Genomic DNA, 57,124 nt, shown 5'->3' with positions numbered 1-57,124 from the left:
GACGGCAGCCACAATCGCTTTACGCGCGGCAAAGCGCTCCAGCTTCTGGAACTCAGCCGGGATCTCGCTGGAGTAGACGTCGGATTCGTTGCCTTTTGTGTCGTATACTTCTGCGCTTTCACGGATATCACCGTCAAAGGTCAGAATGTTGATCATCGGCAGGGCGTGACGACGACCGACTTCATAGTCGTTAAAGTCGTGCGCAGGGGTGATTTTTACGCAGCCGGTGCCTTTTTCCATGTCGGCGTGTTCGTCGCCCACAATTGGAATACGGCGGTTTACCAGCGGCAGCACCACGAATTTGCCGATCAGGTCTTTATAACGCGGATCTTCCGGGTTAACGGCTACGCCGGTATCGCCCAGCAGGGTTTCCGGACGAGTGGTGGCAACCACCAGGTAATCTTTACCGTCTGCGGTTTTTGCGCCGTCGGCCAGCGGGTAGCGGATGTGCCACATGGAGCCTTTGGACTCGCGGTTTTCCACTTCCAGGTCAGAGATGGCGGTGCGCAGTTTCGGATCCCAGTTGACCAGGCGTTTGCCGCGGTAAATCAGGTCTTCTTTGTACAGACGGACGAAAACTTCTTTCACGGCGTTGGACAGGCCTTCGTCCATGGTGAAGCGCTCGCGCTCCCAGTCCACGGAGTTGCCGAGACGGCGCATCTGACGGGTAATGGTGCCGCCGGATTCCGCCTTCCACTGCCAGATTTTGTCGATGAACGCATCGCGACCGTAGTCGTGACGGGTTTTACCTTCTTCAGCGGCAATTTTACGCTCAACCACCATCTGGGTCGCGATACCCGCGTGGTCAGTTCCCGCCTGCCACAGGGTGTTTTTGCCCTGCATGCGCTGGTAGCGGATCATGGTGTCCATGATGGTCTGCTGGAAAGCATGCCCCATATGCAAACTGCCGGTGACGTTCGGCGGCGGGATCATGATGCAGAAGGACTCTTTGCTTTCGTCGCCGTTAGGCTTGAAATAGCCCTGCTGTTCCCAGTGCTCGTAAAGCGGCTGTTCGATATCGCGTGGGTTATATGTCTTTTCCATTATTTCCAGGTTGCCGTATTCAGGTTAAAACCAGCCAGGCGGTACGCTTTATAGCGTTCGCGCGCCAGTTGTTTCAAGGATTCTTCGTAAGGGACAAAGTCTACCACTTCTGTGAAAGCAGTGGCAAAATCTGCAAAGTCTGTCCGCAGGCTAATGAGAATATCGCGCGCGCTGCTGTTGCGCTTTTGCGGCCAGGCTATTTCGACCGGGGCCCCGCCTCGCGGACCTTCGCCCGACAGGTTGTGCGGCACAAAGCTCTCCGGCGGGCGCGCCCACAGCGCTTCATCCAGGCGAATCGCCTGCTGTTCATCTTCACAGGCAATCAGAACGCGTTTACCTGCGCGCCAACGTTCTGCGGCAATTTCACACACCAGCTGTTCAACGGCGCTGAGGCCATCCTGATGGGTGTCGTTGTCCAGAAGGTAGAACGTTGCATTCTTCATATGGGGCTTCTTGTGCTCACTTTAAATGCTTAAGCCGGGTGGCGGCTTCGCCTTACCCGGCCTACGGTTTACTGCCGTTTTGGCTTACTCGTCGCCGTTAAAACCCGCACGGTTCAGCAGGAACTGCGACAGCAGCGCCACCGGACGACCGGTTGCGCCTTTGGCTTTACCGGAGCGCCATGCGGTGCCGGCGATGTCCAGGTGCGCCCAGTTGTACTTGCGGGTGAAGCGCGCCAGGAAGCAGCCCGCGGTGATAGCCCCGCCAGGACGACCGCCAATGTTCGCCATATCCGCAAAGTTAGACTCCAGCTGTTCCTGATACTCGTCACCCAGCGGCAGGCGCCATGCGCGGTCGCCAGCTTGCTCAGACGCGCCGATAAGCTCGTGCGCCAGCGGGTTGTGGTTCGACATCAGGCCGGTGATGTGGTGGCCCAGGGCAATCACGCAGGCACCGGTCAGGGTTGCCACGTCAATCACCGCTTCAGGCTCGAAGCGCTCAACGTAGGTCAGTACGTCGCACAGCACCAGACGGCCTTCGGCGTCGGTGTTCAGCACCTCAACGGTCTGCCCGGACATGGTGGTCAGGACGTCGCCCGGACGATAAGCGCGACCGCCAGGCATGTTTTCGCAGCCTGCCAGCACGCCAGTGACGTTAATCGGCAGTTGAAGTTCCGCGACCATGCGCATCACACCGTAAACCGCCGCCGCGCCGCACATGTCGTACTTCATCTCGTCCATGCCTTCGGCAGGCTTGATGGAGATACCGCCGGAGTCGAAGGTCAGGCCTTTACCAACCAGAACGATAGGGCGCGCATCTTCGGACGGGTTACCTTTGTATTCGATGACCGACATCAGGGATTCGTTCTGCGAGCCGTTACCCACCGCCAGATACGAGTGCATGCCCAGCTCTTTCATCTGCTGTTCGCCGATAACGCGGGTGATGACGTTTTTGCTGTAGGAATCAGCCAGCTGGCGCGCCTGAGAGGCGAGGTAGGCGGCGTTACAGATGTTTGGCGGCATGTTGCCGAGATCTTTTGCCGCTTTAATGCCGGCGGCAATCGCCAGGCCATGCTGGATGGCGCGCTCTCCGCTGGTCAGTTCGCGACGGGTTGGCACGTTAAAGACCATTTTGCGCAGCGGACGACGCGGCTCGCTTTTGTTGGTCTTAAGCTGATCGAAGCTGTACAGGCTCTCTTTTGCGGTTTCGACTGCCTGACGTACTTTCCAGTAGGTGTTACGGCCTTTGACGTGCAGCTCGGTCAGGAAGCAGACGGCTTCCATTGAACCGGTATCATTCAGCGTATTAATGGTTTTCTGAATGACCTGTTTATACTGGCGCTCATCCAGCTCGCGCTCTTTGCCGCAGCCAATCAGCAGAATACGCTCTGACAGGACGTTCGGAACATGGTGCAGTAACAGCGTCTGCCCAGGTTTGCCTTCCAGTTCGCCACGGCGCAGCAGGGCGCTGATATAGCCGTCACTGATTTTATCGAGTTGCTCGGCGATCGGGGAGAGTCGGCGCGGTTCAAAGACGCCCACAACGATGCAGGCACTCCGCTGTTTCTCCGGGCTACCGCTTTTTACACTGAACTCCATGCACTACGCTCCTGAATCTTAAAGACAACGGCGGCTGCTACAGATAGAATTGAAACCTTTCGTAACTCATGTCCGCTGTTGTGGTGACTTCGTGTTAATCTTACGTTACTACGGTTTCGACACGTCAGAAAAAGTCCTGAAGCGTGAATCCGCTGGATGTTTTAATCTTAGCGATGATTTCGACGACTCAAGAGAATAAATGACGTTTAAGCCATGAAACAAGCGAAATTCCTGCAAAGAGACGGGTTTTTACGGGCGTATTTAAAGTGATAATCATAAGATATCTGGTGCGGGAGACGCTCAAAAGCCAACTGGCGATCCTCTTCATCCTGCTGCTGATTTTTTTCTGTCAGAAGCTGGTTAAGATCCTCGGTGCGGCCGTTGACGGCGAAATTCCAACGAATCTGGTGCTTTCCCTGCTTGGTCTGGGGATCCCGGAAATGGCGCAGCTTATTCTGCCGCTGAGCCTATTCCTCGGCCTGCTCATGACGCTCGGTAAGCTGTATACCGAGAGTGAAATCACGGTGATGCATGCCTGCGGCCTGAGTAAAGCCGTACTGGTGAAAGCGGCGATGATACTGGCGCTGTTCACGGGCATTGTTGCGGCGGTGAATGTAATGTGGGCGGGTCCTATGTCTTCCCGTCATCAGGACGAAGTGCTGGCCGAGGCGAAAGCAAACCCCGGTATGGCGGCGCTCGCGCAGGGTCAGTTCCAGCAGGCAACTGACGGAAACTCCGTGCTGTTTATTGAGAGCGTTGACGGCAGTAAATTCAACGATGTATTCCTGGCGCAGCTGCGTCCCAAAGGTAACGCGCGTCCGTCAGTGGTGGTTGCCGACTCGGGCCAGCTCGCTCAGCGCAAAGACGGTTCTCAGATAGTCACGCTGAACAAAGGCACCCGTTTCGAAGGCACCGCGATGCTGCGCGACTTCCGTATTACGGATTTCCAGAACTATCAGGCTATTATCGGCCATCAGGCGGTAGCGCTCGATCCAACGGATACCGAGCAAATGGATATGCGTACGCTGTGGAACACCGATACCGACAGAGCGCGTGCTGAATTCCACTGGCGTATTACGCTCGTATTCACCGTGTTTATGATGGCATTGATTGTCGTTCCGCTGAGCGTGGTGAACCCGCGCCAGGGCCGTGTGCTCTCTATGCTGCCAGCGATGCTGCTTTACCTGATCTATTTCCTGCTGCAAACCTCGATTCGCTCTAACGGCGCGAAGGGTAAGTTGGATCCGATGGTCTGGACGTGGTTCGTTAACAGCCTGTACATCTTACTGGCGCTGGGATTAAACCTGTGGGATACGGTGCCTGTGCGCCGCATACGTGCCCGATTCTCGCGTAAAGGAGCCATCTAATGCAGGCGTTTGGCGTTCTTGATCGCTATATCGGTAAAACCATTTTTACCACCATCATGATGACGTTGTTCATGCTGGTGTCGCTTTCCGGCATTATCAAATTTGTCGATCAGCTGAAAAAAGCCGGGCAGGGCAGCTATGACGCGATGGGGGCGGGGATGTACACCCTGCTCAGCGTGCCAAAAGATGTGCAGATCTTCTTCCCGATGGCGGCCCTGCTGGGCGCACTGCTGGGGCTGGGAATGCTGGCGCAGCGCAGTGAGCTGGTCGTTATGCAGGCCTCGGGCTTTACCCGCATGCAGGTTGCGCTGTCGGTAATGAAAACCGCAATCCCGCTGGTGCTGTTGACCATGGCGATTGGCGAGTGGGTGGCACCGCAGGGTGAGCAGATGGCGCGTAACTATCGTGCGCAGGCAATGTACGGCGGTTCACTGCTCTCGACTCAGCAAGGGTTATGGGCGAAAGACGGTAAAAACTTCGTCTACATCGAACGGGTAAAGGGTAATGATGAACTGGGCGGGGTGAGCATCTATGCTTTCAATGACCAGCGCCGTCTGGAGTCTGTCCGACACGCCTCTTCGGCCAAGTTTGACGCGGAACATAAACAGTGGCGTTTGTCGCAGGTTGATGAATCTGACCTGACCGATCCAAAGCAGATCACCGGTTCGCAGACGGTGTCCGGCACCTGGAAGACCAACCTCACGCCGGATAAGCTCGGGGTTGTGGCGCTGGATCCTGACGCGCTCTCTATCAGCGGCTTGCACAACTATGTGAAGTACCTGAAGTCGAGCGGGCAGGATGCCGGGCGCTATCAGCTCAACATGTGGAGCAAAATCTTCCAGCCGATGTCCGTGGCGGTGATGATGCTGATGGCGCTGTCGTTTATCTTTGGCCCGCTGCGTAGCGTGCCGATGGGCGTGCGCGTCGTGACCGGTATCAGCTTCGGCTTTGTGTTCTACGTTCTTGATCAGATCTTCGGTCCGCTGACGCTGGTTTATGGCATCCCACCGATTATTGGTGCGCTGCTGCCGAGCGCCAGTTTCCTCCTGATCAGCCTCTGGCTGCTGCTGAAACGCTCCTGATTGACCTCTCCTCGCCTCCGCTGAACCGGAGGCGAGGCTAATCTCCTGTTTCATCCCGCACTTTTTCTCACAACCCTCAACGTCCCGCCTCGAATTTGAGTATTATTGAGCGATAAAGTCGTGAAGGGATCCTCTATGAAGCAAATTCGAATGCTTGCCCAGTACTACGTCGACCTGATGATGAAGCTTGGGCTGGTGCGTTTCTCCATGCTGCTGGCGCTGGCGCTGGTCGTTCTGGCCATTGTCGTGCAAATGGCCGTCACCATGGTTCTGCATGGCCAGGTCGAGAGTATCGACGTCATCCGCTCTATCTTCTTTGGCTTGCTCATTACCCCCTGGGCGGTCTATTTCCTTTCCGTGGTGGTCGAACAGCTGGAGGAGTCCCGTCAGCGCTTATCAAAACTGGTCGATAAGCTTGAGGAGATGCGCGAGCGTGACCTGAAGCTCAACGTTCAGCTTAAAGACAACATCGCGCAGCTGAATCAGGAAATTTCAGATCGTGAGAAGGCGGAGGCCGAGCGTCAGGCCACGCTGGAACAGCTGAAAATTGAAATGAAAGAGCGCGAGGTGACGCAGATCCAGCTTGAGCAGCAATCCTCCTTCCTGCGTTCGTTCCTGGACGCGTCGCCGGATCTGGTGTTCTACCGTAACGAAGATAAAGAGTTTTCCGGCTGTAACCGGGCGATGGAGCTCCTGACCGGGAAAAGCGAGAAGCAGCTGATTCACCTGAAGCCGCAGGACGTTTACTCCGAAGAGGCGGCCGCCAAGGTCATGGAGACGGACGAAAAAGTGTTCCGCCATAACGTCTCGCTGACCTATGAACAGTGGCTGGATTACCCGGACGGACGCAAAGCCTGTTTTGAGATCCGCAAGGTACCGTACTATGACCGCGTCGGGAAGCGCCACGGCTTGATGGGCTTCGGCCGTGATATCACCGAGCGTAAGCGCTATCAGGACGCGCTGGAGCGCGCCAGCCGAGACAAGACCACCTTTATCTCCACCATCAGCCACGAGCTGCGTACGCCGCTCAACGGCATTGTGGGGCTGAGCCGCATTCTGCTCGACACCGACCTGACCGCAGAGCAGGAAAAATACCTCAAGACTATCCATGTCTCGGCGGTCACGCTGGGTAATATCTTCAACGATATTATTGATATGGATAAAATGGAGCGCCGTAAGGTTCAGCTTGATAACCAGCCGGTTGATTTCACCAGCTTCCTTGCCGATCTGGAAAACTTGTCTGGTCTGCAGGCGCAGCAGAAGGGGCTGAATTTTGTCATGGAGCCCACCCTGCCGCTGCCGCATAAGGTCGTTACCGACGGCACGCGGCTGCGTCAGATCCTGTGGAACCTCATCAGCAACGCGGTGAAATTTACCCAGAAGGGGCAGGTGGCGGTGCGTATCCGCTATGACGAAGGTGACATGCTGCACTTCGAGGTGGAGGATTCCGGGATTGGCATTCCGCAGGAGGAGCAGGACAAAATTTTCGCGATGTACTACCAGGTGAAGGACAGCAACGGCGGAAAACCGGCCACCGGCACCGGGATTGGCCTGGCTGTGTCTAAACGGCTGGCGAAGAGCATGGGCGGTGACATCACCGTTGCCAGCCAGGCAGGCAAAGGGTCAACCTTCACGCTGACGGTGCATGCGCCGGCGGTTGCGGAAGAGGTAGAGGATACCTTTGAAAACGACGATATGCCGCTACCTGCGCTGCACGTCCTGCTGGTGGAGGATATTGAGCTTAACGTGATTGTAGCGCGCTCGGTGCTGGAAAAACTGGGCAACAGCGTGGATGTCGCGATGACCGGTAAGGCCGCGCTGGAGATGTTTACACCGGGCGAATATGACCTCGTTCTGCTGGATATCCAGTTGCCGGATATGACCGGGCTGGATATCTCGCGTGAGCTGACGCGTCAGTACGCGGCTGACGAACTGCCGCCGCTGGTGGCGCTGACGGCGAACGTACTGAAAGATAAAAAAGAGTATCTCGACGCCGGTATGGACGATGTACTCAGCAAGCCTCTGGCGGTGCCTGCTCTGACCGCCATGATCAAGAAGTTCTGGGATACCCACGATGAAGAGGAGAGCACCATGACGCCTGTTGATAGCGCTAAAGCCCAAACGATACTCGATACCGCGATGCTGGAGCAGTACATCGATCTGGTGGGCCCGAAACTGATTACCGACGGTCTGGCGGTGTTTGAAAAAATGATGCCGGGCTATCTGAGCGTGCTGGAGTCAAACCTGACTGCGCGTGACCAGAAGGGCATTGTCGATGAAGGGCATAAAATCAAAGGCGCGGCCGGCTCGGTCGGATTACGCCACCTGCAGCAGCTGGGCCAACAGATTCAGTCGCCTGATTTACCTGCATGGGAAGATAACGTGGGTGATTGGGTTGAAGAGATGAAACAAGAGTGGCAGAACGACGTTGCGGTGCTTAAAGCCTGGGTGGACGCCAGAAAAAAATGACCCCGGCTAGACCGGGGTGCGCGAATACTGCGCCAACACCAGGGAAATCGTGGCTGCGCCTGTTTTTTAAAGTAATTTTCGAATGGGCGCCGCCGGAAAAATTTAGGCCGCACGCAGATAAGATAGCAAATCTTAAATGGTTTGTTACATGAATCAGTGAAATGTGTGAAGCATAGCGTTTTAATCAAAATTATTAATGCGCTTCAGCGAGTTGCAAAGAAGGATCGTCAAGATGAAAAAAATTGGTGTCGTCCTCAGCGGATGCGGTGTTTTTGATGGTTCAGAAATACATGAAGCCGTAATCACGCTGCTGGCCCTGGCTAAACAGGGAGCAGAGGTTATTTGTTTCGCGCCAGATAAAAATCAGGCAGATGTGATTAACCATCTGACCGGTGAGCCGATGGCTGAAACGCGCAACGTGCTGATTGAAGCCGCGCGTATTGCCCGGGGAGAGATTCATCCGCTGGCGCAGGCAGAGGCCGCTGAGCTGGATGCACTCATTGTTCCGGGCGGCTTCGGCGCCGCGAAAAACCTCAGCACCTTTGCCGCCGAAGGCGCCGCGTGCAGGGTGGACCCTGATTTAAAAGCGCTGACGCTGGCGATGCATGAGGCGGGCAAGCCGCTGGGCTTTATTTGTATCGCACCGGCCATGCTGCCAAACATTTTCGATTTCCCGCTACGGCTGACGATCGGAACAGATATTGATACCGCAGAGATCGTCGAGGAAATGGGAGGCGAACACGTTCCGTGCCCGGTCGATGACATTGTGGTGGATGAAGACAACAAGGTCGTCACCACGCCCGCGTATATGCTGGCGCAGAATATTGCGGAAGCCGCCGTGGGCATTGAAAAGCTGGTAGCCCGGGTGCTGGTGCTGACAGAATGAGGCGTCAGTTTTCCGCAGGCGCATGGGTGAAACGCCTTCTTCTACGCACCTTTCTCGTGCTGGCGGTGTTCTGGGGAGGCGGGCTGGTCGTGTTCAGCATTTTGCCGGTACCGTTTTCAGCGGTCATGGTTGAGCGCCAGCTTAGCGCGTGGTTCTCCGGTGATTTCGGCTATGTTGCCCATTCTGACTGGGTGAGCTTGGAGGACATCTCTCCGTTCATGGGGCTGGCGGTTATCGCGGCGGAAGATCAGAAATTCCCGGAGCACTGGGGGTTCGATGTGGCCGCGATTGAAAAGGCGCTGGCCCACAATGAACGTCATGAAAACCGCGTGCGCGGTGCATCAACGCTGTCGCAGCAGACGGCAAAAAACCTGTTCCTGTGGGATGGCCGAAGCTGGGTGCGAAAAGGGCTGGAAGCGGGGCTCACCCTGGGAATGGAAACGGTCTGGAGCAAAAAGCGCATTCTAACCGTTTATCTAAATATCGCCGAGTTTGGCGAGGGGGTATTTGGTGTCGAAGCTGCATCACAACGCTATTTTAATAAACCAGCCAGCAGGCTGAGCATGTCGGAGGCGGCGCTGCTCGCGGCTGTACTGCCTAATCCTATCCGCTTTAAGGCCAGCGCCCCGTCAGGGTACGTGCGAAGCCGTCAGGCGTGGATCATGCGCCAGATGAATCAGCTGGGCGGAGAGGGGTTTATGCAGCGTAATAATCTTATGTAGGGCGGGTAAGCGCAGCGCCACCCGCCGAGGGGGGAACGTTAGTCTTCGTCGAACCCGGCGTTAAACAGCGCAATTACCGCCGCCAGGGCTTCCTTTTCCTGAGGCCCGGTGGCTTCTACCTCAATCTGACGCCCTTTGGCGGAGTCCAGCATCAGCAGCGCAATCACGCTGTTGGCTTCCGCTTCGGTGCCTTCGTCATTACGCAGCAGCACTTCTGCATCGAAACCCTGCATCAGCTCAAACAGCTTCATCGCCGGGCGCGCATGCATGCCCAGCTTATTGGTGATCTCAACGGTTTGTTTTACGGTCATGTTTTACGTTTTTCCAGCGTGCGATGACGGGACTGAACGTTCTTACCGCGCGAGCGGAAATAGTCGGCCAGCTGTTCGGCGATGTAGACCGAACGATGTTTACCGCCGGTACAGCCAATCGCCACTGTCAGGTAGCTACGATTGTTTGTCTCCAGCATAGGTAACCATAGCTCAAGGTAGCTTCGCGTCTGGTAGATAAAATTGTGAACTTCTGTGTGCCGGTCGAGGAACGCCGCGACGGGTTTATCCAGGCCGGTCATTGGACGCAGTTTGGGATCCCAGTGCGGGTTCGGCAGGAAGCGCACGTCGAAAACATAGTCCGCATCAATCGGAATACCGTGCTTAAAGCCGAAGGATTCGAACACCATCGTCAGTTCACGCTCGCGTTTGCCCAGCAGGCGGGTACGCAGCATTTCCGCCAGCTCGTGAACGGACATCTCTGAGGTGTCGACTATCAGATCGGCTCGGGAGCGCAGCGGCTCCAGCAGATCGCTCTCTTCATCGATTGCGCTCTCCAGCGAGAGATTCTTGCTGGATAGCGGGTGCAAACGACGGGTATCACTGTAGCGGCGGATCAGGGTATTGCGGTCGGCATCAAGGAACAGCAGCTGAGGCGAGAACGCGTCAGGCAGGTTACTCATTGCCTGTTCGAAGATCTCCGGGGATTCGGGCATGTTACGCACGTCGATACTGACGGCGGCGGAGGTTTGTCTCTCCGCTAGCGTGCGTGCCAGATCGGGCAATAACACGACCGGCAGGTTATCGACGCAGTAAAAACCCATGTCTTCCAGCGCACGCAGGGCAACGGATTTTCCCGACCCTGAACGACCGCTGACAATCATCAGCACCATGTTCCGTTTCTCCTCAGGACAACAGATGTGAAGGCCATCACCTGGTTATGCGTCATCCTGATTGCCTTCTGCTTCAGTGATAATTTGATAAAGCTCTTCATCACTTTGGGCCGAGCGCAGTCGACGGCAGATGGTTTTATCCGCCAGACGTTTAGCAACCAGCGAAAGCGTATGCAGATGGGTCTTGGTCTGGTCGGCAGGCACCAGCAGCGCGAAGAGGAGATCGACGGGCTGGTTATCAATGGCGTCAAAAGCGATTGGCGTTTCCAGCTGCACAAACACACCGACGGCACGCAGGGTGTCCTCTTCCAGCTTGCCGTGCGGGATCGCGATACCGTTGCCGATACCGGTACTGCCCATCTTTTCACGGGTCAGAATCGCTTCGAACACCACCTGCGGCGGCAGGCCCAGCTGTTTTGCAGCCAATTCACTGATGATCTCCAGCGCACGTTTTTTGCTCTGGCAGTGAACGGCACTGCGGGTACATTCCTGGTTAAGGACATTGCTCAGTTGAAGAGCGGAATCGTTGTTTATCATAATTTCACCTAAGCGCTAACTGTACAAATGGCCTGTTGTGTTTCACAACAGGCCGTCCTGCACCCGTTAACTGCCCGGACAATTAGTGTTGTTTCAGTTTATCTTTATGTTTATTGAGCTGTCGCGCAAGCTTGTCAATCAAGCCGTCGATAGCCGCGTACATGTCCTGCCCTTCCGCACTGGCATGGAGCTCACCCCCGTTTACATGCAGGGTCGCATCCGAGATATGAGTCACTTTCTCCACTTTTAACACAATGTAGACCTGGTTGATCCTTTCGAAATACTGTTCAAGTTTCGCGAACTTAGCGTTCACGAAGTCACGTAAGGCCTCAGTAATCTCGACGTTGTGTCCTGTGATATTGAGCTGCATAGTGTCTTCCTTATCGGTTGTGTCAGACCAGCTGTTTACGCTGGTTAGACGGCGGAATGGATAAAGACTCTCGATACTTCGCAACAGTACGACGTGCCACCATAATACCCTGATCGGACAGCATGGTGGTCAACTTACTGTCACTTAGTGGCTTCGCGGGGTTCTCCGCGGCGATCAACTTCTTCACCAGTGCGCGAATCGCCGTTGATGACGCTTCGCCGCCGCCCTCGGTGTTCACATGGCTGGAGAAGAAATACTTAAGCTCAAAAATACCGCGCGGACTGTGCAGATACTTCTGCGTGGTGACGCGGGAAATGGTGGATTCATGCATCTCGACGGCCTGGGCGATATCCGCCAGTACCATCGGTTTCATATACTCTTCGCCCTGCTCAAAGAATGCCTGCTGCTGTTCGACGATGCAGCGGCTCACGCGCAGCAGGGTATCATTCCGGCTCTCCAGGCTCTTGATCAACCATCGCGCTTCCTGAAGATTGCTGCGAATATATTGATTGTCGGAGTCGTTGCGCGCGCTGGTACACATAGAGGCGTACTGCTGGTTGATTTGCAGGCGAGGGATGCTGTCAGAGTTCAGTTCAACGACCCAGCGGTCATTGTGTTTTCTGACCAGCACGTCCGGGATAACGTACTCGGGTTCGCTGGTCTGGATCGACTGACCGGGACGCGGATCGAGAGACTGGATCAGATTTACCGCCTCTTTCAGCACCTCTTCCTTCAGGCGCGTCACGCGCATCAGGGTGCGGAAATCGTGGTTAGCCAGAAGATCCAGATGATCGCCGATGATTAAGCGCGCTTCGTCGAGCCACGGCGTCTCTTTGCTGAACTGAGAAAGCTGGATCAGCAGACAGTCGCGCAGGTCTTTCGCGGCCACCCCGACCGGATCGAAGCGCTGAATGCGTTTCAGTACCGCTTCAATCTCCTCAATCTCAATCTCTTCATCGCCCATGCTTTCCAGAATGTCGTCCAGCGTGACGGTCAAATAACCGGTGTCATCAACGGCGTCGACAATCGACGTGGCAATGGCGCGGTCGGTATCGGAGAAGGGGGTAAGCTCTACCTGCCACATCAGGTAATCCTGCAGCGACTGGGTGGTTTCGCCCTGGTAGACCGGTAGCTCGTCGTCCTGGTAGTCTGCACGCGTGCCGGAAGGGGTGCCGGCGGTATAGATTTCATCCCAGCTGGCATCCAGCGGAAGCTCGTCCGGCATCTCTTTTTGTTCGAGGGCATCCGCGGTGTCGAGCGCTTCTGTATCCTGTGACTGCTGGGTATCTACCTCGTCATGAAGATCGGCTTGCTCCAGCAGGGGATTGCTGTCCAGCGCCTGCTGGAGCTCCTGCTGAAGTTCTAACGTGGACAGCTGCAACAGGCGAATTGCTTGCTGTAGCTGCGGCGTCATCGCCAGCTGTTGGCTGAGCCTTAATTGCAAACCTTGCTTCATGTTCAGAGCATTTTTCTCCGGTTCGGCGTTACGTTACCTCTACCCTATCAGAGTCTGAAGTCTTCCCCAAGATAGACGCGCTTAACATGATCGTCTTCGAGGATCTGCTGCGGCGTACCGTGGGCGATCAGATTGCCCTGGCTCACGATATATGCGCGTTCACATACCGCCAGCGTTTCACGAACGTTGTGGTCGGTGATCAGCACGCCAAGCCCGCTGTCACGCAGATGCTCGATAATGCGTTTAATGTCGATAACGGAGATTGGGTCAACGCCCGCAAATGGTTCATCCAGAAGGATAAACTTCGGATTGGCGGCCAGCGCGCGCGCAATCTCAACACGACGGCGTTCCCCCCCGGACAATGCCTGGCCCAGGCTGTCGCGCAGGTGCTCGATGTGAAACTCTTCCATCAGCTCGTTGGCGCGATCCTGACGCTGTTCGTTGGTCAGGTCGTCGCGAATTTGCAAGACCGCCATCAGGTTATCAAAGACGCTCAGACGACGGAAAATAGAGGCTTCCTGCGGCAGATAGCCGATGCCACGGCGCGCGCGCGCGTGCAGCGGCAGCAGGCTGATGTCTTCATCGTCAATAATAATGTTGCCGGCATCGCGCGGCACAATACCAACCACCATGTAGAAGGTGGTGGTTTTACCCGCACCGTTCGGGCCAAGCAGGCCCACAATTTCGCCGGAGTTGACGGTCAGACTGACATCTTCTACGACACGGCGGCCTTTGTAAGCCTTCGCGAGATTTTTTGCAGTTAATGTTGCCATAGCGAATTAGTTACTCTTCTTCTGTGCCGGGGCCTGGCCCTTGCCTTTGTCCTGCAGCTGCGACGGAACCAGCACGGTGGTTACGCGTTTGCCTTTCTCGCTGGAGGCCTGCATTTTTTGCTCTTTAACCAGATAGGTAATCTGGTCACCGGTAATATTGCTGTCCAGCTGTTCCAGATAGGCGTTTCCGGTCAGGATGACCAGATCCTTCGCCAGCTCATAGTGCATATGCGAGGCGTGGCCCTTCACCGGCTTGCCGTTGTCCTGCATCTGGTAGAAGGTGGCCGGGTTGCCGTAGCCATCAATGATCTCTTTGCCCTGCTCGCCGCCCGGACGGGTAACGACCACCTTATCGGCATTAATTTTGATGGTGCCCTGCGTCATGACGACGTTACCCGTGAAGGTAACGACGTTACCCTGCATATCGAGAGACTGGGTGTCGGACTCGATATGGATCGGCTGGTCGGTATCGCCCGTTACAGCAAGCGCGGGGAGACTGGCCGCCAGCATCGCGCTGGCGATAATTACTTTAAGGCTGAGTTTGTTTGTTTTGAATTTCATAGGAGGTTCTAACCTTTTCAATCAGCTCGGCGTTCTTGCTGCGTAAGTTCCCGCGCATTCTTAAACCGCTGGAATTAAATGTTGTGCCATACAGTGTGACCAGATCCTGCGACGTCACGTCCTGGGTTACCAGGTTGATCTGGGCATTATCCGTCGTAATTTTTCGCAGTTGCGAGTCAGCGGTCAGGGCGTTGACTTCAACGTGGCCATACAGATAAAGCATACGATCATTTGTCAGTTTGGCCCGATCTGACTTAATTGACCACGTCGGCACTTTGTCTTTATCGAATGTGGTCATGACAGGTTGGGTAAACCACGAAACGCCGTCATCGGAAAAGTATTCAACATGCTGGGCAATCAGGCGATAGTTCAGCGCACCTTCCGGGCTATAGACCACGGTGTCGCTGTGATCGCTTTTATAGGTTGGATCGTTATTGTTGACCACTTCCGTTTGCGTGTCGTCGCGATCGGCAAGGTTCACGCCAATCAATACCAGTGCGACAAGCGAAAGCAGAATGATAACCCAACGTCTGGTTTTACTCATATCGATTGCCCTTTGGCTTCATCAAGCTTGCCCTGCGCCAGCAGAAGCAGATCGCAGACTTCACGGACGGCACCCCGGCCACCGTTGATGCAGGTAACGTAGTCAGCGCGCGGGATCAGTAACGGGTGAGCATCAGCAACCGCGATGCTGAGACCGACTTTAGCCATCACCGGCCAGTCAATCAGATCGTCCCCGACGTAAGCCACGTTCTCCGGTGCGATAGCCAGTTTACCCAGTAAATCGTTGAACGCTGCCATCTTATCGGATTGACCCTGGTAAAGATGGGTAATCCCTAAGGTTTCACAGCGGTCTTCTACCAGTTTAGCTTTTCGTCCGGTGATGATAGCAACCTCGATACCCGAAGTGAGCGCACAGCGGATACCGTAGCCGTCGCGAACGTTAAACGCTTTCAGCTCTTCACCATTATTGCCCATGTAAATCAGGCCATCGGAAAGTACGCCATCCACATCCAGAATGAGCAGACGAATGTTTTCCGCCTTTGCCATCATCTGGGTACTGACCGGACCATAACAGGTTGCAAGGGATGCACCCGCATTATTCATTGTCTTATCCTTTATTACACTACGCCAGCGCGCAGCAGATCATGCATATGTACCACACCCAGCAACTGGTCGCCATCGGCAACCATAACGGAGGTGATATGGCGGGACTGCATCAGGTTCAGCACATCCACGGCTAACGTTCCCGGACGCACGCGGATGCCGCCGGGCGTCATCACGTCGGCAATGCCAAGCGTGCGGACATCTACACCCATGTCGAACACGCGACGCAGGTCGCCATCGGTGAAGATCCCCTGAATTTTCATCAGATCGTCGCACACGACCGTCATACCCAGATTCTTGCGGGTGATTTCCAACAGCGCATCACGCAGGGAGGCTTCTTTACTGACGTGAGGGATCTCATCCCCGGTGTGCATAATATCGTTTACCCGCAGCAGCAGCTTGCGCCCCAGCGCGCCGCCCGGGTGGGAAAGCGCGAAATCTTCCGGCGTAAAACCGCGGGCTTCGAGCAGCGCCACGGCAAGGGCATCGCCCATGACCAGCGCAGCAGTTGTGCTGGACGTCGGCGCCAGGCCCAGCGGACAGGCCTCTTTCGGTACTTTAACGCACAGGTGAATATCGGCCGCACGCGCCATGCTACTTTCCGGACGGCTGGTCATGCAAATCAGGGGGACCTGCAGTCGCTTCAGTACGGGGATCAGCGCCAGAATTTCATTGGACTCCCCGGAGTTGGACAGCGCAATAACGACATCCTGCGGCGTGACCATCCCCAGATCGCCGTGCGCGGCTTCCCCAGGGTGTACAAAGAAAGACGAGGTTCCGGTGCTGGCAAATGTTGCTGCCATTTTGCGTCCAATGTGGCCGGACTTACCCATTCCCATCACCACGACTTTGCCGGCACAGTAGAACATCTTCTCACATGCCAGACTAAAATCCTGATTAATGTACTGATCTAACTGCGCCAGACCTTCACGTTCAATCTCCAGAACCTCTTTGCCTGCTTTCTGAAAGTCAAAACCCGGCTGCAATTCTATTTGCGACATAATGCGTTTCCGTTTACCCAGAGAGAAGAGGCGAGAGCCAGTACAGCATCGCCATCCATACGATAAATCCACCCGTCAGCAGTGCGCCTGCGCCTTTGCCGATCTGTCGTTGCCGCCGCCAGCAAAGCAGGGCAAATATCACGCTGACCAATAACATCACGCCGTAGTCGCGCGAGAACGCCAGGGGATTAAAGGGCCCTGGCGTAATCAGGGCCGGCAGGCCCATCACAATGGCGATATTGAAAATGTTGGAACCGATAATATTACCAATGGCGATGTCATCTTCCCCTTTACGCGCCCCCGCAATGGCGGTGGCCAGCTCAGGCAAGCTGGTGCCGATAGCAATAACCGTCAGGCCGATCGTCAGCTCGCTCATGGCAAAATAGTTTGCCAGCACCGTCGCGTTATCCACGACCATGCGCGTTGCCATTGGCATGATGATCAGCGCGACGCCAAGCCAGAGCAGGGCGACCGGTAGCGTGCCTTCGCGCGGAAGTTCGGCAACCTGCTCACGCGTCAGGCTGTCCTGACCCTGCTTTTCCGCCTGGCGGGCAATTTTAACACTATACAGCAGCCAGATGACGGCCAGCGCCAGCAGGAAAATGCCGTCGCTGTAGCTCAGTACGCCGTCATAAAATACGCACCCTGCCAGCAGGCTTACGACTAACATTAGCGGCAATTCACGGCGCAGAACATCAGAATGCACGCGAAATGGATGGAGAAGTGCCGCAAGGCCTAAAATCAGTAATATATTGACGATGTTAGAGCCAATCGCGGTGCCAATTGCCAGGTCTAACTGACCATGCAGCGACGCCGAGACGGAGACGATGATTTCAGGAAGTGATGTGCCAACGCTGACCACGGTCATCCCGATGACAACAGGCGGTACGCCCGTCAGGCGACACAGGATAGATGCAGCAAAGACTAAACGGTCAGCACTGTAGACCACTAACAGTAAACCAATAATTAACAGTGCTGTTGCTAAAAGCATCAAAAGTCCTTTCTTCAGGTATACTTGTCGGTCCATCGCGCGGGAATGGCTGGACTGCATACGGTCTGAGGCGTAACGAATTCCTAATTTTGACTTTATGCGCCGGAAAAGTAAAACAAATGCCAGCTTTCGCTAACCTCAACGGCTAATATTCTGTAAAAATGCTGGGTTAAGGGCTGATTCAGGCTGTACGCCTTAACGTGAGCAGGGTAAGAAAGGAACTATAAATGAGCCAAACGATGGCGAATTTAGTCGATGTCCGCGGTGTGAGTTTTTCACGTGGCAATCGTCTGATATTCGATGATATTTCGTTGACCGTACCGCGTGGCAAAATCACCGCCATCATGGGGCCGTCCGGGATCGGTAAAACGACCCTCCTGCGCCTTATAGGTGGTCAGATCCCACCGGATAGCGGTGAAATCCTCTTCGATGGCGAAAACGTCCCGGAGATGTCGCGCTCGCGCCTGTATACTGTCCGCAAACGTATGAGTATGCTCTTTCAATCGGGGGCGTTGTTCACCGACATGAACGTCTTTGATAACGTGGCCTATCCGCTGCGCGAGCATACCAGCCTGCCGCCTGAACTGCTGAAAAGCACGGTGATGATGAAGCTTGAAGCTGTTGGGTTGCGCGGGGCCGCGAAGCTGATGCCTTCGGAACTGTCCGGCGGGATGGCGCGCCGCGCCGCGCTGGCGCGAGCCATTGCATTAGAGCCCGATTTAATCATGTTCGACGAACCGTTTGTCGGACAGGATCCCATCACGATGGGCGTGCTGGTAAAGCTCATCTCTGAACTGAACAGCGCGCTCGGCGTCACCTGTATCGTGGTGTCTCACGATGTACCGGAAGTATTGAGCATTGCCGATTACGCCTATATCGTGGCGGACAAAAAGATCGTCGCACACGGTAGCGCTCAGGCGCTGCAGGAAAATTGCGATCCGCGCGTGCGGCAGTTCCTTGACGGTATTGCTGACGGACCCGTACCGTTCCGCTACCCGGCGGGCGACTATCGTGACGATTTACTGGGAATAGGGAGTTAAGCCACTCATGCTGTTAAATGCGTTGGCCGCTCTCGGACACCGTGGCATAAAAACCATCAGGACGTTCGGGCGTGCCGGATTGATGTTATTCAACGCGCTGGTCGGCAAGCCGGAGTTTAGCAAGCACGCCCCTCTGCTGGTGCGTCAGCTTTATAATGTCGGCGTGCTGTCGATGCTCATCATTATTGTTTCCGGTCTGTTTATTGGCATGGTGCTGGGGCTGCAGGGCTACCTCGTCCTGACAACCTACAGTGCGGAAACCAGCCTCGGGATGCTGGTGGCGCTCTCGCTTTTACGCGAGCTGGGGCCGGTTGTGGCTGCGCTGCTGTTCGCCGGGCGCGCAGGGTCAGCATTAACGGCTGAGATTGGCCTGATGCGTGCCACCGAGCAGCTCTCCAGCATGGAGATGATGGCGGTCGATCCGCTGCGTCGCGTGATCTCGCCGCGTTTCTGGGCGGGGGTGATCTCGCTGCCGCTACTGACTATTCTGTTTGTCGCCGTGGGTATCTGGGGCGGCTCGCTGGTTGGGGTCCACTGGAAAGGCATTGATGCCGGTTTCTTCTGGTCCGCGATGCAGGACGCCATCGACCTGCGCATGGATCTGGTTAACTGCCTGATTAAAAGCGTGGTATTTGCCATTACGGTCACCTGGATTGCATTGTTCAATGGTTACGATGCCATCCCGACGTCGGCGGGCATTAGCCGTGCAACTACACGTACAGTCGTACATTCGTCGCTGGCCGTACTGGGTCTGGATTTTGTGCTCACCGCACTGATGTTTGGGAATTGAGTTCATGCAAACGAGAAAAAATGAAATTTGGGTCGGCGTGTTCCTGCTGCTGGCGCTGCTGGCGGCACTCTTTATCTGCCTGCGAGCGGCAGATATCACCTCAGTACGCACTGAGCCGACGTATCGTATCTATGCCACCTTCGACAACATCGGTGGGCTGAAGGCACGTTCGCCGGTCCGCATTGGCGGTGTGGTGATAGGCCGCGTATCTGACATTACGCTTGATGAAAAAACGTATCTGCCGCGCGTCGCGATGGATATCGAAGAACGTTACAACCACATTCCGGACACCAGCTCCCTTTCTATCCGTACTTCCGGCCTGCTGGGCGAACAATATCTGGCACTTAACGTGGGCTTTGAAGACCCCGAGCTGGGAACGACTATCCTTAAAGACGGTAGCGTTATCCAGGATACGAAGTCCGCGATGGTACTGGAGGATATGATTGGTCAGTTCCTTTACAACAGTAAAGGGGATGATAAAAAGTCTGACGATGCCCCTGCGCAGAGTGAAGACCATACCAACGTTGCGCCGACCCCTGGTGCTGCGAATTAATTCAGGAGAAGTCATTCATGTTTAAACGACTGTTAATGGTTGCCATGCTGGTCATTGCCCCTCTCACTGCGGCACATGCTGCGGATCAGAGCAACCCGTATAAACTGATGGACGAAGCTGCGAAGAAAACCTTCGACCGTCTCAAAAACGAACAGCCAAAAATTCGCGCGAATCCTGATTATCTGCGTGACGTGGTTGACCAGGAACTGCTGCCGTATGTGCAGATCAAATATGCGGGAGCGCTGGTGCTGGGGCGTTATTACAAAGATGCGACGCCTGCGCAGCGTGAAGCCTACTTTGCCGCATTCCGTGAATACCTGAAACAGGCCTACGGCCAGGCGCTGGCGATGTACCACGGTCAGACCTATCAGATTGCGCCAGAGCAGCCGCTGGGCGATGCCACCATCATCCCTATCCGCGTGACGATCAACGATCCTAACGGCCGTCCGCCGGTGCGTCTGGATTTCCAGTGGCGTAAAAATAGCCAGACCGGCCACTGGCAGGCGTATGACATGATCGCCGAAGGGGTGAGCATGATCACCACTAAACAGAACGAGTGGAGCGACCTGCTGCGCACCAAGGGCATTGATGGCCTGACCGCACAGCTGCAGTCTATTTCTCGTCAGAAAATTACTCTGGACGAGAAGAAGTAATGTCGCAGCAACTCCGCTGGTCGCGTGAAGGTGAGACGTTAAAGCTGTCCGGTGAACTGGACCAGGATCTGCTGAACCCGCTGTGGGACAAACGTCATGAAGCGATGCAGGGCGTGACGCTTATCGACTTAACCGACGTCACGCGGGTGGATACGGCAGGCGTTGCGCTGCTTGCCCATCTGGTTGCCGTGGGGAAAAAGCAGGGAACAAGCGTCATGCTTCATGGCGCGAGCGAGAATGTCGTTACCCTTGCGCAACTCTACAATCTGCCTCAGGACGTACTGCCTCGTTAATATTTTCAGTGCGTTACTTCCGAAAGCCCTGACAGTTTCATCGTCGGGGCTTTTTGCTTGTTTAAGACGACGCCACTTTGCTCTAAGATGTTGGGCTTGTTTTCACTATCAGATGATTAAGAGCCCATGGAAAATCATGAAATCCAGACAGTGCTGATGAATGCACTCTCCCTTCAGGAAGCCCACGTCACTGGCGATGGCAGTCACTTCCAGGTTATTGCTGTGGGTGAGATGTTCGACGGTATGAGCCGTGTGAAGAAGCAGCAGGCTGTGTACGCGCCGCTGATGGAATATATTGCGGATAACCGCATCCACGCCCTGTCGATTAAAGCGTTCACCCCGCAAGAGTGGGCACGCGATCGCAAACTAAACGGTTTTTGAGCTGAGGGCTACAGGCCCGCAGCACGGTTGAATTTATAAGAGAGCACATCAATGGATAAATTTCGTGTACAGGGGCCAACGCGTCTCCAGGGCGAAGTCACAATTTCTGGCGCGAAAAACGCCGCGCTGCCAATCCTCTTTGCTGCGCTGCTCGCGGAAGAGCCGGTAGAAATTCAGAACGTACCGAAGCTGAAAGATATCGACACCACCATGAAGTTGCTCACCCAGCTGGGCACTAAAGTTGAGCGCAACGGTTCCGTCTGGATTGACGCCAGCAACGTGAACAACTTCTCTGCGCCTTACGATCTGGTGAAAACCATGCGTGCTTCTATCTGGGCGCTTGGCCCGCTGGTGGCGCGTTTCGGTCAGGGTCAGGTTTCTCTGCCGGGCGGCTGCGCTATCGGCGCGCGTCCGGTTGACCTGCATATCTTTGGCCTGGAGAAACTGGGTGCAGAGATCAAGCTGGAAGAAGGTTACGTTAAGGCCTCCGTCAATGGCCGTCTGAAAGGCGCGCACATTGTCATGGACAAAGTGAGCGTTGGCGCTACTGTCACCATTATGTCTGCAGCGACGCTGGCGGAAGGTACCACCATCATCGAAAACGCCGCGCGTGAACCGGAGATCGTGGATACCGCCAACTTCCTCGTGGCGCTGGGCGCGAAGATCTCCGGCCAGGGTACTGACCGCATCACCATCGAAGGCGTTGAGCGTCTGGGCGGTGGTGTGTATCGCGTTCTGCCGGACCGTATCGAAACCGGCACCTTCCTGGTGGCTGCGGCGATCTCTGGCGGTAAAATTGTATGTCGCAACGCGCAGCCAGATACCCTGGATGCGGTGCTGGCGAAACTGCGTGAAGCGGGTGCCGATGTTGAAACCGGTGAAGACTGGATCAGCCTCGATATGCACGGCAAGCGTCCGAAAGCGGTAACCGTGCGTACGGCGCCGCATCCGGCATTCCCGACCGATATGCAGGCACAGTTCACCCTGCTGAACCTGGTGGCGGAAGGTACCGGTGTGATCACCGAGACTATTTTCGAGAACCGCTTTATGCACGTCCCGGAACTGATCCGTATGGGTGCACATGCTGAGATCGAAAGTAACACCGTGATTTGCCACGGTGTTGAGAAACTGTCCGGTGCTCAGGTAATGGCAACAGATCTGCGTGCGTCTGCAAGCCTGGTGCTGGCGGGCTGTATCGCGGAAGGCACTACGGTGGTGGATCGTATTTATCACATCGATCGTGGCTATGAACGTATCGAAGACAAACTGCGCGCGCTGGGTGCCAATATCGAGCGTGTGAAGGGCGAGTAATCGTTCCGGCAGCCCCCTGCCAGAAATGACCGGGGGGTTGCTATTCCTGTCACAAAAACCGTTATTCCTGCGGTTCTGTTTTTACTTTTCTCTGGCGCATCATGCGCGTTCTGTCGATAAATTCATGAGTAACTGGATCGTGATAGCGTGAAGGCCAGATCACCCACGGGTGCGTTTCCAGCGCCGTCGCGATAATTAATTCTCCCTTTGGCCAGGGGCGGGTCAGGGCGTTGGCCAGGGTGGAAGAACTCAGACCATGGCGGCGGGACTCTGCTGCAAGTGACGTACCTCTTTTGCGCAGTGCCGCAATGATATCTGCCGTATGCCAGTCGATAAATTTCGTATCCATAACGCTGTCCTTAAGTTCGGATTCACCTACGCCGTTTCTTCTGAAACGACTGGCTTACTATACCCATTTCACATTCGTGTTCTAAAAAGTTCGCGTTACTTGCAGGGATATTCAGAATAAGGCATGACTTTATTCATGCGGACTCTAACCCGATGAATTTACGTGAATACGGAATTTACTGGTGCGTTTTTGAACCTCCCCGCAATGGGAGCGGGGAGGTGGGGCAAGATTAACGGTCGCGCTGAACAGCGATGTGGGCAAGACCGATCAGCGCATCGCGCCATGGGCTGTCTGGAATAACCTGGAGAGCTTCGATGGCTTTGTCAGCCTCTTCTTCAGCACGCTGACGGGTCCATTCCAGTGAGCCGCAGATTGCCATCGTTTCCAGTACAGGTTCCAGAAGATGGCGACCATTTCCCTGTTCGATCGCCTCACGGATCATTTTCGCCTGGTCGGCCGTTCCGTTGCGCATCGCGTGAAGGAGCGGCAGGGTCGGTTTTCCTTCGTTCAGGTCATCGCCAACGTTTTTGCCGAGCGTTTCGCCGTCCGCGCTGTAGTCCAGCAAATCATCAATTAGCTGGAACGCAGTGCCCAGATAGCGTCCATAGTCCTGCAATCCTTTTTCCTGCGCCTCGGAACAGCCAGCCAGAATGCCGGAGCACTGGGCGGCCGCTTCAAACAGGCGCGCTGTTTTGCTGTAGATAACGCGCATGTAGTTTTCTTCGGTGATATCCGGATCATTGACGTTCATCAGCTGCAGCACTTCGCCTTCAGCGATGACGTTGACGGCTTCTGACATCACCTCCAGCACTTTCAGAGAGCCGAGGCTGGTCATCATCTGGAAGGCGCGGGTATAAATAAAGTCCCCGACCAGAACGCTGGCGGCGTTCCCGAAGGCTGCGTTTGCCGTGGCTTTGCCACGACGCATATCGGATTCATCCACAACATCGTCATGCAGAAGCGTCGCGGTGTGAATAAATTCAATCAGCGCGGCGATCGTCACGTGGGCATTTCCCTGATAGCCAACGGCTCTGGCAGCCAGAATGGCAATCATCGGGCGAATGCGTTTACCGCCGCCGCTGACAATGTAATAGCCCAACTGATTGATCAGCTGAACGTCAGAGTTGAGTTGCTCCAGGATTGCTGCATTTACACCCGCCATATCTTGCGCGGTTAACTCGTTGATTTTTTCTAAATTCATCGCAAAAGCCGGGCTTTTTATCCTGTTGATCCCATCTTCAATGGGGTAACGAAGGGTTTCGGTTTATCAATAGTAGTGCTGATTGTACTGAAAAAACGGCTCAGATAAACGTTACCGTACGTGTTGTGTTTTTTTTCTTCATGTATTGACGGTAGCACTTGTCAAAGGCTCGCGTTTTGCGTAATATTCGCGCCCTATTGTGAATATTTATAGCGCACTCTGATTCATACGAGGACGTGCGCGGAAGCGGAGTTTATATGTACGCGGTTTTCCAAAGTGGTGGTAAACAACACCGAGTAAGCGAAGGTCAGACCGTTCGCCTGGAAAAGCTGGACATCGCAACTGGCGAATCTGTTGAGTTCGCAGAAGTTCTGATGATCGCAAACGGTGAAGAAGTCAAAATCGGCGTTCCTTTCGTTGATGGCGGCGTTATCAAAGCTGAAGTTGTTGCACACGGTCGTGGCGAGAAAGTTAAAATCGTTAAGTTTCGTCGTCGTAAACACTACCGTAAGCAGCAGGGCCACCGTCAGTGGTTCACTGATGTGAAAATTACTGGCATCAGCGCCTAAGACCTGAGGAGAGATTTAAATGGCACATAAAAAGGCTGGCGGCTCCACACGTAACGGTCGCGATTCAGAAGCTAAACGTCTTGGCGTTAAGCGTTTCGGTGGCGAATCCGTTCTGGCGGGTAGCATCATCGTTCGTCAACGTGGTACCAAATTCCACGCTGGCAACAACGTAGGTTGCGGTCGTGACCACACTCTGTTTGCTAAAGCAGACGGTAAAGTGAAATTTGAAGTTAAAGGCCCGAACAACCGTAAATACATCAGCATCGTTGCTGAGTAAGGTTTTCTCGGTCCGGTAACGGATTAAAGCCCCGCAACGTGTTGCGGGGCTTTTTACATTGGAAACCCGGAAAATTTTCTGTAGGGAAAACGGGCATGAAGCAGCAGGCCGGCATTGGTATTCTTTTGGCGCTCACGACCGCAATGTGCTGGGGTGCGCTGCCAATTGCAATGAAGCAGGTACTGGAAGTGATGGAGCCGCCTACGGTGGTCTTTTATCGCTTTCTGATGGCAAGCATCGGTCTCGGGACCATCCTTGCAATTAAAGGTAAGCTTCCACCGTTGCGACTCTTCCGTAAACCTCGCTGGCTGGTGTTACTGGCCATTGCGACGGGCGGTCTGTTCGGTAACTTCATCCTGTTCAGCTCTTCCCTGCAGTATTTAAGCCCTACAGCGTCTCAGGTGATTGGCCAGCTTTCACCCGTGGGTATGATGGTTGCCAGCGTGTTCATCCTCAAAGAGAAGATGCGCGGGACGCAGATTATCGGGGCAACCATGCTGCTTTGTGGTCTGGTGATGTTTTTCAACACCAGCCTGATCGAGATTTTTACCCGGCTTACGGACTACACCTGGGGCGTGATCTTCGGCGTGGGAGCAGCAACGGTCTGGGTGAGCTATGGCGTCGCGCAAAAGGTGTTATTGCGTCGCCTGGCCTCACAGCAGATCCTTTTTTTGCTGTACACTTTGTGTACAGTGGCATTATTGCCGTTAGCGAAGCCGGGCGTCATTGCCCAGCTGAGCGACTGGCAACTGGCGTGCCTCATTTTTTGTGGGCTTAACACGCTGGTCGGTTATGGCGCGCTGGCGGAAGCGATGGCGCGCTGGCAGGCAGCACAGGTGAGCGCGTTGATCACGCTTACCCCGCTGTTTACGCTGTTATTTTCAGATTTGTTATCAATGGCCTGGCCCGATGTCTTCGTCAGACCGATGCTCAACCTGTTGGGCTATCTCGGTGCGTTTGTCGTGGTTGCGGGCGCGATGTATTCCGCCATTGGTCATCGTCTTTGGGGACGTTGGCGCAAAAATGAAGCGGTCGTAGTAGTCCCCCGCTCAGGCGAATGAGTTACGGAGAGTAAAATGAAGTTTGTTGATGAAGCGACGATTCTGGTCGTGGCAGGTGATGGCGGTAACGGTTGTGTAAGCTTCCGCCGTGAAAAATATATTCCTCGTGGCGGCCCTGACGGCGGTGACGGTGGCGATGGTGGTGACGTGTGGCTGGAGGCGGATGAAAACCTCAACACGCTGATCGACTACCGCTTCGAAAAATCCTTCCGCGCTGAACGCGGCCAGAACGGCCAGAGCCGTGACTGTACCGGTAAACGCGGTAAAGACGTGACCATTAAGGTTCCGGTCGGTACGCGCGTTATCGATCAGGGCACCGGTGAAACCATGGGTGATATGACCAAGCACGGTCAGCGCCTGATGGTCGCAAAAGGCGGCTGGCACGGTCTGGGCAACAGCCGTTTCAAATCTTCCGTTAACCGTACCCCGCGCCAGAAAACGATGGGTACACCGGGCGATAAGCGCGATCTGCAGCTGGAGCTGATGCTTCTGGCAGACGTGGGCATGCTGGGTATGCCAAACGCCGGTAAATCGACGTTTATTCGTGCTGTCTCTGCGGCGAAACCAAAAGTGGCGGACTATCCGTTTACCACGCTGGTGCCAAGCCTCGGCGTTGTCCGTATGGATAACGAAAAGAGCTTCGTCGTGGCTGATATCCCTGGCCTGATCGAAGGCGCTGCAGAAGGGGCTGGTCTGGGTATTCGCTTCCTGAAGCACCTTGAGCGCTGCCGCGTCCTGCTGCACCTCATTGATATCGATCCAATCGATGGTTCCGATCCGGTAGAGAACGCCCGCATTATCATCGGCGAGCTGGAAAAATACAGCGAAAAACTGGCGAGTAAACCACGCTGGCTGGTCTTCAACAAGATCGACCTGATGGACAAAGCGGAAGCCGAAGCGAAAGCCAAAGCGATTGCTGAAGCGATGGGCTGGGAAGATAAATACTACCTTATCTCCGCGGCAAGCCAGGTTGGCGTGAAAGATCTCTGCTGGGATGTGATGACCTTCATCATCGAGAACCCGGTCGTTCAGGCTGAAGAAGCGAAACAGCCAGAAAAAGTCGAATTCATGTGGGATGACTACCACCGCCAGCAGCTCGAAGAGCTGGAAGCGGAAGAGGAAGACGACTGGGACGATGACTGGGATGAAGATGACGAAGAAGGCGTCGAGTTCATCTACAAGCACTAATATCTGTCCGAAGCCCCCATCCAGGGGGCTTTTTTCATTCCAGCGTTGAGGGCAGCCAGCAGCTTGCTATCAGGCCGCCTTCAGCGCCATTCTCCAGCATCAGCTTACCGTGATGAAGCTGCAGGATGCGCTGTACGATACTCAGGCCCAGGCCGCTGCCGCCGTAACGCTGATCGAGGCGACGGAACGGCTCCGTGATCGACTGTCGGTGCGCTTCGTCGATACCTGGCCCTTGATCGATAACGCTGAGCTGCGTACCGCCTTCGGCCTCGGTAAGCGTTACGGTAATCGTGGTGCCTGTCGGGCTGTAACGCCCGGCATTCTCCAGCAGGTTGCGCAGCATCAGCCGCAGCAGTACCGCGTCTCCCTGTACCGTGAGCGCACTTTTGTCCGGCCATATCACCGTATGCGCTTTGGCTTCATGCTCAAGACCAAGAGGCGTGATGATCGTGTCCGTCCAGTTGATGGTTTCATAGTGGCCGCTCGCCATCGCCTGGCCGGCACGGGCCAGCATCAGCAGTTGCTCAACGGTGTGCATCAGCTGGTCGATACGGCTGATTAACGCCGTGGCCTGCGGGGAGCCTGACTGCGCCATCAACTCCAGATGAAGTCTGATTCCGGCAAGGGGCGTTCGCAGTTCGTGGGCGGCGTCCGCCGTGAAGAGACGCTCCTGCTGGATGGTACTGTCCAGCCTGGCGAGCAGCTGATTGAGCGAGGTGGTCACGGCGCCGATTTCTTCCATGTCGGAATACATAGGAAGCGGGGTTAAATTATCCGCCGAACGATTAGCCAGGCTCACGCGCAGTTTGTTCAGCGGCCGGGTTATCCAGGTGACCGCCCAGAACGAGAAAAACAGCGTAAAGCCAACCATCACCAGAGAAGGAACCAGCAGCGAGGCAATCGCTTCGCGGATCTCTTTCTCGACGTGGTTGTTGCGTGATTTTGCCGACAGCGTTTCGTTCACCAGAAAGCCAATCTGCTCCCGGCTTTCATGCCACAACCAAATGACGCTTATCAGCTGGAAAAATAACAGAATGACCGCCAGCAACACCATTAATCGCCGACGCATGCTGTTCATTTCTGGCTCTCCAGACGGTAGCCAACGCCGCGGACGGTTTTAATCCGGTCTTTGCCGAGCTTACGACGCAGGTTATGGATGTGGACTTCGAGGGTATTTGACCCCGGATCGTCCTGCCAGGAGTAGATATCCTGCTGAAGGGTTTCTCTGTGTACCGTTTGTCCGCTTCGCATGATCAAACGCGTGAGCAAGGCGAACTCTTTTGGTGTGACTTCAACGGGCTGGGACTGGCGAAGGACCTGCTGGGTTTGCAGATTCAGGGTAATGTCCCCGTCGGTTAGTAAGTTATCACTATGGCCCTGATAACGGCGTATTAACGCTCTCACCCGAGCCTGAAGTTCTGCGAGCGCAAAGGGCTTCACCAGGTAATCATCGGCACCAGCATCAAGGCCGGTAATACGATCTTCAATGGCGTCGCGTGCGGTCAGGATCAACACCGGATTGGCGATGCCGCGGCGACGCCACTGGGTAAGCAGCGTCGCGCCGTCTTTGTCCGGCAAACCTAAATCAAGGATCACCAGGCTGTATTCGCCGCTCTGGATCAAGGCATCCGCCTCTGCTGCGGTGCCAGCACAGTCCAGGGCATAGCCCTCATTGGCCAGCCCCAGCGCCAGTCCTTCCTGTAATAACAGATCGTCTTCAACTATAAGGAGTTTCATCTCTGTTTGTTCGGTCCAGTATCCTTGCGATGTCATGATTATGGCAGAAAGCGGTGCACAGGCGCACGCACGATTTTGCATCATTAATCTTAATTAAATCCTAATTAAATTTAATTGAATAGTGGGGGCATAGGCCGCCAGATATAATGTTAGTCTTTTTCTGACACAGTTGTTGTCATTGACGTACTGCGATAAACGAGTAAAAGAATGGAATCTCTTTATTTATTAATGCTTTCGATAGTTTGTATTATTGTTGCAACTTATATTTATCGGTATAAAGCTCAACAAAATGCTTACATTTCAGTACTCATTTTTGTATCGACTGTTGGCGCCGTTTTTCTCGATGGTTTTTGGACTGTTTGCCAGTATTTTACCGGTGATGGGGTCAATGAGTCTGTTCTTTACACGTTAACGACAACGATGGAGGGCGGAGAAATAAATGATTACATTTGGCCATCCATATTAGCAGTATTCCTCTGTGTTGCGGTTGTTGTTGTTATTCATAAGGTATTATTCAGTGGCAGTGCAGGTAATAAAGAAAACTGGATTTATGCGGTGTTGTCCACCTTTTGTAGTGTTCTGGCATTGCTTGTTTCACCTGCTTTTTCGCAACTTAGTGGCACGATGATGTTATCAGAAGCAGTGGATGGTTCAGATTTTAATGAATATTATATTAATGAACCCAGTAAAATTGAACAGCCTAAGTTCAATTTAGTTTACATCTATGCTGAAAGTCTGGAACGTACTTATTTCGATGAAAAAGTCTTTCCGGGTTTGTTACCAGATTTAAAGGAATTAAAAGAGAAAAGCGTCGATTTTTCTAATACTTTCCAGATGCCAGCCACTGATTTTACCATCGCGGGTATAGTTGCTTCGCAATGCGGGTTACCATTATTCAAACCCACAGCGTTTAATGGTGAAAATACGGTTGGAACATTCTACCCGGAGAGCCATTGCCTGGGAGATATACTGAGTGCGTCAGGTTACGACACCTATTTTTATCAAGGTGCAAATCTTCATTTTGCTGACAAAGATGCTTTTTTTAAAATGCATGGCATAAAGCATACATGGGGGTTAACGGAATCTGGCTTGCAGGATAATTTTGAACTGCAAAATAACTGGGGTCTCTATGATAACGTGGTGCTGGACAAAGCCTGGGAAAAATTTAACGAGCTTTCCGCTTCCGGACAGCGTTTCGCCCTGTTTACACTGACGGTCGATACACATCCACCGAGGGGGTATATCTCCCCCGGATGCCGTCAGAAAAATTACACCATTGATGGCCGTTCTGTTGAAGCATTAAGCGCCGTGCTATGCAGCCAGGAAGACATCTCGCGATTTGTACAAAAGATTCAGTCATCCCCCTGGGCCAAAAATACGCTGATTGTTCTCTCATCGGATCATTTGGCCATGCCCAGTACAGCGGTTTCTGTTGATTACCTCAACAAACTGGAGCGTCGGGATCTGTTTTTCATCCTCGGGCCGCAGGTGAAGCCTGGCCTGAAATCGCAGCCAAGAAGTACTCTTGATAATGGGGCAACTGTGCTGGATCTGCTGGGTGGCGAAAAGAAAATAGGCCTGGGGCGGAGTTCGGTCAGCGAAAAATCGCTCTCGGAAAGTGTGCCTGATTTCAAAAATAAACTGTATGCATGGGCTGACAGCATACGTGGACTTTGGGGAATGCCAGACCACATCGACGATTTTACGATCAATACACAGAAAAAAGAAATTACGTTTAGCGGTCATACCTTTAGCTTGCCAATCCTGATTGACATTAAATCTGATCAAGTGCTGCCCGTTATTGACGATGGCAGTAGAAATATCTCGTTGAGGCAATCACTGGCATTTTTACCTGAAGGCGAGGGGTTTGTCTGGGTCGATAAATGTTTTCGTCCTGCAACTATCTGGCGGAACGAGTTCGTGCTTTCTGAAGACTGGTGCGTCACACAGGGTAAGGCCGGAGGAAAGATTACGGTCGATAAAATAGGCGGTGATGTATATGAAGGCAAGGTAAGCATTGATGATAGCCCAACAGATACTGCGCGTTATCAACGTGAGCAGGGGCTAATGAAAATGAGTCCTGATGACATTCGTTATGTCTCGAATACATTCAAATTTGCCTTAGACGGTAGACCTGTGTTTATCGAAAATATGATGGGTATCGGTCGCCAGGAGTCCTGGGGGCGTTGGTCAGACGCGTTGACCTCTCCTTCAGTCATGTTGCTCTATAAGTCACCGTTTCCACGCGAATTTAATGTTGAGATTGAAGCGAAAGCCTATGGCAAAAATATCAATGCCCCCGTTGCCATAACAATTGGCGAACAGACGCAGTATGTGCGTTTTGGTGAGAAGGCGACCAGGGTTACCCTTCATTACACAGGGGATCTCTATTCCCGTTTGCTGGTAATTACCCCACCTGAGCCCACGCTTAGCCGAGAGGGAAGCATATTAGGGCAAAGCTTTACTTCCCCGGTGCGAAAGATAGGTATCGGACTGATTGAAGTGAAGATTACGCCAGTGATTCAGACCACCGACAGGAAGTAACGGTGAGGGATGGCCTGCAATCCACTGCAGGCCAACGCGAACATCAATTGTTCTGGTAAATATCTTTATAAAGCCTGCTCTCGAAGCGAACCAGTGGAATACGACGGTTGCGCTGGTCGGTCGGTTCGACGGCATAGCCGGACAGATACTGCACGAATGCCATGCGCTGTCCGCTGGCGGTCGTGATGAAGCCTGCAAGGTTATATACCCCCTGCAGTGAACCTGTTTTAGCGGATACTTTGCCATCCACACCCGCAGCGTGAAGCCCGGCGCGATACTGTAGCGAACCGTCGTGTCCGGCCAGCGGCAGCATTGAGATAAAGTTTAGCTCTGTGTCATGTTGTGCAATGTACTGAAGCACCTGCATCATGGTGGCCGGGGCAATCAAGTTATGGCGCGATAATCCGGAACCATCGACGGCGATAGTGTTACCCAGATCGATCCCCGCCTGCTGGCGCAGGATCTGACGAACAGCGTCTGAGCCCGCGCGCCAGGTTCCCGGCACGCCGAAGCGCGCGTGACCAATCATGCGGAATACGGTGTCGGCAATCATGTTGTCAGACTTTTTCAGCATAATCCGCAATAAATCATGCAGCGGCGGTGACTGTTTGCTGGCAATGACCGTGCCCGGCTGGTTGACCTGCGTCTGGCGTAGCAGCGTGCCGGAGTAGGTTATTCCCGCCTGCTTCAGTTCATCCTTGAGAATCGCACCCGCATAGCCTGCGCCATCCTGAATCGCGAAGGCCAGCGGCAGCGGATCGGCGCGCTGCGTCAGGCAGCCGGTGAGGGTGTAGCGGTTAAGATCGCCAGGCACCACGTCCAGTTCGCAGTACTGGGCATCCGGGGAGCCTTTAGCCAGCGTACGCACCTGGCTAAACATGGTCACCGGATAGTAAGATGCCACGCGAATAAACGCTAAATCGTCCGGTTTTGGCGCGCTGTAAAGGGAAATCGAGAAGCAGTTGCGGTCAACAATCGCGGCCGCAGGCGGGGCGCTAAAGCACTGCGTCATGTCGTTCCACGGCCAGCCTGGGGCTTTATCGTGGCTGGCAAAAATAGAGGTATCGATCAGCACGTTGCCATCGATTTTTGTCACACCGGATTTTTTTAACACCGCCACCATGTTGCGGATATCCTGGCGCTTAAAGGTGGGATCGCCACCGAAACGGGCGATAAGATCGCCTTTCAGTTCGCCACCCTCGACGTTACCTTTGGTTTCAAGCGTGGTGGTAAAACGGAAGTCAGGCCCGAGCTGAAGCAGGGCGGCGAGGGCTGTGATCACCTTCTGGGTACTGGCAGGCAGCGCCATCTGTTGACTGTGATAGTCAATCTCGGGAGCCTGTGCGCCAACCTTCTGCACCATCAGGGCAAGGTTCGCGCCTGCGGGGAGCTGATTAATGTACTCATCAACATTCGCGGCCTGGGCGGTGAACGTTATACTGGTAGTCAATCCGATGATAAAACTGGAAAATCGCATAATCTCGCGCTAACAACCCGAAAACAAACCGTCATACTACGGTGCATAGCACTGCAAAGTAAACGATGACCCATAGTGAACTTCGCGGTAAAATGCGTATCAAATTGAAAAATTGCTGCTGACCTGGGGCGTCGCTCCCGGGTCGGTTTTCTTTTTGCTTCTTGCCCGCTTAGGGGGGCAGGAGCAGGGAACACTGCTCCCAACAGGAATGTTTAAGAGGTATAACAAATGCAAGCTATTCCGATGACCTTACGTGGTGCCGAAAAACTGCGCGAAGAGCTGGATTTCCTGAAATCCGTGCGTCGCCCCGAAATCATCGCCGCTATCGCGGAAGCCCGTGAGCATGGCGACCTGAAAGAGAATGCTGAATACCATGCGGCGCGCGAGCAGCAGGGTTTCTGTGAAGGGCGCATTAAGGATATCGAGGCGAAACTGTCTAACGCGCAGGTTATCGATATCACCAAAATGCCTAACAATGGCCGCGTGATCTTTGGTTCTACCGTCAGCGTTCTGAACCTGGACAACGACGAAGAGCAGACCTATCGCATCGTGGGCGATGATGAAGCCGACTTCAAACAGAACCTGATTTCGGTGAACTCACCGATTGCTCGTGGCCTGATTGGCAAAGAGCAGGACGATGTTGTCACCATCCGCACCCCTGGCGGCGAAGTGGAATACGAAATTATTAAGGTTGAATACCTGTAATTCGCTTCTCTACTAAGATGTTGATACATTGTAAAGAAAAGAAAAAGGCCGCGTAGCGGCCTTTTATCAACTCAAGGAGCATGGCATTTTGCTCGCCTGCTGAAAGAAATCCCTCGTTTCACACAGAAAATGTGATTGATTCAGGATATCCTTAGCGTGGCAGCGAGATTTTACGCTCTTTAGATGGGCGATAGAGCACCAGCGTTTTACCGATGACCTGTACATTACAGGCGCCGGTTTCGCGCACGATGGCTTCCACGATCAGGTTTTTAGTGTCTCTGTCTTCAGAGGCGATTTTCACCTTGATCAGCTCGTGGTGTTCCAGCGCTTGTTCAATCTCGGCAAGCACCCCTTCGGTCAAACCATTGTTGCCAAGCATCACTACAGGCTTGAGCGGATGTGCCAGACCTTTAAGGTGCTGTTTTTGTTTAGTACTCAGATTCATCGTATATTTTTGCTTACGTTGGGATTGAAAACGGTTCATTCTACCGCCATCTCCCTTATATCGCCAAATAGCTGCGTAGAAATTTACGTCACAGGCAAGCAACGATGAACCAGGACGGAAATGTTAAATGACAGGTAAAAAGCGTTCTGCCAGTTCCAGCCGCTGGCTTCAGGAACACTTTAGCGATAAATATGTTCAACAGGCACAGAAAAAGGGGTTACGTTCCCGTGCCTGGTTTAAACTTGATGAAATACAGCAAAGTGACAAACTTTTTAAGCCGGGGATGACGGTTGTTGACCTCGGTGCGGCACCGGGCGGATGGTCCCAGTATGCGGTAACGCAGATCGGCGGAACGGGCCGCATCATCGCGTGCGATCTTTTACCAATGGATCCCATCGTCGGTGTCGACTTCCTTCAGGGCGACTTTCGTGATGAATTAGTGCTGAAAGCGTTACTTGATCGTGTTGGTGACAGTAAGGTCCAGGTTGTCATGTCGGATATGGCACCAAATATGTGCGGAACACCGGCGGTGGATATCCCCCGCGCCATGTATCTGGTGGAGCTAGCGTTAGAAATGTGTCGTGATGTACTAGCGCCTGGTGGTAGTTTTGTTGTGAAGGTGTTTCAGGGCGAAGGTTTCGAGGAGTATCTTAAGGAAATTCGCTCCCTGTTTGCGAAGGTTAAAGTTCGTAAGCCGGACTCTTCCCGGGCCCGTTCCCGAGAAGTGTATATTGTAGCGACCGGGCGAAAATGATAACCGGTAGATTTCAGGCGAAAGTTTGAATGAAACTGGATATAGAGTATCCTGACGCTGTTTTTAACACAGTTGTAATATGAGGTTAATCCCTTGAGTGACATGGCGAAAAACCTAATACTCTGGCTGGTCATTGCCGTTGTGCTGATGTCAGTATTCCAGAGCTTTGGGCCCAGCGAGTCGAATGGCCGCAAGGTGGATTATTCTACCTTCCTGCAAGAGGTCAATCAGGACCAGGTTCGCGAAGCGCGTATCAACGGACGTGAGATCAACGTTACCAAGAAAGATAGTAACCGTTACACGACTTACATCCCGGTGAACGATCCTAAGCTGCTTGATAACCTTCTGACCAAAAACGTCAAAGTGGTAGGCGAGCCGCCAGAAGAACCAAGCCTGCTGGCTTCTATCTTCATTTCCTGGTTCCCGATGCTGCTTCTTATCGGCGTCTGGATCTTCTTTATGCGCCAGATGCAGGGCGGCGGTGGCAAAGGTGCCATGTCGTTCGGTAAGAGCAAGGCGCGTATGCTGACGGAAGACCAGATCAAGACCACGTTTGCTGACGTCGCCGGTTGTGACGAAGCGAAAGAAGAGGTGGGTGAGCTGGTTGAATACCTGCGTGAGCCGAGCCGTTTCCAGAAACTGGGCGGTAAGATCCCGAAAGGCGTTCTGATGGTCGGCCCTCCGGGTACCGGTAAAACCCTGCTGGCGAAAGCCATCGCGGGTGAAGCGAAGGTGCCGTTCTTTACAATTTCAGGTTCTGACTTCGTGGAAATGTTCGTGGGTGTCGGTGCATCTCGTGTGCGTGACATGTTCGAGCAGGCCAAGAAGGCAGCACCGTGCATCATCTTCATCGATGAAATCGACGCCGTAGGCCGCCAGCGTGGCGCAGGCCTGGGTGGTGGTCACGATGAGCGTGAGCAGACCCTGAACCAGATGCTGGTTGAGATGGACGGCTTCGAAGGTAACGAAGGTATTATCGTTATAGCGGCAACTAACCGTCCGGACGTACTTGACCCCGCGCTGCTGCGTCCAGGCCGTTTCGACCGTCAGGTTGTGGTCGGTCTGCCGGATGTTCGCGGTCGTGAACAGATTCTGAAAGTCCACATGCGTCGCGTACCGCTGGCGCCAGATATCGACGCGGCAATCATTGCGCGTGGTACCCCTGGCTTCTCCGGTGCGGACCTGGCTAACCTGGTCAACGAAGCTGCACTGTTTGCCGCACGCGGTAACAAGCGCGTGGTGTCCATGGTGGAGTTCGAGAAAGCGAAAGACAAAATCATGATGGGTGCGGAACGTCGCTCCATGGTGATGACGGAAGCGCAGAAAGAGTCCACCGCGTACCACGAAGCGGGCCATGCGATTATCGGTCGCCTGGTGCCGGAACACGATCCGGTGCACAAAGTGACGATTATTCCACGCGGTCGTGCGCTGGGTGTGACCTTCTTCTTGCCTGAAGGCGACGCGATCAGCGCCAGCCGTCAGAAGCTGGAAAGCCAGATTTCGACCCTGTACGGCGGTCGTCTGGCAGAAGAGATCATCTACGGGCCAGAACACGTGTCTACCGGTGCGTCGAACGATATTAAAGTGGCGACAAACCTGGCGCGTAACATGGTGACTCAGTGGGGCTTCTCCGACAAACTCGGTCCGCTGCTTTATGCAGAGGAAGAGGGCGAAGTATTCCTGGGCCGCTCTGTGGCGAAAGCGAAACATATGTCCGATGAGACGGCACGTATCATCGACCAGGAAGTGAAAGCGCTGATTGAACGTAACTACGGTCGCGCGCGTCAGATCCTGAACGACAATATGGACATCCTGCATTCGATGAAAGATGCGCTCATGAAATATGAGACCATTGATGCACCGCAGATTGACGACCTGATGGCTCGCCGCGAAGTGCGTCCGCCAGCGGGCTGGGAAGACCCAGGCGCTTCCAACAATTCTGACAATAATGGCACCCCGCGTGCGCCGCGTCCGGTCGATGAACCGCGTACGCCAAACCCGGGCAACACCATGTCAGAACAGTTGGGCGACAAGTAAGTCACTGCTGTTGAAGCGTTTGTCTGTACCTCAAACCCTGGAGCTTGCTCCGGGGTTTTTCTTTTCCGTTAAACCATACTAAAACCAGGGATTTAACCATGAAACTCTTCGCCCAGGACTCGCATCTCGATCTTTCACATCCGCATGTGATGGGGATCCTGAATGTTACCCCTGACTCCTTCTCTGACGGCGGCACGCACAACACGCTTATCGACGCGGTTAAGCACGCAAATTTAATGATCAACGCGGGTGCCACCATCATTGACGTTGGCGGTGAATCGACGCGTCCCGGCGCGGCAGATGTTTCGGTGGAAGAAGAGCTGGCGCGCGTGGTGCCGGTGGTTGAGGCCATCGCGCAACGTTTCGAGGTGTGGATCTCCGTCGATACGTCCAAACCAGAAGTGATCCGTGAAGTGGCGAGAGTGGGTGCTCACATTATTAATGATATCCGCTCGCTGACCGAACCGGGAGCGATCGAGGCCGCTGCAGAAACCGGCCTGCCGGTATGCCTGATGCACATGCAGGGGCAACCGAAAACCATGCAGGAAGCACCGAAGTATGATGATGTCTTTGCCGAGGTGAATCGCTTCTTTATTGAGCATATTGAACGCTGTGAGCGTGCAGGCATCCCAAAAGAGAAATTGCTGCTCGACCCGGGGTTCGGTTTCGGTAAAAATCTCTCACACAATTATGCGTTGCTTGCGCGCTTATCGGAATTTCATCATTTTGACCTGCCGCTGCTGGTAGGGATGTCGAGAAAGTCAATGATCGGCCAATTGCTGAATGTAGGACCGGGGGAGCGCCTGAGTGGCAGCCTGGCCTGCGCGGTAATTGCGGCGATGCAAGGCGCGCACATTATCCGTGTCCATGACGTCAAAGAAACAGTAGAAGCCATGCGTGTGGTGGAAGCCACACTGGCAGCGAAGGAAAACAAACGCTATGAGTAATCGTAAATATTTTGGTACCGATGGTATCCGTGGGCGCGTAGGCGATGCTCCAATCACCCCTGATTTTGTTCTGAAGCTCGGTTGGGCTGCTGGCAAGGTACTGGCGCGTCATGGCTCACGTAAGATCATTATTGGTAAAGATACCCGTATTTCGGGCTATATGCTGGAATCTGCGCTGGAAGCAGGTCTGGCGGCTGCCGGGCTTTCAGCTTCCTTTACAGGCCCAATGCCAACACCTGCTGTTGCCTACCTTACGCGCACCTTCCGTGCAGAAGCGGGGATCGTGATCTCGGCGTCTCATAACCCGTTCTACGACAACGGTATCAAGTTCTTCTCCATTGACGGTACCAAGCTGCCGGACGAAGTGGAAGAGGCCATTGAAGCTGAAATGGAAAAAGAGATCACCTGCGTTGATTCCGCTGAGCTGGGTAAAGCGAACCGTATCGTTGATGCAGCGGGCCGTTATATTGAATTCTGTAAAGGCACCTTCCCGAATGAGCTGAGCCTGGCGCATCTCAAAATTGTGGTGGACTGTGCAAACGGCGCAACCTATCACATCGCTCCGAATGTGTTCCGCGAGCTGGGTGCAAAAGTCATCGCCATCGGCTGCGAGCCGAATGGCCTGAACATTAACGAAGAAGTCGGGGCGACGGACGTGCGTGCCCTGCAGGCGCGCGTGCTGGCGGAAAAAGCCGATCTGGGCATTGCCCTGGACGGCGACGGTGACCGCGTGATCATGGTTGACCACGAAGGTAATAAAGTCGACGGCGATCAGATCCTCTACATCATTGCCCGTGAAGGCCTGCGCCAGGGCCAGCTGCGCGGTGGCGCGGTTGGGACGCTGATGAGCAACATGGGTCTGGAGCTGGCGCTGAAACAGCTCGGTATTCCATTTGTTCGTGCGAAAGTGGGCGACCGCTACGTGCTGGAAAAACTGCAGGAGAAAGGCTGGCGTATTGGTGCCGAGAACTCTGGTCACGTGATCCTGCTCGACAAAACCACTACTGGCGACGGTATCGTAGCCGCGCTGCAGGTGGTTGCCGCGATGGCGCGCAACCATATGAGCCTGCACGATCTGTGCAGCGGGATGAAAATGTTCCCGCAGATTCTGGTGAACGTGCGTTTCACTGCCGGTAAAGGCGATCCGCTGGAAAATGACAACGTGAAAGCGGTAATGGCTGACGTTGAAGCTGCTCTGGGTAGTCGTGGGCGCGTGCTGCTGCGTAAGTCAGGTACCGAGCCGCTGATCCGCGTGATGGTGGAAGGTGAAGACGAAGCGCAGGTCACCGAATTTGCGCACCGTATCGCGGATGCCGTGAAAATTGCATAATTAAACCACTCTCATTTTTTTAAGGGCGATGAATATCGCCCTTTTTATTTATATTGTGAATGGGAATACTTATGAGAAGTCGGTTCAACTCTTAACATATTAACATTGAAAGCTTTGTGAAAAAGTGTAACTATTCATAATAAGACACATATTAAATAATATGTGTTTCAAACTTATACCCATTTTCTATTTTCCCCATTATATCAATTTTAATTTCTCTTAATGATAAGTTAAGAAGATTTCGTTTGACTATTATGTGTAAATAAAGTCTATCTGCATTATGTTTCTGGGTCTAAATATATTCCTATAGTGGTTGTATGGGGCTATAAAAACGTGATGTGCATTCCTATAATGCGCTGCGTTCTCAGGAACGGTCTTGGGAATTAAAATAATTTAAAGGGAAAGAGAATGAACACCATGGTTTGGAATCTGAAAGGAAAATTGAATCGCAAGGCTGCGAAATTACAGGAGATGCGTAAACAGCGCGGTGTAACCCTGCTGGAAATCATCATTGTACTGGGTATTATCGGTGTTATTGCGGCAGGCGTTGTTATTCTGGCGCAGCGTGCATTCACCGCACAGGACCTGTCTGATATTCAGAACAACGCGAACAGCATTCGTACCTCTATGGCTGAAGCGTTTAAGGATGAAGGCAGCTATCCTGAAGATAAAGGCGGTATTGTTGGTCTGACCAAATCTAATATCTCTAAGTCTACACTGGATACGCCAATTGTTACCCTGGTTAAACTGGGTAAGATTTCTCCTGACGAATCTTTCAACGGCGTTTCCAACGACGCATTCCAGATTACCAATGCACAACTGGATGGTACCAGTTCTCAGAACAAAGCATTCGTTCTGGTTGTAAACGGTCTGGAGACTGAAGAGTGTCGTAACCTGATTTCTCAGATGGGTAACCAGTGGGATTACGTTGAAGCGCTGAAATCTGGTGCTAATGCGGGTACTACTATTGCGAGTGTTTCAGGTCGTAACCTGAGCGTCGCTAAGTCTGGCGCAATTCTGAAGACTATGACCTCTGGCGAAATTGCCGCTACAGACATCACTGCTGCTGGCGTTTGTGATGGCGATGGTGCAATTAACGGTGTGATCTTCGGTAGCAAATAATTAAGTACTTAATACTTGTTATTTAGTGAGCCCCCCTGATGATGGGGGGCTTTGTTAATTACCTAAACAGGACTTGAACGATGCGCATCAGAAAGGATTCAGGCTTCAGTTTGCTGGAAATCATTATTGTGCTGGCTATTGCTGGCGGCGTTATGGTGATGTACACGCATTATGCGCGGAAAAAAGCCGAGAATATCGCTCAGCAGAACGTCGCCGACGCCCTTGCTGAGGAAATGAAGGGGGTACTGGAATTTATTGATGATGACACCATTGCGCTGGTTGGCAAGAAAAACGAAACTGACAGTCCACTCTATAGCGATGAAAATAGTGAGTATGAGGTTTATCATACGCGCATTACGAATGAAATTGATGCCACCGACACGGGCAGCAAGGATAACTATTATCTGTGGGGTGATGACAATAATAAAACCAAACAGCAGCGCTATCTGTTCTTAAGCAGCAACTGTAAATCATCGCTGAAATCAACTTTTGCGTTTGAAAAAGAGTATCTGCCCTGTTTTATGCGCAATGTGGCAACCAACTCTACTGCGGTAATTGATCGCGTGGGTTTTGCGGGGGGGGGTAAAGATTCTGATCGTCAATTCGATATCAATCGCATTGATACGATCGTTCGGTTCAAAAAAGAAGAAGTAAACACCGATTATCATTTTGCCGATTTCGCGCCCCATTTTACCGAGGCGTTCTCAAAAGCCGGTTTTACGGTATCGCATGCGATGGTTGTGCACCGCACAAACAGTTCATCGAACTGGCAGCTGGTTCTGAATAAAAAAGATAATAAAACACCGATTGAGCTGAGCAGCATGGCCAGCAACCTTGATGCACTGGACCAGTACAAGAAAGACGAGTTTGGCGTGCGTTTTACTATTGATACTAACGATAATTCGGGCAATAGCAGCAATGCCGGCGGCAAGGTCTGTTGGGCCCGTGGCGATAGCGGCGTGAAGCTGTGCTACGACGATAATGCGGGAACCGGCGCACATGGCGAGGATACCGTTTTGGATCTGACCATGACAGACCCTGACAATACCAGGAATAACGATATGACAGGCACCCTGAAAGCAAATCTTGTCATGGAAAATACAGCAACAAAAGTTGCGATATTCAAAAGAGCTGGCAGTGGTTGGTTAGTCTTTGATGAAAATAATAATCCGGTCCCTTTAACAATCAACGAAATGTACGGTGGAAAACACATAGCTGAATATGCTCTGGACGATCAAAGAGTTGATTCAACTAACCCTTACGTAGACACCGAGGTACCTCTTAGTAGTCGCACTTACTTTTCTGAGCATTACGATGCCTATGAATTAGTTACGCCACCTTCTGTCGAATACGGTGCCCCTATGGGTTATGGCACGAACTTAGACCACACGTTTGATGGCGAAGAATTACCTGATAGTGAAAAGCAACCATCATATGTGGAATACAATGATTTTGCTTATGAAGGTCGGATCCCAACCAATGAAGGGGGGTACCGCTACGCTGTCCAAACGTGTCCAAAAGTGGAGCAGGAACTTACCCTTATCAACGGTGATGGGCAACCGGTTCTGGATGATGAAGGTAACATCAGGAAATTTAAATATACGCGACAGCTTTATCCTCGGTTAGCGGCATCTATTTCTTCCATTGCTGCTCAACCCCAGCCTGATGACAGCCATCCTACAGGACCTTGGGGCTTTTCCGTACCAGAAAAAAACCGAGCAATGTTGAAAGATGAATACCCTGTGGGGATGTTTGGAGGAATTGCTGTCCAGGTTGAATTTGCAGAGCAAGATACTACACCTAACGGGCCCAAGCTAGCGCCGAATAGAACAGCTGGCAAGCACTATATCTATCAAAATACAAAATATGTCTGGATAGTTAGTGCAACAATGGGCATGTATAGCGCCACTACGGGGGAAGGTATGAATATTCTCAATCCAAATACTGTTTCTTATACCATTACAAAATGGTGTAGCACGATTCCACAAAGTGGTACACCAGAAGATTTAATCGACACACAGCATTATGAATAACTTTTGATATAATGGAATATAATAATATGAATATTATTAACAGCAATAAATGGATTGTAGCAGGCATATTACTGTGCTGCGTGAGTAATACCTATGCATCAATGAACACCTCTTCCGAAGTGACACTGGCTGCGAATACTACGACGTCTGCGGGCGCTGCGACACCACGCAACCCTTTTGCTGAAGAAAATGGTGTATCGCCAGCTTATGTCCCGATGGCCCCCGTAGCGACAGCGGTACCCGCAACATCTGGGACACGTTCTTTGGTGCTCCCGGAAAACATATTGTTAAGCCAGGCATTAAAACAATGGACTGAAGGCAACCATTACAAACTGTTCTGGAACAGTAAAAAAGATTATCTGATTTACAATACTATTACCTTGAGTGGGAAAAGTGATGACGACATTTTACAGTCGTTAGGTGAACTCTTTTTCTCTGAAAATTACGGTTTAGTCGTTAAGAAATACGAAAAAAACCACGTTATCGTTATTGATGAAATGTAAGTGGATGGAACCCATGAAACTGAAAACAGGTATCTTATTGCTGGCTTTCCTTGCGCAAGGATGCGTAAGCGATTTTGAAAAAAAATACGACATCCCAAAAAAAATTACAGAAAATACTTCCGATTCAACCACCATTGATGACGCGAAAACCAAGCCCTATATTAAGTATGACTCTGCCTATTTAGGCAAGAAAGTACAGTACAGCGTTGAACAGCAGAAGGTAATGGGCAAACATGTGAAAATTACCTCCTATGAACCTACCACGCTGTCGGCTCTGATGGAGGTGGTTTCGGCACAAACCGGGATTAGCTTCCGTATTAACGCCTCTGCGATGGGGGGGAAAAAAGCAAGCACCGATGACTCGTGGGACACGCCGCGCTCCGTGCAGTTCGACGGCAACTTCGAAGACTTCATGAAGTATATCGGTTCGCTTTATGACGTCAACACTGCGCTGGACGCCAGCAACATTCTTAAAATTAACGTCTTCGATACCTATGTTATGCGTCTTGACTTCTATGGCGAAAATAACAAAACGGAAACGAACCTGGATCTGTCAGGTAACGAAGCGACGTCTGGTGGCGGCCTGACCGGAAAATCCGAGACGAAGTTTGAGTCCTCTTTCTGGGATGATGTGGAAGATATGGCGAAAAACTACGTCACGTCCGGTAACTACACTCTGTTTAAGGATTCTTCGATTCTGATGGTGAATTCACGTCCATCTGAACATGAGGCATTGAGCAAAGCGCTGGATAAATATAAAGCGGATAACAGCCGTCAGTTTATTGTCACGTATCGCATTTATTTACTTGATAAAACAAAAGAGAAGAATCTGGGCGGCGGTTTAAATCTTAATTTTGCAGATGCACATAACACCATCAATATCAGCAGCAGTATCCTGAATAACCTCGGCGGCGGTATCACCGCGGGCTGGAAGAACAGCCATGTTGATATCAGTACGGGTCTGGATGCGTTATATAAATTAACGGGTAGTGAATCGCTGCAAAGTGGTTCATTCATCACGCGCAACAATATGGCGATTCCGGTCAACATGACGCAGTCTCAATACTATGTATCCGGAAGAACGCGTACAACAGATGATACCGGTGAAGTTAACGTTGAAATTAATACTGATGAAATTGTCACCGGTACCAGCTTTATCATCACCCCGCGCGTGTTGTCTGATGGCCGTATCGAAGTGGTCAGCGGTTTCACCAAGCGTTTCCTCAACTCTATTGACGAGTATGAAGACGTACAGCTGCCAAACGTCAGCACTACCGAGTCGTTTAACTCTTCCATTATCAAGCCGGGAGATTTGCTGGTTGTAGGTAAATTTGAAGCGAAGGCATCGAAAGATGGACTCCAGTATGAAGTGTTGGGGGCCAATGACACTCACTCAGACGGCGTCGCAACGGTCCTGATGGTAATCGGGGTTGACTATTATCGTCAGCCAATTACTTCACGTGGTGAATAAGTGGCTTCGCGATGAATGATATTTTATTCAAGAATAACATATTAACCGGACTCTACTGGGAGCCTCAAAGCCTGGAGCACTTGCAACCGGCGGAGCAGGCCTCATTCCGCGGGATGATGAAAGCCTATCGCCGTCTGGTTTATAAAGATTCTGTTGGAGAGTTGGCTATTGGTTACAGCACAAAGATCTCCACGCTCTACGAGCCGTTTGCACTTTATGTAAAAGAGCTCTATGGAGATGGGATTTATTTCTCTCATGAATCTAATCAGGCGACATATTTTCTGATTATTAATGACGGTCGGATCGTCAGCGGAACGGACTGCTTTATCAACAAAGCGCTTTTTGATGAGTTAATGAAGCACACCGATGAGTACAGTCATCTGGAAGTCACGCCTCTGGAAGAGACTCAGATTACTGCCGTTGTCGAGCGCTGCTGTGCTCGACAGGCGCGTCTGAAGCGACGCCGTCGTATCATCATCGGTTCTATTTTTTCGGGCGGTGTTGCGTTTTTGGCTGTTTTGGCATTGTTGCTTCATTTTTTTGTGACGGGATAACGTATGCTGGAAGGAATGTATTTCTGGAAAGATAAAAACGGCACGGTTTCAAAGCTAAAGCTGATTATAGGGATTTTGATTATTCTTATTCTTATCATCGGCGGTAGCGCGGGAGCCTGGTATTACTTCGTCATGCTTCCAGAAGCGAAGGCGAAAGAAGAGGCGATTGCACGCCAACAGCAGGCTGCCCAAAAACTGCGGGATGATATCGCAAAGGTTAAGAGTTTCTACACAAGTTCTCTGGCCGGCGGTGGTATTGATGAGACTGTATTATTGCTTGATGAAATTAAAAGAAGTGATAAGACACTTGAGATCATCCCGAAGGATAAATATGCGTTTAACTGTGATAACAAATCCTGCAAGTTCAGTTATGCTTTTAGTAAAGGGGCTTTATGGGCGTTGCCGGAAAAACCTTTCTGGGGTAAATGGTATAAACCTACCGTTATTGCAAAAGGGAAAGGGAACTCATCCGCAAAAAATAAGATGGATTTCCAGTACGATAAGATAGAGTCACATCTGAATAAAAATAAGCACCAGGAAGCTTATGACAATAAAAAACCACTTGAATTACACGCATGTAGTGATGTGGTTTCCTATATTATGACATTCAATTCGATGGTTAAAGGTCAGGGCAAAAATGGTAAAAACCTTGGCCAGATTGTGATTAAAAAAATGCCCGGCTCCAGCCTTGGTGACCTTGAATCCACGCTTTCTGGAAAAGTAAAAAGTTATGGGTTGCAGGTAGGTAAATGGGAGTTGGAAATAAAATCAGGTGAGAGTGCATTATCATCAGACGATATGACGAACATGCAGTTGTTACTTTATAAGCAAGCGTATCGCGATGCTTTTATTGTTAATAAATTAGAGACGAAAGACAAAGGAATGAAAGTTTCAGGAGGACTGGTATGCAAAAAGTAAAATCGATGGTAATGGCCAGTGCGTTAACGTTTTTGGTTGGGAGCGCAGAAGCCGCTCCGACAACTGACTTACCGCAGGTTCCGGCAAATAAAACGCAGCCCGTTCTCGTGAAAACTGGCGCAGAGGCAATGAAAAAAGAGCTACACGATGCTAAGGCAAAACTCGTGTCAGCTCCGGCTGAGGCTGCTCAGCAAAAGGCGGCTGAAAAGCCTGCGATGACTGCTTCAAACCTGGTATCAGCCCAGTCGGCTGGTGAGAAAAAGAACAAGATTAAGCCTCAAACAACAGAAAAGCAGTCAGAAGAAGCTAAGCAGGAAGACGCGGCCAATACAGCGTCAGTCCAGGATCAGCTGGCGTCAATTGTTGAAGATGATTACGCCTTTGAACAGCAGCGCAGAAAACTGGCTAACGAGGTGGAGCTTGAAAAACTTCGCAGCCAGATTCGTAAACTCCGTGGCGAAGACAAGATGAAGGCTGCACCGCGGGTTGAAGCCCCGGCAGCGGTATCCAAGCCGCAGGCGCCAGTCGCTGCAGCGATTGTCATGCCGCGTGTGGTGCTGGAAGCCGATATCGGTGGCACAAATCGCGTTGCGGTGCAGAGCGGAGATACGCTTCGTTATGTTCGCCCGGGCGAAACGTTCGATGTGGGGGGCAGAAAGTTTAAGCTCGCTAAAGACAGGAAGTCAGTTGTAATGGCAGAGGAAGCAGTGCAGTGACATTGGATTTTACGCGTATATCAGCCGACGAATTGCTCGCTGGAAAATGGACTTACCAGGAATTCGAAGGGATCGGTTTCACGGCTACGGTCGAGGAGAACGATTACCTCGTGGTGAGTACGCTCAGCATCGGCAGCTTATTTGAATATCAGATACAGGTGTCGAGACTGATTTCTCAGCACAAACGTCAGGTCGTGGGCCTGGCGCTTGTCGCTGAAGAAGACTATTACCGTATCGTTGAGCACGTCTCATTGAAGCTGCTCAGCGATGCGAATAAAAACATCGATATTACCGATACACAGAAGCGGCTGGCAGCGATTCTTCAGCGCGTGGTTAGCATGGGCGCAAGTGATTTACACATTACGCGTAACGATGTGCTGGCACTCTTTGAGGCTCGCGTAAACGGCGTTTTAATGCCGTTCATGCAGCTTAAGTCCCAACTCTGCGATGAGCTGGTGTTCGTGCTTTACAACGTAGAAGCGACGACACGTGATACCACGTGGAACCGTGCTATCCCGCAAAACGCCAACATTCTTTACAACTTGTCCGGTAAGCCATATCGCTTCCGCTATGCTCACTTCCCGATATTTGGTGAAACGGCGGATTGTTACCATGCGGTTCTGCGTATTATTCCCTCAGGTTTGCAGAAGGGGAATATCGGCTCGCTGGACAAAATCGGCATTTCTGAAGAGGAAGTGGCGGATCTAAAAAAAATCCTCAGCAACCCATACGGTGCTTACGTTATTGCGGGTACGACGGGTTCAGGTAAATCTACCACTCTGAAAAACCTGATGGAGTGGCTGCAAATCAACCGCTATGAAGATCGCGGTTGTTTTCTGACGGTGGAGGACCCGGTTGAGTATCAGATTTACGGTGCGAAGCAGAGCTCCGTGGTGGATGTTTCTGGCGGTGGTTTCCATGCCGCTATTAAGTCGGCCCTGCGCCGCGATCCCGATGTCCTCATGGTAGGGGAAATTCGAGACAACATTTCCGCTAACGCGCTGGCAGGGGCAGTAGAGAGTGGTCACTACTGCTTCACCACCGTGCACGCCGGTAATATTGTTTCACTGCTGCAGCGTATGTCGGCCCTGGGGATCGGCAGTGACAAACTCTCAACTCCGGGGTTCGTCGCGGGGCTGCAGTGTCAGAAGCTGGTGCCGGTGCTGTGTGAAAACTGTAAGACCGTTATGGGTACAAAAACCATTTCCGGTCGTGAGTTTACTCTTTACACCGCTGGTGAAGGCGGCTGTGAGCAATGTCGTCAGAGCGGTATCAAAGGACGACAGCTGGCAATGGAATACTTCCTGCCAACCTATGACGAGCTGGCTGCTATCTCCAGGCAAGAATGGCTCAACGTTTATACGCTGTGGCGTAAAAAACGTGCTACAGCGCCTGGTTTGACAGAAGGTTTCGAAATCCGTGAAAAAGTGATGTCACATGTGCTGAAAGGGCGCATTGATGCCGCATGGTTTGCCATGGAGTTTGGCGAAATGACTGAAGAAGATCTGGAGATGATCGTTGAAAAAATTCGGTAAAAAACAGCGTTTATACCTTTACCAGTTTTGCGCCGATATGATTAGCGCAGGGTTGCCGCTATTCGATTCATTGCAAAAGCTGCAAACAGAAGGGCGTACGCTTCTGGGGAAAGGATTCAGTGATAAACTGGGCGAGGTTATCCTGCAAATGAAGCAGGAGGTTTCAGTGTCTGCTGTGTTCTCTGATGTCGTACCTAACTCAGAGCTCAGCGTGATTACGGCGGCAGAAAAAAGCGGAAGCCTCGCCGATGGTTTTTTGACGCTGGTAGCGGTCATTAAATATAATGACGAACTGCGAAAAAAAATTGTTGGTGCGCTGATTTTCCCGCTCATAATGATAAGCCTGTCACTGATCGTTATTGCAGGTTATTCGCAAAAGGTCTTCCCGGCTTTCGCCTCGGTAGTCCCTGTGGAAAAATGGCCTGGCGTAACCCAGAATTTATATAATTTTGGTACTGCCCTCTATCAAGGGTTATGGCTGAAGATTCTGTTGGGTTTTGTCATTTTTGTCTTCGTTGCAAAATTTGCCATGGCAAACTTGAGCGGTAACGTGCGCAATAAAATATTTGACAAAATTTTGCCGTTTTCCACTTATAGACAACTTGCGTCATCCGTGTTTCTGAATAACCTTGCGTTGATGCTTAGTAACAACATTCCTCTTACTGACTCTTTACATATTGTACGGCTTAACGCCAACCGTTGGTTACGTTGGCATATTGATGTGATGAATGACAAAATGGCGCAAGGGATCCACTACAGTAAGGCGCTATCGACAGGGCTACTCGGTAAAGAGGAATTGCTGAACATCAGTCTGTATGCTGAACTGCCCTCGTTTAATGAGGTATTACGCTCGGTGTCCGATCGTTCCCGCGACCATATACAGGAGTACATCAAAAAACTGGCCGGTTTATTAAAAAACCTGGCAACGGTAATACTGGGTGGATGCGTAGTATGGGTATTTGTATCATTGTTCGCATTGATGGATACGCTCTCTCAAACTGCTGGCGGTTAATCAAAACGCGATGTCAAATGGTATTACAGTGAAAAATATCCATTTAGCATCGTTGATCTCATTGGAGTACATCGTGGAAAATACATCTCTACGATGTATGCCCGGTTCTCGTCGTAAAAGATGCATTGGTTGCTATTAATAAGGATGTTTAAATGCGCCTGGAAGCGTTTTTTGCCCCTTACTACCCATGGCTGGCGTTAGTATTAGGGTTGTTGATTGGTAGTTTTCTTAACGTGGTGATTTACCGTCTGCCAATCATGCTTTTCCGGGAGACGGCTGACGACGAGACGTTGAAAACATTGCCCAATGTCAATCTTTGGTGGCCGCCATCGCACTGCCCTCTTTGTCAGACACCCATTAAGCCGTGGGATAATATTCCGGTTTTAAGCTGGGTGTTCTTGCGTGGTAAATGCCGCTGCTGTAAAAGCACAATTCCGTTTCAATATCCCTTAAGCGAAGCGTTGATAGGGATCGGCTATTTCTTACTGGTTTTCTGCTATTACCCTCAGCATAGCCTGATCCAAATTGTGTTTGTGGCATTATTTTTAAGCCTGCTTTACACCCTGGCGATGATTGATCTGAAGACCTTTCTCCTGCCAGATAGCCTCGTATATTTTTTGCTCTGGGCTGGGTTGATCGCATCTGTCAGAAACATTATTCCTGTCTCCCCTCGTGATAGCGTTATTGGCGCTGCGTTTATTTGGGCGTTTAGCTGGGTAATGGCAAAAGGATTTACGTGGGTAACCGGCCGGGAAGGATTTGGAAATGGTGACGTTAAACTCTTTGCGGCCTGCGCCGCGTGGATTGGCAGCGATAATGTTGGTCAATTAATGCTGGGGTCGGCGTCGCTGGGTGCCGTGTTCTTTTTAGTGCGCTGGATTTCAAACACCTGCTCACAAAATAAAAAGAACACGGGGGGATATATTCCCTTCGGCCCCGCAATTGCTATTACCGCTGTCATCATTATGCACATGGAGGTGCTAACATAATGTCTTATCTGCTGTTATCCGGTGTGCTGTTAACCCTGCATCCCGCTTCGACGATTGGACCGGAGTGCTATTACACGACGTATCAAGGCTTGTCGCAGTTACTTAACGCAAAAACGCATTCGCCCGATTTTCGGATGAATGAATCGTCCGTGCGAACAACGTGTGATGACGATCCTGAGCGTATTCATTATCTCACCGTATCAGATACCGTCGCCTGGCTGGCACCGTATCTGCCGCCAGCACAACATATATTTCATCGTCATCCGAAAGCCGATGGCCCTGAATACTGTTTTTCACAGCGCTATATTCGCTCTTTGCTGGGACGGTGGAATCACGCAACCGAACTAAATTATTTTGGGGAAATCAATTGTAAAAAAAGTATTGCTCCCCCACCCGAGGAGCCAGAAGACGAGCCTATCGTTGTACCATTTGATCCTGCTTCACTGATCGTGAAAACGGATGAACCTGGCTCGCTTGAGGTCGCGCCAGATGATTCCTCTGACGAGGATATTCTTCCTGTGGATGGGGGAGCGGCAGTAAGTAGCGTGTTTTCGGTAATGAATTCCACGATCCCAACCAGTAGCGCACCTGCGCCGGTCTGGAAGCCGTTATTAAGTCAAAAGGCAAGAGGGCAACAGTTCGTCTTCCCCTTACGCTCTGAGCCAGTGGTAACCTCGCCTTTTGGTATGCGTTATCACCCAATCGTGCATACGTTTATGCGTCATGAGGGTGTCGATCTTCGTGCAGCTTTGAATAGTGAAGTCATGTCTATTGCAGACGGCATGATTGTGGAAACAGGATATGGGCCTGTCACCGGTCTGTATATGACGATCCGTCATCCCGACGGCTGGAGCAGCCGATATTTGCACCTTAATAAGCTGCTGATGATAAAAAATCAGTATGTTCAGAAAGGGGATGTGATTGCGTTGTCGGGTAACACGGGGCGCACCGATGGGCCCCACCTGCATCTTGAGATCATTCATGATGATAAATTGCTTGACCCGATGACGCTGCTTTTTGAACCGGCTGGTGAAAGACGTGAACGGACCATCGAGCAGACAAGTGCTGTGCCGGAGCCAGTACCGGCACCCGAACCTGTCGATATGACCCCGAAAATTGCGGTGATCGCGGGGGAAGGGGATTCTGTGCAAATTGGGGTACGAACCGGGCGAAAAATGACCATGTATTCGCCCCAGGAGATCATTGAAACAGATGACGGTGACTGGCGAATCGTGAAAAAATTTGGAAAGTACAAGCTGAAAAAGATAGATCAAGCCAATTCCAAAGCAAAATAATAAGGTTTCCCGGTTTAGAGCGTTGTTTTATGGTCGTTTAAAAATCACTTTGATGGTTTTTTCCTCACTTGATAAAATGGAACGAAAATGCCCTTGCGAAGGCCATTCGCTTTGGTTAGTATTCACACCCGCTTCAGTGGGAAACAAAAATCCTGCTAATTGGTCGAAGCATTGGTATGCGGCAAATCCGCAAGGAACAGGTTGATTATGTACGAAGCTCTTTTAGTTGTTTTCCTTATTGTAGCCATCGCTCTCGTAGCGCTGATTATGCTGCAGCAAGGTAAAGGCGCTGATATGGGAGCCTCCTTCGGAGCAGGCGCTTCCGGTACGCTGTTTGGTTCAAGTGGTTCTGCGAACTTCATGACCCGCACAACGGCGATTCTGGCTACGCTGTTCTTCATCATCAGTCTGGTGCTGGGCAATATCAACAGCAACAAGACCAGTAAAGGAAGTGAGTGGGAAAATCTGAGCGCGCCAGCGAAAACTGAGCAGACTCAGCCAGCTGCACCGGCTAAGCCAACCAGCGATATCCCGCAGTAAGTATTCCGTACCGAGGTGGTGGAATTGGTAGACACGCTACCTTGAGGTGGTAGTGCCCTAACGGGCTTGTGGGTTCGAGTCCCATCCTCGGTACCAATATTCCAGAAAAAAGACGTCGAAAGACGTCTTTTTTTCGTTTGTAGCTTTTGCCGTTCGTAGGCCCGGTAAGCGCAGCGCCACCGGGCAAAATGGCGGGTGGCGCTGCGCTTACCCGCCCTACAAAAGCCAAACAAAAAGGCGCCGTGTGGGCGCCTTTTGCATGTTACATCAGCGATTACTTCTTATCGCTGTGTTCCAGGTTCTCAACCTGCGGCAGGCCGTTACCGGAATTCGCGGAGAGCAGACCATTCTCAACGTAGTTGAACAGCTTCTCCCGGGTATCGGTGATGTCCAGGTTACGCATGGTTAACTGACCAATACGGTCGTCCGGAGAAAACACAGACTCACCTTTCTCCATGGTCAGACGCTCTGCTTTATAGGTCAGGTTGTCCGACACGGTGTTCAGGATGGAGTAGTCGTTACCGCGACGCAGTTCCAGCGTCACTTCACCGGTGATCGCGCTTGCCACCCAACGCTGCAGCGCATCACGCAGCATCAGCGCCTGTGGATCGAACCAGCGACCCTGATACAGCAGTTTGCCCAACTGACGACCATGAGAGTGATACTGCTCAATGGTGTCTTCGTTGTGAATGCCGGTCAGCAGACGCTCGTACGCGATGTGCAGCAGCGCCATCCCCGGAGCCTCATAGATGCCGCGGCTTTTCGCTTCGATGATACGGTTTTCTATCTGATCGCTCATGCCCAGACCGTGACGACCGCCGATGCGGTTTGCTTCCAGCATCAGTTCAACGTCGTCAGAGAAGGTCTTGCCGTTCAGCGCAACCGGATGGCCGCGTTCGAAACGTACGGTCACTTCTTCTGCCGGGATCTTCACGTTCTCGTCCCAGAACTTCACGCCCATGATCGGGTTAACGATCTTCACACTGGAATTCAGGAACTCCAGGTCTTTCGCTTCGTGCGTCGCACCCAGCATGTTGGAGTCGGTGGAGTAGGCTTTCTCGACGGACATCTTATAGTCAAAACCGCAGGCAATCATAAACTCGGACATCTCATGACGGCCGCCCAGCTCGTCGATGAAGTCGGTGTCCAGCCACGGCTTGTAGATCTGCAGCTCTGCGTTGGTCAGCAGGCCATAACGATAGAAACGTTCGATATCGTTACCTTTATAGGTGCTGCCGTCACCCCAGATGTTCACGCCATCTTCTTTCATGGCGGCAACCAGCATGGTGCCAGTGACGGCACGGCCCAGCGGGGTGGTGTTAAAATAGGTCAGGCCGCCGGTAGTGTTATGGAACGCACCGCACTGAATAGCCGCGATACCTTCTGCAACCAGTTGCTTACGGCAGTCAATCAGTCGTGCGTTTTCTGCACCATACTCTTTAGCGCGACGAGGAATAGCATCATAGTCGTCCTCATCCGGCTGACCCAGGTTCGCAGTATATGCATACGGAACCGCTCCCTTCTGGCGCATCCACAGCAGTGCAGCGCTGGTATCCAGGCCGCCTGAGAAAGCGATGCCAATACGTTGTCCTACCGGAAGATGCTTGAGAATCGTCGTCATAGAATAAAACCCTGCTTGATTGACTGATTAGAGACCGCTTTCGCTCTCTTGTGCATTTTTATGCAAAATAAGTGAGTATTCATTTAATCATCTTTTATCGAATACCGGAAGAGACTCGTGCGTTTTTTGTAAAAATTTTGGTCTGTTCTGTCTGGCGGAAGTCGCCTTGACAGGTGGGGTCAACTATCAATATACTAAACGCCGATTTTACGTCCCGTCTTCGGTACCAAATCCCAGCATTATTTGCAAATTCTGTCCAAAACGCGTAGAATTTGCCACGTTTCAGGCGCGGGGTGGAGCAGCCTGGTAGCTCGTCGGGCTCATAACCCGAAGGTCGTCGGTTCAAATCCGGCCCCCGCAACCACTTTCCCATAAAGTTCTTTTTCAAATATACTGTGAAGACTTAGAGCCTTCGTAGCTGGATTTGAAAAAATTCTTTCGGAGAGTGCTCCAGGCCACAGTTGTGGCTATAGGGTTCAGTTATCTAAAGCCCCGATTTATCGGGGTTTTTTGTTATCTGACTACAGAATAACTGGGCTTTACGCCCTTTTTTTATGTCTTGGGGGTGGGCTTGTCCACATTAGAGCAAAAATTAACAGAGATGATTACTGCACCGGTCGAAGCACTGGGCTACGAACTGGTCGGCATCGAATTCGTTCGCGGCCGTACATCGACGCTGCGCATCTATATTGATAGTGAAGATGGCATCAATGTTGATGATTGTGCTGATGTCAGCCACCAGGTGAGTGCGGTTCTTGATGTTGAAGACCCAATTACCGTTGCGTACAACCTGGAAGTTTCCTCACCTGGCCTGGATCGCCCGATGTTCACGGCCGAGCACTATGTGCGCTTTACCGGTGAAGAAGTGGCTCTCGTTCTGCGTATGGCCGTACAGAACCGCCGTAAATGGCAGGGAATTATCAAAGCCGTTGATGGTGAAATGATCACGGTGACAGTCGAAGGCAAAGATGAAGTGTTCGCGCTGAGTAATATCCAGAAGGCGAACCTGGTTCCCCACTTTTAACAGTCTGGATTGAGGTGAAAAGCCCGCGATGAACAAAGAAATTTTGGCTGTTGTTGAAGCCGTCTCCAACGAGAAATCACTGCCGCGCGAGAAAATTTTCGAAGCGCTGGAAAGTGCACTGGCTACAGCAACCAAGAAAAAATACGAACAAGAGATCGATGTTCGCGTAGAAATCGATCGTAAAAGCGGTGACTTCGATACATTCCGTCGTTGGGTAATCGTAGAAGAAGTTACCCAGCCGACCAAAGAGATCACCCTGGAAGCCGCACGTTTTGAAGACGAAAGTCTGAACGTGGGTGACTACGTTGAAGATCAGATTGAATCTGTCACCTTCGACCGTATCACCACCCAGACCGCTAAGCAGGTTATCGTGCAGAAAGTGCGCGAAGCCGAGCGCGCGCTGGTTGTCGATCAGTTCCGCGATCAGGAAGGCGAAATCATCACCGGCGTGGTGAAGAAAGTGAACCGCGACAACATCTCTCTGGAAATTAAATCCGAAGGGATGCCAGGTAACGCTGAAGCCGTGATCCTGCGTGAAGATATGCTGCCGCGTGAAAACTTCCGCCCGGGCGACCGTATTCGTGGTGTTCTGTACGCCGTGCGCCCTGAAGCGCGTGGTGCGCAGCTGTTCGTGACCCGTTCTAAACCAGAAATGCTGGTTGAACTGTTCCGCATCGAAGTGCCGGAAATCGGCGAAGAAGTCATTGAGATCAAAGCAGCAGCTCGCGATCCGGGCTCCCGTGCGAAAATTGCGGTGAAAACCAACGACAAGCGTATCGATCCGGTCGGGGCTTGCGTCGGCATGCGCGGTGCGCGCGTTCAGGCGGTTTCTACTGAACTGGGCGGCGAGCGTATTGATATCGTTCTGTGGGACGACAACCCGGCGCAGTTTGTGATCAACGCAATGGCTCCGGCCGATGTGGCGTCTATCGTTGTTGACGAAGACAAACACACCATGGATATCGCTGTTGAAGCGGGCAACCTGGCGCAGGCGATTGGCCGTAACGGTCAGAACGTACGTCTGGCGTCACAGCTGAGCGGCTGGGAACTCAACGTCATGACCGTTGATGACCTGCAGGCTAAGCATCAGGCTGAAGCCCATGCAGCGATCGATACCTTCACCAAATACCTCGACATTGACGAAGACTTCGCCACTGTTCTGGTAGAAGAAGGTTTCTCTACGCTGGAAGAACTGGCCTATGTGCCAATGAAAGAGCTGCTGGAAATTGACGGTCTGGATGAACCAACCGTTGAAGCCCTGCGTGAACGCGCTAAAAACGCACTGACCACCCTGGCACTGGCTCAGGAAGAAAGCCTTGGCGATAAGAAGCCGGCTGATGACCTGCTGAATCTGGAAGGTCTTGATCGTGCGATTGCGTTCAAGCTGGCTGCCCGTGGTGTTTGTACGCTGGAAGATCTCGCTGAGCAAGGCGTTGATGACCTGGCCGATATCGAAGGTTTAACCGACGAGAAAGCCGGCGAACTCATCATGGCCGCACGTAATATTTGCTGGTTCGGCGACGAAGCGTAATAAACTGTAGCAGGAAGGAACAGCATGACTGATGTAACTGTAAAATCGCTGGCTGCTGAGATTCAGACCTCCGTGGACCGCCTGGTACAGCAATTTGCTGATGCAGGGATCCCGAAGTCCGCTGATGACTCGGTGACCGCGCAAGAAAAACAAACCTTGTTAACGCATCTGAACCGTGAACACGGTTCTACGCCTGACAAGTTAACGCTGCAGCGCAAAACGCGCAGCACGTTAAACATCCCTGGTACCGGTGGCAAAAGTAAATCGGTACAAATTGAAGTCCGCAAGACGCGCACCTTTGTAAAACGTGATCCGCAAGAGGCAGAGCGCCTTGCCGCGGAAGAGCAGGCACAGCGTGAAGCGGAAGAACAAGCTCAGCGTGAGGCGGAAGCAGCCGCTAAACGTGAAGCAGAATTAAAAGCTGAACGTGAGGCCGCAGAAAAAGCGAAACGCGACGCCAGTGATAAAGTGAAGCGTGACGCTGCGGAAAAAGACAAAGTGAGCAATCAACAGACAGACGAAATGACCAAAACCGCCCAGGCTGAAAAAGCCCGCCGTGAAAATGAAGCTGCCGAGCTGAAGCGTAAAGCGGAAGAAGAAGCCCGCCGTAAGCTGGAAGAAGAAGCTCGCCGCGTCGCTGAAGAAGCGCGCCGTATGGCAGAAGAAAACGAGAAGAATGGCGTGAATACCGCTGAACTGACTGAAGATACCAGCGACTATCACGTGACCACTTCTCAGCATGCGCGTCAGGCTGAAGATGATAACGACCGTGAAGTAGAAGGCGGTCGTGGCCGTGGTCGTAATGCAAAAGCCGCGCGTCCGGCGAAGAAAGGCAACAAACACGCTGAATCTAAAGCTGATCGCGAAGAAGCACGTGCAGCGGTTCGTGGTGGTAAAGGCGGTAAGCGTAAAGGTTCTTCTCTGCAGCAGGGCTTCCAGAAGCCAGCTCAGGCGGTTAACCGTGACGTTGTGATTGGTGAAACCATCACCGTTGGCGATCTGGCGAACAAGATGGCGGTTAAAGGCTCTCAGGTCATCAAAGCGATGATGA

At 52.2% G+C, this 57,124-nt stretch carries 58 protein-coding genes and 2 tRNA genes (2 of these 60 running past the window's edge); 39 read left to right on the top strand and 21 right to left on the bottom strand.

Annotated features, from left to right (window positions below):
• From AC4ICF_RS20650 to pepA, 3 genes are all read right to left on the bottom strand, one after another.
• Positions 1-1,044: the beginning of a valine--tRNA ligase gene (locus AC4ICF_RS20650; RefSeq protein ID WP_316379847.1), read on the bottom strand. It extends 1,812 nt beyond the left edge of the window; the window shows 1,044 of its 2,856 coding nt (coding positions 1-1,044); its start codon is at positions 1,042-1,044; its stop codon lies beyond the left edge, outside the window.
• Positions 1,044-1,487 carry a DNA polymerase III subunit chi gene (gene holC, locus AC4ICF_RS20645; RefSeq protein WP_003861884.1) on the bottom strand — a complete coding sequence of 148 codons (444 nt, stop codon included), beginning with the start codon at positions 1,485-1,487 and terminating at the stop codon, positions 1,044-1,046. Before holC ends, AC4ICF_RS20650 begins: the two co-directional genes overlap by 1 nt.
• Positions 1,488-1,571: 84 nt before the next feature.
• Entirely contained in the window at positions 1,572-3,083 is a 1,512-nt protein-coding gene (gene pepA / locus AC4ICF_RS20640) for a leucyl aminopeptidase (RefSeq protein WP_116343520.1), read from the bottom strand.
• A 266-nt stretch (positions 3,084-3,349) separates the two neighbouring features.
• Here pepA and lptF point away from each other — a divergent pair, with 266 nt between their 5' ends.
• The 5 genes from lptF (at position 3,350) to mtgA (ending at position 9,609) form a co-directional block, all read left to right on the top strand.
• Positions 3,350-4,450: an LPS export ABC transporter permease LptF gene (lptF, locus tag AC4ICF_RS20635; protein ID WP_024906345.1), complete on the top strand. Its 1,101-nt coding sequence runs from the start codon at positions 3,350-3,352 to the stop codon at positions 4,448-4,450.
• On the top strand, positions 4,450-5,532 hold the full coding sequence (lptG, locus tag AC4ICF_RS20630) for an LPS export ABC transporter permease LptG (RefSeq protein WP_116343519.1): 1,083 nt from the start codon (positions 4,450-4,452) through the stop codon (positions 5,530-5,532). Before lptF ends, lptG begins: the two co-directional genes overlap by 1 nt.
• Before the next feature lie 135 nt (positions 5,533-5,667).
• Positions 5,668-8,001, top strand: coding sequence for an aerobic respiration two-component sensor histidine kinase ArcB (gene arcB, locus AC4ICF_RS20625; protein ID WP_192983856.1), 2,334 nt, complete (start codon positions 5,668-5,670; stop codon positions 7,999-8,001).
• 232 nt (positions 8,002-8,233) lie between these two features.
• On the top strand, positions 8,234-8,887 hold the full coding sequence (gene elbB / locus AC4ICF_RS20620; protein ID WP_116343517.1) for an isoprenoid biosynthesis glyoxalase ElbB: 654 nt from the start codon (positions 8,234-8,236) through the stop codon (positions 8,885-8,887).
• Complete coding sequence (gene mtgA, locus AC4ICF_RS20615) at positions 8,884-9,609, top strand: monofunctional biosynthetic peptidoglycan transglycosylase (RefSeq protein WP_163329755.1); 726 nt, start codon at positions 8,884-8,886, stop codon at positions 9,607-9,609. Before elbB ends, mtgA begins: the two co-directional genes overlap by 4 nt.
• A gap of 38 nt (positions 9,610-9,647) precedes the next feature.
• Here the strand turns inward: mtgA and npr are convergent, their stop codons facing one another.
• The 11 genes from npr to AC4ICF_RS20560 all read right to left on the bottom strand — a co-directional run bounded on the left by npr (position 9,648) and on the right by AC4ICF_RS20560 (position 17,567).
• On the bottom strand, positions 9,648-9,920 hold the full coding sequence (gene npr, locus AC4ICF_RS20610) for a PTS phosphocarrier protein NPr (protein ID WP_163329754.1): 273 nt from the start codon (positions 9,918-9,920) through the stop codon (positions 9,648-9,650).
• Positions 9,917-10,771, bottom strand: a complete 855-nt coding sequence (gene rapZ / locus AC4ICF_RS20605; RefSeq protein ID WP_014885397.1) for an RNase adapter RapZ — start codon at positions 10,769-10,771, stop codon at positions 9,917-9,919. Before rapZ ends, npr begins: the two co-directional genes overlap by 4 nt.
• 45 nt (positions 10,772-10,816) lie before the next feature.
• The gene (gene ptsN, locus AC4ICF_RS20600; RefSeq protein WP_116343515.1) at positions 10,817-11,308 is read right to left on the bottom strand and encodes a PTS IIA-like nitrogen regulatory protein PtsN; all 492 of its coding nucleotides are present in this window, start codon (positions 11,306-11,308) and stop codon (positions 10,817-10,819) included.
• A gap of 82 nt (positions 11,309-11,390) precedes the next feature.
• Positions 11,391-11,678 carry a ribosome hibernation promoting factor gene (hpf, locus tag AC4ICF_RS20595; protein ID WP_166718038.1) on the bottom strand — a complete coding sequence of 96 codons (288 nt, stop codon included), beginning with the start codon at positions 11,676-11,678 and terminating at the stop codon, positions 11,391-11,393.
• Between the two features lie 22 nt (positions 11,679-11,700).
• Positions 11,701-13,134, bottom strand: coding sequence for an RNA polymerase factor sigma-54 (gene rpoN / locus AC4ICF_RS20590; RefSeq protein ID WP_316379848.1), 1,434 nt, complete (start codon positions 13,132-13,134; stop codon positions 11,701-11,703).
• 47 nt (positions 13,135-13,181) lie between these two features.
• Positions 13,182-13,907, bottom strand: coding sequence for an LPS export ABC transporter ATP-binding protein (gene lptB, locus AC4ICF_RS20585; protein WP_028014570.1), 726 nt, complete (start codon positions 13,905-13,907; stop codon positions 13,182-13,184).
• 6 nt (positions 13,908-13,913) lie between these two features.
• Positions 13,914-14,468, bottom strand: coding sequence for a lipopolysaccharide ABC transporter substrate-binding protein LptA (gene lptA, locus AC4ICF_RS20580; RefSeq protein WP_028014569.1), 555 nt, complete (start codon positions 14,466-14,468; stop codon positions 13,914-13,916).
• A complete protein-coding gene (lptC, locus tag AC4ICF_RS20575) occupies positions 14,437-15,012 on the bottom strand; it encodes an LPS export ABC transporter periplasmic protein LptC (RefSeq protein ID WP_028014568.1) in 576 nt (191 codons plus the stop codon). The genes lptA and lptC overlap by 32 nt, the downstream gene beginning before the upstream one ends.
• Positions 15,009-15,575, bottom strand: a complete 567-nt coding sequence (gene kdsC, locus AC4ICF_RS20570) for a 3-deoxy-manno-octulosonate-8-phosphatase KdsC (RefSeq protein ID WP_491466129.1) — start codon at positions 15,573-15,575, stop codon at positions 15,009-15,011. The genes lptC and kdsC overlap by 4 nt, the downstream gene beginning before the upstream one ends.
• A gap of 14 nt (positions 15,576-15,589) precedes the next feature.
• Positions 15,590-16,576 (bottom strand): arabinose-5-phosphate isomerase KdsD, encoded by a 987-nt coding sequence (kdsD, locus tag AC4ICF_RS20565; RefSeq protein ID WP_163329752.1) that lies wholly within the window; start codon positions 16,574-16,576, stop codon positions 15,590-15,592.
• A gap of 13 nt (positions 16,577-16,589) precedes the next feature.
• On the bottom strand, positions 16,590-17,567 hold the full coding sequence (locus tag AC4ICF_RS20560; protein WP_028014566.1) for a calcium/sodium antiporter: 978 nt from the start codon (positions 17,565-17,567) through the stop codon (positions 16,590-16,592).
• 227 nt (positions 17,568-17,794) lie between these two features.
• Between AC4ICF_RS20560 and mlaF the strand changes: the two genes are divergently transcribed.
• The 7 genes from mlaF (at position 17,795) to murA (ending at position 22,588) form a co-directional block, all read left to right on the top strand.
• Entirely contained in the window at positions 17,795-18,607 is an 813-nt protein-coding gene (gene mlaF, locus AC4ICF_RS20555; RefSeq protein ID WP_116343511.1) for a phospholipid ABC transporter ATP-binding protein MlaF, read from the top strand.
• A 7-nt stretch (positions 18,608-18,614) separates the two neighbouring features.
• Positions 18,615-19,397 (top strand): lipid asymmetry maintenance ABC transporter permease subunit MlaE, encoded by a 783-nt coding sequence (gene mlaE, locus AC4ICF_RS20550; protein ID WP_028014564.1) that lies wholly within the window; start codon positions 18,615-18,617, stop codon positions 19,395-19,397.
• 4 nt (positions 19,398-19,401) lie between these two features.
• Complete coding sequence (gene mlaD / locus AC4ICF_RS20545) at positions 19,402-19,950, top strand: outer membrane lipid asymmetry maintenance protein MlaD (protein WP_041911946.1); 549 nt, start codon at positions 19,402-19,404, stop codon at positions 19,948-19,950.
• Positions 19,951-19,967: 17 nt separating this feature from the next.
• Positions 19,968-20,603 carry a phospholipid-binding protein MlaC gene (gene mlaC, locus AC4ICF_RS20540; protein WP_061096951.1) on the top strand — a complete coding sequence of 212 codons (636 nt, stop codon included), beginning with the start codon at positions 19,968-19,970 and terminating at the stop codon, positions 20,601-20,603.
• Positions 20,603-20,896, top strand: a complete 294-nt coding sequence (gene mlaB, locus AC4ICF_RS20535; RefSeq protein WP_316379849.1) for a lipid asymmetry maintenance protein MlaB — start codon at positions 20,603-20,605, stop codon at positions 20,894-20,896. Before mlaC ends, mlaB begins: the two co-directional genes overlap by 1 nt.
• Positions 20,897-21,022: 126 nt before the next feature.
• Positions 21,023-21,277 (top strand): BolA family iron metabolism protein IbaG, encoded by a 255-nt coding sequence (ibaG, locus tag AC4ICF_RS20530; RefSeq protein ID WP_008501458.1) that lies wholly within the window; start codon positions 21,023-21,025, stop codon positions 21,275-21,277.
• A gap of 51 nt (positions 21,278-21,328) precedes the next feature.
• Complete coding sequence (murA, locus tag AC4ICF_RS20525; RefSeq protein ID WP_028014560.1) at positions 21,329-22,588, top strand: UDP-N-acetylglucosamine 1-carboxyvinyltransferase; 1,260 nt, start codon at positions 21,329-21,331, stop codon at positions 22,586-22,588.
• 61 nt (positions 22,589-22,649) lie between these two features.
• On the opposite strand, the gene sfsB is transcribed toward murA, so the two are convergent.
• Both sfsB and ispB read right to left on the bottom strand, forming a co-directional pair.
• Positions 22,650-22,937, bottom strand: coding sequence for a DNA-binding transcriptional regulator SfsB (sfsB, locus tag AC4ICF_RS20520; protein WP_061096952.1), 288 nt, complete (start codon positions 22,935-22,937; stop codon positions 22,650-22,652).
• Between the two features lie 229 nt (positions 22,938-23,166).
• On the bottom strand, positions 23,167-24,138 hold the full coding sequence (gene ispB, locus AC4ICF_RS20515) for an octaprenyl diphosphate synthase (protein ID WP_028014558.1): 972 nt from the start codon (positions 24,136-24,138) through the stop codon (positions 23,167-23,169).
• A 257-nt stretch (positions 24,139-24,395) separates the two neighbouring features.
• On the opposite strand from ispB, the gene rplU reads away from it, so the two are divergent.
• The 4 genes from rplU (at position 24,396) to cgtA (ending at position 27,233) form a co-directional block, all read left to right on the top strand.
• A complete protein-coding gene (rplU, locus tag AC4ICF_RS20510; protein WP_003025032.1) occupies positions 24,396-24,707 on the top strand; it encodes a 50S ribosomal protein L21 in 312 nt (103 codons plus the stop codon).
• A 19-nt stretch (positions 24,708-24,726) separates the two neighbouring features.
• On the top strand, positions 24,727-24,984 hold the full coding sequence (rpmA, locus tag AC4ICF_RS20505; RefSeq protein ID WP_004385076.1) for a 50S ribosomal protein L27: 258 nt from the start codon (positions 24,727-24,729) through the stop codon (positions 24,982-24,984).
• Between the two features lie 95 nt (positions 24,985-25,079).
• Positions 25,080-26,045, top strand: a complete 966-nt coding sequence (locus AC4ICF_RS20500; protein WP_116343508.1) for a DMT family transporter — start codon at positions 25,080-25,082, stop codon at positions 26,043-26,045.
• A 15-nt stretch (positions 26,046-26,060) separates the two neighbouring features.
• Positions 26,061-27,233: an Obg family GTPase CgtA gene (cgtA, locus tag AC4ICF_RS20495; protein ID WP_014885381.1), complete on the top strand. Its 1,173-nt coding sequence runs from the start codon at positions 26,061-26,063 to the stop codon at positions 27,231-27,233.
• Positions 27,234-27,267: 34 nt separating this feature from the next.
• On the opposite strand, the gene pmrB is transcribed toward cgtA, so the two are convergent.
• On the bottom strand, positions 27,268-28,311 hold the full coding sequence (gene pmrB, locus AC4ICF_RS20490) for a two-component system sensor histidine kinase PmrB (protein WP_163329750.1): 1,044 nt from the start codon (positions 28,309-28,311) through the stop codon (positions 27,268-27,270).
• Positions 28,308-28,970, bottom strand: coding sequence for a two-component system response regulator PmrA (pmrA, locus tag AC4ICF_RS20485; protein ID WP_028014555.1), 663 nt, complete (start codon positions 28,968-28,970; stop codon positions 28,308-28,310). The genes pmrB and pmrA overlap by 4 nt, the downstream gene beginning before the upstream one ends.
• Positions 28,971-29,177: 207 nt before the next feature.
• Here pmrA and opgB point away from each other — a divergent pair, with 207 nt between their 5' ends.
• Entirely contained in the window at positions 29,178-31,514 is a 2,337-nt protein-coding gene (gene opgB, locus AC4ICF_RS20480; RefSeq protein ID WP_316379850.1) for a phosphatidylglycerol--membrane-oligosaccharide glycerophosphotransferase, read from the top strand.
• 43 nt (positions 31,515-31,557) lie between these two features.
• On the opposite strand, the gene dacB is transcribed toward opgB, so the two are convergent.
• Positions 31,558-32,991 carry a serine-type D-Ala-D-Ala carboxypeptidase gene (dacB, locus tag AC4ICF_RS20475; RefSeq protein ID WP_192983864.1) on the bottom strand — a complete coding sequence of 478 codons (1,434 nt, stop codon included), beginning with the start codon at positions 32,989-32,991 and terminating at the stop codon, positions 31,558-31,560.
• Positions 32,992-33,219: 228 nt separating this feature from the next.
• On the opposite strand from dacB, the gene greA reads away from it, so the two are divergent.
• Positions 33,220-33,696, top strand: coding sequence for a transcription elongation factor GreA (greA, locus tag AC4ICF_RS20470; protein WP_006812122.1), 477 nt, complete (start codon positions 33,220-33,222; stop codon positions 33,694-33,696).
• Between the two features lie 151 nt (positions 33,697-33,847).
• Here the strand turns inward: greA and yhbY are convergent, their stop codons facing one another.
• Entirely contained in the window at positions 33,848-34,141 is a 294-nt protein-coding gene (yhbY, locus tag AC4ICF_RS20465; protein WP_003861814.1) for a ribosome assembly RNA-binding protein YhbY, read from the bottom strand.
• Positions 34,142-34,268: 127 nt separating this feature from the next.
• Here yhbY and rlmE point away from each other — a divergent pair, with 127 nt between their 5' ends.
• The 17 genes from rlmE to AC4ICF_RS20380 all read left to right on the top strand — a co-directional run bounded on the left by rlmE (position 34,269) and on the right by AC4ICF_RS20380 (position 51,993).
• On the top strand, positions 34,269-34,895 hold the full coding sequence (rlmE, locus tag AC4ICF_RS20460) for a 23S rRNA (uridine(2552)-2'-O)-methyltransferase RlmE (RefSeq protein WP_003861812.1): 627 nt from the start codon (positions 34,269-34,271) through the stop codon (positions 34,893-34,895).
• A 102-nt stretch (positions 34,896-34,997) separates the two neighbouring features.
• A complete protein-coding gene (ftsH, locus tag AC4ICF_RS20455; protein ID WP_013098921.1) occupies positions 34,998-36,932 on the top strand; it encodes an ATP-dependent zinc metalloprotease FtsH in 1,935 nt (644 codons plus the stop codon).
• 98 nt (positions 36,933-37,030) lie between these two features.
• Positions 37,031-37,879: a dihydropteroate synthase gene (gene folP, locus AC4ICF_RS20450; protein WP_163329748.1), complete on the top strand. Its 849-nt coding sequence runs from the start codon at positions 37,031-37,033 to the stop codon at positions 37,877-37,879.
• On the top strand, positions 37,872-39,209 hold the full coding sequence (glmM, locus tag AC4ICF_RS20445; protein WP_316379851.1) for a phosphoglucosamine mutase: 1,338 nt from the start codon (positions 37,872-37,874) through the stop codon (positions 39,207-39,209). Before folP ends, glmM begins: the two co-directional genes overlap by 8 nt.
• A gap of 408 nt (positions 39,210-39,617) precedes the next feature.
• On the top strand, positions 39,618-40,331 hold the full coding sequence (locus AC4ICF_RS20440; RefSeq protein WP_316379852.1) for a type IV pilus major pilin: 714 nt from the start codon (positions 39,618-39,620) through the stop codon (positions 40,329-40,331).
• Positions 40,332-40,411: 80 nt separating this feature from the next.
• On the top strand, positions 40,412-42,364 hold the full coding sequence (locus AC4ICF_RS20435) for a type II secretion system protein (protein WP_316379853.1): 1,953 nt from the start codon (positions 40,412-40,414) through the stop codon (positions 42,362-42,364).
• Between the two features lie 26 nt (positions 42,365-42,390).
• On the top strand, positions 42,391-42,867 hold the full coding sequence (locus AC4ICF_RS20430) for a TcpQ domain-containing protein (protein ID WP_316379854.1): 477 nt from the start codon (positions 42,391-42,393) through the stop codon (positions 42,865-42,867).
• 13 nt (positions 42,868-42,880) lie between these two features.
• Positions 42,881-44,338: a type II and III secretion system protein gene (locus AC4ICF_RS20425; RefSeq protein ID WP_316379855.1), complete on the top strand. Its 1,458-nt coding sequence runs from the start codon at positions 42,881-42,883 to the stop codon at positions 44,336-44,338.
• A gap of 11 nt (positions 44,339-44,349) precedes the next feature.
• A complete protein-coding gene (locus AC4ICF_RS20420; protein WP_316379856.1) occupies positions 44,350-44,892 on the top strand; it encodes a pilus assembly protein in 543 nt (180 codons plus the stop codon).
• A gap of 3 nt (positions 44,893-44,895) precedes the next feature.
• Positions 44,896-45,810, top strand: a complete 915-nt coding sequence (locus tag AC4ICF_RS20415) for a hypothetical protein (RefSeq protein ID WP_316379857.1) — start codon at positions 44,896-44,898, stop codon at positions 45,808-45,810.
• Positions 45,798-46,526, top strand: a complete 729-nt coding sequence (locus tag AC4ICF_RS20410) for a hypothetical protein (RefSeq protein WP_316379858.1) — start codon at positions 45,798-45,800, stop codon at positions 46,524-46,526. Before AC4ICF_RS20415 ends, AC4ICF_RS20410 begins: the two co-directional genes overlap by 13 nt.
• Entirely contained in the window at positions 46,523-48,061 is a 1,539-nt protein-coding gene (locus tag AC4ICF_RS20405; protein ID WP_316379859.1) for an ATPase, T2SS/T4P/T4SS family, read from the top strand. The genes AC4ICF_RS20410 and AC4ICF_RS20405 overlap by 4 nt, the downstream gene beginning before the upstream one ends.
• Positions 48,045-49,073 carry a type II secretion system F family protein gene (locus tag AC4ICF_RS20400; RefSeq protein WP_316379860.1) on the top strand — a complete coding sequence of 343 codons (1,029 nt, stop codon included), beginning with the start codon at positions 48,045-48,047 and terminating at the stop codon, positions 49,071-49,073. The genes AC4ICF_RS20405 and AC4ICF_RS20400 overlap by 17 nt, the downstream gene beginning before the upstream one ends.
• Before the next feature lie 152 nt (positions 49,074-49,225).
• The gene (locus AC4ICF_RS20395) at positions 49,226-50,062 is read left to right on the top strand and encodes a prepilin peptidase (protein WP_316379861.1); all 837 of its coding nucleotides are present in this window, start codon (positions 49,226-49,228) and stop codon (positions 50,060-50,062) included.
• Entirely contained in the window at positions 50,062-51,357 is a 1,296-nt protein-coding gene (locus AC4ICF_RS20390; RefSeq protein ID WP_439209952.1) for a M23 family metallopeptidase, read from the top strand. Before AC4ICF_RS20395 ends, AC4ICF_RS20390 begins: the two co-directional genes overlap by 1 nt.
• 207 nt (positions 51,358-51,564) lie before the next feature.
• Positions 51,565-51,897 (top strand): preprotein translocase subunit SecG, encoded by a 333-nt coding sequence (gene secG / locus AC4ICF_RS20385; RefSeq protein ID WP_021242256.1) that lies wholly within the window; start codon positions 51,565-51,567, stop codon positions 51,895-51,897.
• A 9-nt stretch (positions 51,898-51,906) separates the two neighbouring features.
• Positions 51,907-51,993, top strand: a tRNA-Leu gene (locus AC4ICF_RS20380).
• Positions 51,994-52,171: 178 nt separating this feature from the next.
• On the opposite strand, the gene argG is transcribed toward AC4ICF_RS20380, so the two are convergent.
• A complete protein-coding gene (argG, locus tag AC4ICF_RS20375; RefSeq protein WP_023294661.1) occupies positions 52,172-53,518 on the bottom strand; it encodes an argininosuccinate synthase in 1,347 nt (448 codons plus the stop codon).
• Positions 53,519-53,805: 287 nt separating this feature from the next.
• On the opposite strand from argG, the gene AC4ICF_RS20370 reads away from it, so the two are divergent.
• The 4 genes from AC4ICF_RS20370 to infB form a co-directional block, all read left to right on the top strand.
• Positions 53,806-53,882, top strand: a tRNA-Met gene (locus AC4ICF_RS20370).
• Positions 53,883-54,089: 207 nt separating this feature from the next.
• Positions 54,090-54,542: a ribosome maturation factor RimP gene (rimP, locus tag AC4ICF_RS20365; protein ID WP_014833432.1), complete on the top strand. Its 453-nt coding sequence runs from the start codon at positions 54,090-54,092 to the stop codon at positions 54,540-54,542.
• Between the two features lie 28 nt (positions 54,543-54,570).
• Positions 54,571-56,073: a transcription termination factor NusA gene (gene nusA / locus AC4ICF_RS20360; protein WP_014885374.1), complete on the top strand. Its 1,503-nt coding sequence runs from the start codon at positions 54,571-54,573 to the stop codon at positions 56,071-56,073.
• A gap of 24 nt (positions 56,074-56,097) precedes the next feature.
• Positions 56,098-57,124, top strand: partial view of a translation initiation factor IF-2 gene (gene infB, locus AC4ICF_RS20355; protein WP_116342265.1) — the beginning only. 1,661 nt of this gene lie beyond the right edge of the window; only the first 1,027 of its 2,688 coding nucleotides appear in the window; the start codon lies at positions 56,098-56,100; its stop codon lies beyond the right edge, outside the window.

Source organism: Enterobacter sp. ECC_219_Taxon_10, assembly GCF_058354905.1.
Note: the sequence above shows the minus strand (reverse complement) of the source record. Positions and strands in the feature narration are given on the sequence as shown.

Coding starts and splice junctions, on each gene's coding strand:
- AC4ICF_RS20420 (WP_316379856.1), top strand. CDS start 44,350: ATGAATGATATTTTATTCAAGAATAACATATTAACCGGACTCTACTGG.
- mlaE (WP_028014564.1), top strand. CDS start 18,615: ATGCTGTTAAATGCGTTGGCCGCTCTCGGACACCGTGGCATAAAAACC.
- AC4ICF_RS20500 (WP_116343508.1), top strand. CDS start 25,080: ATGAAGCAGCAGGCCGGCATTGGTATTCTTTTGGCGCTCACGACCGCA.
- nusA (WP_014885374.1), top strand. CDS start 54,571: ATGAACAAAGAAATTTTGGCTGTTGTTGAAGCCGTCTCCAACGAGAAA.
- folP (WP_163329748.1), top strand. CDS start 37,031: ATGAAACTCTTCGCCCAGGACTCGCATCTCGATCTTTCACATCCGCAT.
- arcB (WP_192983856.1), top strand. CDS start 5,668: ATGAAGCAAATTCGAATGCTTGCCCAGTACTACGTCGACCTGATGATG.
- AC4ICF_RS20435 (WP_316379853.1), top strand. CDS start 40,412: ATGCGCATCAGAAAGGATTCAGGCTTCAGTTTGCTGGAAATCATTATT.
- lptA (WP_028014569.1), bottom strand. CDS start 14,468: ATGAAATTCAAAACAAACAAACTCAGCCTTAAAGTAATTATCGCCAGC.
- murA (WP_028014560.1), top strand. CDS start 21,329: ATGGATAAATTTCGTGTACAGGGGCCAACGCGTCTCCAGGGCGAAGTC.
- rapZ (WP_014885397.1), bottom strand. CDS start 10,771: ATGGTGCTGATGATTGTCAGCGGTCGTTCAGGGTCGGGAAAATCCGTT.
- AC4ICF_RS20425 (WP_316379855.1), top strand. CDS start 42,881: ATGAAACTGAAAACAGGTATCTTATTGCTGGCTTTCCTTGCGCAAGGA.
- hpf (WP_166718038.1), bottom strand. CDS start 11,678: ATGCAGCTCAATATCACAGGACACAACGTCGAGATTACTGAGGCCTTA.
- lptB (WP_028014570.1), bottom strand. CDS start 13,907: ATGGCAACATTAACTGCAAAAAATCTCGCGAAGGCTTACAAAGGCCGC.
- AC4ICF_RS20390 (WP_439209952.1), top strand. CDS start 50,062: ATGTCTTATCTGCTGTTATCCGGTGTGCTGTTAACCCTGCATCCCGCT.
- pepA (WP_116343520.1), bottom strand. CDS start 3,083: ATGGAGTTCAGTGTAAAAAGCGGTAGCCCGGAGAAACAGCGGAGTGCC.
- opgB (WP_316379850.1), top strand. CDS start 29,178: ATGGAATCTCTTTATTTATTAATGCTTTCGATAGTTTGTATTATTGTT.
- AC4ICF_RS20440 (WP_316379852.1), top strand. CDS start 39,618: ATGAACACCATGGTTTGGAATCTGAAAGGAAAATTGAATCGCAAGGCT.
- pmrA (WP_028014555.1), bottom strand. CDS start 28,970: ATGAAACTCCTTATAGTTGAAGACGATCTGTTATTACAGGAAGGACTG.
- rlmE (WP_003861812.1), top strand. CDS start 34,269: ATGACAGGTAAAAAGCGTTCTGCCAGTTCCAGCCGCTGGCTTCAGGAA.
- secG (WP_021242256.1), top strand. CDS start 51,565: ATGTACGAAGCTCTTTTAGTTGTTTTCCTTATTGTAGCCATCGCTCTC.
- mlaF (WP_116343511.1), top strand. CDS start 17,795: ATGAGCCAAACGATGGCGAATTTAGTCGATGTCCGCGGTGTGAGTTTT.
- elbB (WP_116343517.1), top strand. CDS start 8,234: ATGAAAAAAATTGGTGTCGTCCTCAGCGGATGCGGTGTTTTTGATGGT.
- ptsN (WP_116343515.1), bottom strand. CDS start 11,308: ATGATAAACAACGATTCCGCTCTTCAACTGAGCAATGTCCTTAACCAG.
- lptC (WP_028014568.1), bottom strand. CDS start 15,012: ATGAGTAAAACCAGACGTTGGGTTATCATTCTGCTTTCGCTTGTCGCA.
- argG (WP_023294661.1), bottom strand. CDS start 53,518: ATGACGACGATTCTCAAGCATCTTCCGGTAGGACAACGTATTGGCATC.
- holC (WP_003861884.1), bottom strand. CDS start 1,487: ATGAAGAATGCAACGTTCTACCTTCTGGACAACGACACCCATCAGGAT.
- rpoN (WP_316379848.1), bottom strand. CDS start 13,134: ATGAAGCAAGGTTTGCAATTAAGGCTCAGCCAACAGCTGGCGATGACG.
- rpmA (WP_004385076.1), top strand. CDS start 24,727: ATGGCACATAAAAAGGCTGGCGGCTCCACACGTAACGGTCGCGATTCA.
- ibaG (WP_008501458.1), top strand. CDS start 21,023: ATGGAAAATCATGAAATCCAGACAGTGCTGATGAATGCACTCTCCCTT.
- sfsB (WP_061096952.1), bottom strand. CDS start 22,937: ATGGATACGAAATTTATCGACTGGCATACGGCAGATATCATTGCGGCA.
- glmM (WP_316379851.1), top strand. CDS start 37,872: ATGAGTAATCGTAAATATTTTGGTACCGATGGTATCCGTGGGCGCGTA.
- npr (WP_163329754.1), bottom strand. CDS start 9,920: ATGACCGTAAAACAAACCGTTGAGATCACCAATAAGCTGGGCATGCAT.
- pmrB (WP_163329750.1), bottom strand. CDS start 28,311: ATGAACAGCATGCGTCGGCGATTAATGGTGTTGCTGGCGGTCATTCTG.
- mlaC (WP_061096951.1), top strand. CDS start 19,968: ATGTTTAAACGACTGTTAATGGTTGCCATGCTGGTCATTGCCCCTCTC.
- AC4ICF_RS20430 (WP_316379854.1), top strand. CDS start 42,391: ATGAATATTATTAACAGCAATAAATGGATTGTAGCAGGCATATTACTG.
- lptG (WP_116343519.1), top strand. CDS start 4,450: ATGCAGGCGTTTGGCGTTCTTGATCGCTATATCGGTAAAACCATTTTT.
- kdsC (WP_491466129.1), bottom strand. CDS start 15,575: ATGAATAATGCGGGTGCATCCCTTGCAACCTGTTATGGTCCGGTCAGT.
- mtgA (WP_163329755.1), top strand. CDS start 8,884: ATGAGGCGTCAGTTTTCCGCAGGCGCATGGGTGAAACGCCTTCTTCTA.
- AC4ICF_RS20415 (WP_316379857.1), top strand. CDS start 44,896: ATGCTGGAAGGAATGTATTTCTGGAAAGATAAAAACGGCACGGTTTCA.
- ispB (WP_028014558.1), bottom strand. CDS start 24,138: ATGAATTTAGAAAAAATCAACGAGTTAACCGCGCAAGATATGGCGGGT.
- cgtA (WP_014885381.1), top strand. CDS start 26,061: ATGAAGTTTGTTGATGAAGCGACGATTCTGGTCGTGGCAGGTGATGGC.
- greA (WP_006812122.1), top strand. CDS start 33,220: ATGCAAGCTATTCCGATGACCTTACGTGGTGCCGAAAAACTGCGCGAA.
- rplU (WP_003025032.1), top strand. CDS start 24,396: ATGTACGCGGTTTTCCAAAGTGGTGGTAAACAACACCGAGTAAGCGAA.
- AC4ICF_RS20410 (WP_316379858.1), top strand. CDS start 45,798: ATGCAAAAAGTAAAATCGATGGTAATGGCCAGTGCGTTAACGTTTTTG.
- dacB (WP_192983864.1), bottom strand. CDS start 32,991: ATGCGATTTTCCAGTTTTATCATCGGATTGACTACCAGTATAACGTTC.
- mlaB (WP_316379849.1), top strand. CDS start 20,603: ATGTCGCAGCAACTCCGCTGGTCGCGTGAAGGTGAGACGTTAAAGCTG.
- yhbY (WP_003861814.1), bottom strand. CDS start 34,141: ATGAATCTGAGTACTAAACAAAAACAGCACCTTAAAGGTCTGGCACAT.
- AC4ICF_RS20560 (WP_028014566.1), bottom strand. CDS start 17,567: ATGCTTTTAGCAACAGCACTGTTAATTATTGGTTTACTGTTAGTGGTC.
- mlaD (WP_041911946.1), top strand. CDS start 19,402: ATGCAAACGAGAAAAAATGAAATTTGGGTCGGCGTGTTCCTGCTGCTG.
- kdsD (WP_163329752.1), bottom strand. CDS start 16,576: ATGTCGCAAATAGAATTGCAGCCGGGTTTTGACTTTCAGAAAGCAGGC.
- ftsH (WP_013098921.1), top strand. CDS start 34,998: ATGGCGAAAAACCTAATACTCTGGCTGGTCATTGCCGTTGTGCTGATG.
- AC4ICF_RS20395 (WP_316379861.1), top strand. CDS start 49,226: ATGCGCCTGGAAGCGTTTTTTGCCCCTTACTACCCATGGCTGGCGTTA.